The organism is Corallococcus exercitus, assembly GCF_003611585.1.
GTDB classification, from domain to species: domain Bacteria; phylum Myxococcota; class Myxococcia; order Myxococcales; family Myxococcaceae; genus Corallococcus; species Corallococcus exercitus.
On the sequence record NZ_RAVW01000003.1, the window covers coordinates 1 to 55,271 of the forward strand.

A 55,271-nucleotide genomic window follows, 5' to 3' on the forward strand; every position below is an offset into this window, starting at 1 on the left:
GTTCGTGCTGGGCGGGATGACGCTCGCGCTGGTGACGGGGGACATGGTCCGCCGCTCCATGGGGATGTCCGCCGCCGCGCTCGCGGGCGATTCGGAAAGCATCGCCGGCGGCATGGCGCCGGGAGGCCTGCAGCGCAAGACGATGAAGAGCTTCGGTTCCGCGAACTCCTACGACGACGAGGGAGGGTCGAGAGGCGGCGGCCAGGCCGAACCCCCGATGGCCGCCGCGGCGCCCGTGGCCGAAATGGCGGCACCTCCGGAGCCGGAGATGGAGGATGCGCTAGGGGACGCTGTCGCGGACAAGGACGGCGCGGCGGCCGCGCCCACCCGCGCGTGGTTCCCGGAGACGTTCCTCTTCGAGCCCCTGGTGGTGACGGACGCGAACGGCCAGGCGACGGTGCCGGTGCGCGTGCCGGACCGGCTGACGCAGTGGCGGGTGCTGGCGCTGGCGCACTCGCGCTCCGGCGCGCAGGCGGGGGCGGTGACGTCCTTCGCGGGCACGCTGCCTACGTACGTCGACCCCGTGCTGCCGCCCTTCCTTCGCGCGGGCGACACCGTGCGCCTGCCGGTGCAGGTGGTGAACACCACCGACAAGGCCGTGGAAGCGGCGCTGAAGGTGGCCGTGAAGGGCGCGCAGGTGGAGGCCGGCTCGCGCACGGTGCGGGTGCCCGCGCGCGGCAGCGTGGTGGAGATGGTGACGGTGAAGGCCGGAGGCGCGGGGCCGGTGACGGTGCGCGCCTCGCTGGGGGACACGGACGCGGTGGTTCGCGACTTCGACGTGTGGGCCACCGGGCAGCCCGTGGTCCAGACGCGCGGCGGTTCGCTGGCGGCGCCGCGCACGCTGTCCCTGACGGGCCCCGCGGACGCGCAGGCGGGCAGCGAGCGGGTGCGGCTGCAGGTGTACCCGGGCGCGCTGGGCGTCGTGCGCGCGGAGCTGGCGGCGGTGGAGCGCCGGCCGGTGGACGTGGCCGGGGACGCGTACGCGCTGCTGCTCGCGGGCCAGGCGCCGGAGCTGCTGAAGGCGCTGGGCGAGACGGCGGATCCCGCCGCGCTCAAGGCGCTGTCGCTGGTGGCGACGCAGCGGGTGCTGCGCGCGGCGCGGGCGCCGTCGGTGGACGTGGCGACGCGGCTGGCGGAGGGCGCGCTGGCCCACCCGGACAACCCGGTGCTCGCGCGGCTGGGCGAGCGGCTGGTGGCGCAGGTGGCCCAGGCGCAGCGGCCGGACGGCACCTGCCAGGGCGGTGAGGGCTGGACGCTCCAGCGCCTCCTGGTGGCGACGGCGGACTGCGCCCGCACGGTGCGCGCGGCGCAGGGCACCCCCGAGGGCAAGCAGCGCGCGGCGGCCTTCACCGTGCGCGCGTCGGGCGTCGTCGAGCGCTACCTGCCGCAGGTGAAGGACGGCTACACGGCGGCGGTGTTGCTAGCGGAGGGCGCGGCGGAGGGCACCGTGGCGGACACCCTGCGCACCCGCGTGCGCGAGGCGCTGAAGTCCGGCACGGACGGCACCGCGTGGCTGCCGGTGGAGCCGGACACGGTGCGCGCGGACGGGCAGGTGCCCTCGGAGGCGGAGGCCACGGCGATGGCGGTGCTCGCCCTGCAGGGTGATGCGAAGGCGCCGCTTCCGGACCTGGGCGCCTGGCTGCTCGCGCACTACACGCCGGGCCTGGGCTGGGGGGATGGGCAGGCGAACCGCGTGGGCCTGCGCGCGGCGCTGGCCCTCTTCAAGGCCCCGCTGCCCGCCCAGGTGCGCGTGACGGTGGCGCGCGACGGACAGGTCGTCACGGAGGGCACCTACGACACGAAGGCCCTGCGCGAGGTGCTGGCGCTGGAGGCCGCGGCGCCGGGCTCGGCGGGGACGCATGCGTGGACCGTGCGCGCGGAGCCCGCGGTGCCGGGGCTGGGCTTCTCGCTGGCGCTGTCCGCGGCGGTGCCGTGGAAGGGCGAGGCGAAGGGCGGCCTGCAGCTGGCCGTGACGGGGCCGAAGGAGGCGCGCGTGGGACAGCTGGCGAACGTGCGCATCCAGGTGGGCGCGCCGTCCTCGCTGCCGCTGCGCTTCCAGCAGGATCTGCCCGCGGGCGTGCAGGTGGATCCCGCGAGCCTGGACGCGCTGGTGTCCTCCGGACAGGTGACCGGGTGGGACGTGCAGGACGGGGCGCTGAGCTTGAGCCTCGCCCCCCGGGAGCAGGGTGCGCCGGTGCAGGTGGAGTTCCGCGTGCTGCCCACGCTCGCCGGGACGTTGCAGGCGGGCGCGGCGCGGCTGGGCGTGCCCGGCCGGCCGGACATCACCGCGTCGCTGCCGCCCTCCACCTGGGCGGTGCGCTGACGCACTCCGGCGCCGTGGGGTCATTCTCCACTCACGGCGCCGGTGCAGGCCCCTTCCGTCTGGCCGTGGGGGCGGGTGGAATGCGCGCCGGAAGCGCGGCAGGGGCCCGGCCCGCCAGGCGCTCCACGCCCGGTGCAATCGCTGCCCGCATGCGTACACTGCAAGTCACGCAGCGGGTGTGAACATCGCGCGGCCGCGAGAGGAAACGGATGGAGCTTGAAGGCTCCGAACAGGAGGAACTGACCCACGCCCTCCTGGGCGCGTTCACCTCGGTGGAGGAGCTCCACCGGATGGTCGAGGTGAAATGCGGCCGCAGCCTGGTGCCCCCCGTCGAGCGGGAGGGGGCGGCGCGGGCACGGGCGCTCGTGCGCACCGCGGAGGCGGAAGGGTGGACGGACGTGCTGGTGCGCGGCGCGCACGCGGCGGCGCCGGGCCATCCGCGCATCCGCCGCTTCCTCCAGAGCTACCTGTCCTCCGTGCAGCGCAGCGTGTCTGGCAGCGCGCTGGCGCGCATCGTCCAGCAGTCCAGGCTGGCGCTGACGCCGGAGGTCTGGCGCGACCGGCTGACCACGCTGTCGAGGCGCGTGTGCCGCGTGGAGCTGGAAGGGGGCCGCGCGCTGGGCACGGGCTTCCTGGTGGCGCCGGACGTGGTGCTCACGAACTCGCACGTCATCGAGCACCGGCTGCTGGAGGCGCTGCGCGTGCGCTTCGACCTGAAGGTGCTGCCGGACCGCATCGCGGTGCACCCCGGCCGGGTGTACGCGGTGACGGCGTGCCTGGCGCAGAGTCCGCACAGCCCGGCGGACCTGATGCACCCGCGTCCGCGCGAGGCCACGCGCGACGAGCTGGACTACGCCTTCCTGCAGATCCAGGACGCCCCCGGCGAGGACCGGCTGGGGGACCGGCCGCGCGGCTTCATCCCGCTGGCCCCGTCGGCGCCCACGGCGTTCGTGCCCGGCGCGCTGGCGCTCGTGGTGCAGCATCCCAAGGGGCGGCCCATGCAGGTGGCGCTGGACACGTTCCAGGCGGTCAACCGTTCGCACACGCGCGTCACGTACTGCACCAACACGCACCCGGGCTCGTCCGGCTCGCCGTGCTTCACGCCGGACCTGGACCTGGTGGCGCTGCACCACAGCGGAGACCCGCGCCCCGGCCACGAATCCGCCGAGGACGACGAGGGCATCCCCCTGGACACCATCCGCTCCAGCCTGTCCTCCAGCGTGCTGCGCCGCCTGGGCTGGGACTGAGCCGAGGCGAGCCTGCTACACGCCTGTGCACGCGTCTCGGCGCCATGCGTGGACGAACATGCAGGGCTGGGGGAGGGGACTGTTATCGTCCCCGCGCATGAGCCTTCCCGCTCGAAGCTTCATGGCCGCGAAGGTCCTGGCCCCTACTGGCGCGACGCTGGCGGTCACCGTGCTCTGCCTGCTGCCCATGCTCGCGAGTGCGGCGCCGCGCTTCGGCCTCGCGGGCCTGTCCTCGAACAACGAGGTGCGCCTGCGCACGTCCACCGCGCACCTGGAGACGGTGCTGCGCGTGGACCTGCTGCCCTCGTCCACGGAGGCACTTCCGGACGCACCGCGCGACGCGGGCGTGGAGTCCACGCGGGTGACGGTGCTGGTGGATCCGCTGCTCGCGGCGGACGGCACGCAGGTGCCGGTGACGGTGCGCGTGGGGACGACGGAGGGCGCCGCGGAGGTGCCCATCTCCGTGAACCAGCCGGTGACGGTGACGCTGTCCGCGGACCTGCCCGCGCCCGGTGAGTACCAGGGCCGCGTGGTGCTCCTGGGCGATGGCGCGCGCGAAGTCACCCCGCTCGCCGTGCGGCGCGTGGCGTCCGCGCCCACGGTGCAGTTCTATCCGGTGGCGCCGGCGCGCGGTTGGACGCTGGGGCCGTTCTCCGGCAAGGCCACGGTGCGGCTCACCTTCCGGGAGACGGCGGGCGTGGGCGGCGCGGTGGGGCCCGCGGCGGTGGTGCAGTTGGACCGCAAGGCCGGTGGCGCGGGGGATGGCGCCGCGCCCGTGCAGGCGCAGGACGCGAAGTGGTTCTTCCGGGGGCCGGACGGCCAGCCGCAGGGCCCGGGCAAGGAGGGCGTCCTCCAGATGCCCGCCTACGGCACCGGCCTCCTGAGCCTGGACGTGGACGACCTGCCGGAGTCCGGCGAGTACACCGGCACCGTGCGGCTGCTCGTGCCGGAGGGCGCGGCGGTGGAGCAGCCCTTCACCGTCTGGGTGAAGACGCCCGCGATGTTCGGCGCGTTCCTCATCTTCCTGGGCGTGGCGACGTCCGCGGCGGTGCGCTTCTACGTGCAGCGCGTGCGCCCTCGCGTGAACCTGCGCAGCCGCGCGGAGGCCGCGCGCCAGAAGCTCCAATCGCTGGTGCCCGCCCGTCCGCTGGAGCGCGAGGCCGCCGTGGCCGCGTCGCTGCGCCGTCAGGTGGACGCGCTCCTCGCGGACATCCAGCGGCCGCTGAGCGGGCTCGTCGTGCAGGACTCCGTGCTCGCCCTCTTCGAGGCGCGCCTCCAGCTCTTCTCCCTCTGGTCCGTGTTGCTGCGGCAGCTGGAAGGGCTCAAGGGCGTGGCGCTGCTGGACGCGGAGCGCAAGCTCAAGGCGGTGGAGACGCTGCTCCAGAATGATCAAGCCACGGCCGCGGACTTCAGCGAACAGGCGCAGATGATGCGGACGCTCGACCTGGAGGCGGTGGCCCGCGCGGTGCTGGAGTCGCGGCTGACGGAGCTGGAGCAGCAGTCCCAGACGCTGGCCTCCCAGCGCGGGGATGATCCGGTGAGCCGCCGGCTCCAGGGCGAGCTGCCCCTGTACGTGCTGCGGGCGCGCCAGCAGCTGCCCGGCCCCGACCTGGAGACGTCACGCCGGCTGGTGGAGACCGCGCGCGAGGCGTTCCTCGAAATCCTCCTGACGGACCTGGAGGACGCCCTCACCGCGAAGGCGCTGCCCGGCGGCTTCACGCAGGAGGAGTGGGCGGCGCTGCGCCTGCGCGTGGGCGAACAGCTGGCCCGGGCGCGGGCCCGCATGCACGCCAGCGTGGACGAGGCGTTCCTCTACTACCAGTCCGCGCACGCGCTGTACCTGCGCGAGTTGGTGGACAACCTGGAGGAGGCGATGACGCAGCTCCAGGCACAGGCCGGCGGCGACCTGAATGCGCAGGAGGCCTGGCGGACGGAGGTGGATGCACGGCTGGCGGCGGCCCGAGCGCACCTGGACAAGGGCGAGGCGAACCTCGCGGCGCCGGAGTACCGCGCCGCCCGCGACGACTTCGCGCGCCACGTCGTGCCCCTGCCGCCCCCGGTCGCCATGGGCGGCCGGCTGGCCCTGGAGTCCGTCCCCTCCGCCGTGACGCTGGATCCGTTCTCGCAGCCCGCCGCGCCGTCGCCCGCGCCGCAGCCGCTGCCCGGCGGGCCCGCCAGCGGGAACCTCTCCCCCTTGCCGCCGTCATCCACGAAGGCGAGCACCGACGTGCTGGTGAGCCTGGACTGGATCCCCCTGCCTCGCTCGCGCGACCTGTGGAAGGTGGAACTCGCGGTGCTGGGGATGATGTCCATCATCGCGGTGCTGCTGGGGCTCCAGGTGCTGGACGTCTTCGCGCCCACCTGGGGCGGCTCCGGTGCGTGGATGACCGCCTTCCTCTGGGGCTTCGGCCTGCATCAGGTGGGCAACGCCACCTTCGACGGCCTGTGGGGCATGGTGTCGCGGATGGAGAAGTAGCGTCAGGCCTTCTTGCCGAGGATGGCGCGCGCGGCCAGCCGGTCCACCAGCGCCGGCGCCACCAGCTTGAGCACCTGTCCCACGCGGCCGGTGAGCGTCATCACGACCTCCCGCTCGCGGCGCTCCATGGCGCGCAGGATGAGGGCCACGCAGGTGTCCACGTCCATGGTGGGGCCCGCCTCGTCGCGGGGGCTCTGTCCCAGGGGCCGGCCCTCCGGGCCCAGCGCGTGCGCGCGGATGTCCGTGGCCACGAAGCCCGGTGACACCACGAGCACGTCGGTGCCGGTGCCCAACAGTTCGATGCGCAGCGAATCGAAGAAGCCCTGCATGGCGTGCTTGCTGGCGGCGTAGCCGGTGCGTAGGGGCACGCCCGTCTTGCCCGTCAGCGACGACACGGCGACGAGCAGGCCCTTGCGTGCCTTCACGTGCGGCAGCGCGTGGAAGGTGCAGTGCACCGCGCCCAGGTAGTTGATGCGCATGAGGCGCTCGTAGAGGCCCAGGTCCTTCACGTCCTCGAAGCGCGAGTGCATGGTGATGCCCGCGTTGTTGACGAGCACGTCCACGCCGCCGAACGCCTCCACCGTGCGCTCCACCAGCCGGCGGCACGCGTCCGGGTCGCCCACGTCCGTGGGCACCGCCAGCGCCTTTCCGCCCGCGGCCTCGCAGCGCGCCTTCACGCGCTCCAGCGCCTGGGCATCCCGCGCCGCCAGCGCCACGTTCGCACCCCGGCCGGCCAGGGCCACCGCCAGCGCCTCGCCGATGCCCGCGGAGGCACCGGTGACAATCACGGACTTTCCTTGCATGGCCCCATCCTCTCAGGGGCGCGGCCCGTCAGCCATGGCCTCCCGAGAACCGCTCCGCGAAGTGCAGTCCGCCAATGAGCAGCAGCCCACAGAGGAAGCCCACCACGCGCTGGCGCGAGTCCGGGCCCCGGCGCAGCTCCGGCAACAGGTCCACCGCGCCGATGTAGAGGAATGAGCCTCCAGCGATGGCCAGCACGGTGCCCTGGAGCGAGGGCAGGTACTCCGTCCCCAGCAGCACGCCCGCCGCGCCCGCCGCCGCGGTGAGCTGCACCGCGCCCAGCGCGAGCAGCGACCGTGCGCGAGACCAGCCCGCGGCGCGCAGCAGTGCGTAGTCGCCCACCTCCTGCGGCAGCTCGTGGACGATGACGGCGAACGCGGTGGCGAAGCCCGCGTGCGGCGACACGAGGAAGGCCGCCGCGACCGCCGCGCCGTCGCCCACGTTGTGCAGCGCATCCGACGCGAGCAGCGCGCTGGGGAGCGTGGGCGCGCCCGGGTGGGCATGGTGGTGGCCGTGCGCGTGCCCGGCGGCGACCTCCGCGTCGTGGTGGTGATGGCCCAGCGCCCACTCCATGAGCGCCAGCGCGACGAAGCTGGCGAAGGCCCACGCGAAGGCGGCCTGGCCCCGCGCCTCCACCGCCTCCGGGAGAACCTCCAGGAACACGGTGCTCAGGAGCGTGCCGGCGGCGAAGGCCACCAGCGCGGGCAGCCGCCGTTGCAGCCAGGGCTCGGACAGCACGCCGCCCGCGAGCCCGGCCAGGCCGTCCAGCCCCACGGCGATGAAGACGAGCAGGACGGTGTTCGCATCCATCAGGGGGCCATCAGCCACGCGAGCACGGCCTGGGGACCATCCACGTGCACGAAGTGGCCGGCGTCCGGGAGGAGGGCCACGGGGCAGCCACCGGCCTCCAGCCGCCGCGCGCTCTCCTCCGACACGTACCGGCTGCGCCCTCCCCGGATGCAGCGCAGGGGCGGGTGGACGGGGCGCTCCACGGCGGGCCACAGGTCCTCGCCGTTGACGCGCCGGTGGAGGCGGTGGAGGGCGTCGCGGTCGAAGCGCCAGCGCACACCCTCACCGTCGGGCGCCAGGTTCATCAGGAGCCAGTCCGACAGCGCCTCCGACAGGCCGTTGCCGGTGAGGTTCGCGCGCAGGTCCTTGCGGCTGTCGGCGCGCGGCGGGGCCTTCAGCAGGATGTCGAGCACGTAGCCGCTCTCCGACAAATCCAGCGGCACGGGGCCGGGCGCGATGTCGAGCAGCGCCACGCTGCCCACGCGCTCGGAGGACTCCAGGCTCGCGGCGAGTGACACGCGGCCGCCCAGCGAGTGGCCCACCCAGTCCACCGCGCCGGTGAAGCCCCGCGCGTCGAGCGTGTCCACGACGTCACGCGCGAGCGTGGTCAGGTCCGCGTCCGGAGGCAGGGCCGGGGAGGTGCCGTGGCCGGTGAGGTCCGGCAGGAGGATGCGGCGGCGCGGGTCGGCCTGGGTCCACGCGACGGCCAGCGAGCGCAGGTTGCGGCCCGTCCCGAGGAAGCCGTGCAGCATCACCGTGAACACGTCGCCCGTGCCCACCTGGAAACTTTCGAGCACCACGCCACCACCGCCTTGTGTCGCATGCCTTGACCTGGGGGCACGCCTGCCGCTTCATACCGCGAACCCCCTTGGCGTCGAGGTGAACCCGATGGCATCCGTCTCCTGGTTGTTGCTGGCGCTTGGCGCCAACCCTGTCGCGGCACCGGCCCAGGCCCCGGCCGATCCGAAGGTGGCGGTGGCCACGGTGCTGGATGACTGGCACCGCGCGGCGTCCGTCGCGAACGAGCCGCGCTACTTCTCCTTCTTCACGCCGGACGCGGTCTTCATGGGCACGGACGGCCAGGAGCGCTGGACCGTGGATCAGTTCCGCGCGTGGGCGAAGCCCTTCTTCACCAAGGGCAAGGCATGGTCGTTCAAGTCCGTGTCCCGCAACGTGTTCCTGTCCAAGGACGGACAGGTGGCCTGGTTCGACGAGGCGCTGGACACGCCCAACCTGGGCCCCGCGCGCGGCAGCGGCGTGCTGGTGAAGGACGCGGCCGGCTGGAAGATTGCCCAGTACAACCTCTCCGTCCCCATCCCCAATGACCTGATGGGCGAGGTGACGAACCGCATCGCCACGTACTCGAAGGCGAAGCCCGCCACACCGCCCGCCCCAGCGCAGCCGCCCGCGAAGAAGCCCTGAACGCATTGCCTGCCTGCGTCATGACCGGACGTCATGACAGAACCATGACAAACGCATGGCGGAGATAAGGCCCTCCGCCATTTCCTACGCTGTAGGTTGGTGTCCTTCGCCGCTCTGCACCGGAGGCCTCAACCCATGCGTGTCATCACCCCCGACCTTCTCGTCGCGGCCGTGACGGAACTCTCCCGGGGAACGAAGCTGGTCCGACTGAAGGACGTGCTGGCCTGGTGTGAGTGGAACGGGGTGGATGCCCAGGGTGACGGCCTGAAGAACCAGGCGCTCTGGGACGCGGAGCGGGCCGAGGCCCAGACGCACCGCCGGTTGCTGAAGTTCAAGAGCGGCGAGTGCAAGCAGTCCCGGCTGGGCTGGGCGCTCGTCCCCCACGGGGCCAAGGCGCGGGAGCTGGCCACGGAGCTGCGCTGGTGTGAGCAGCTATGGAATGGCGTGGACTGGGTCTGGCTGGGCGGCATCGCCCCCGTCCCCGAGCGCCGCCCCAACCGCGTCCGGGACGTGGAGCAGGCACCCGCCTCCCCGTGAGCCGGGGACGTGCTTAGGTTCGGGCAGGCACCCTCCCGCCGGGAGGGTTTCTCCATGAACAATCCCGAACTCGATCGCCTGATCTCCGAGAACCAGTTCCACCCCAACGTCGAATGGCGCCTCATTCCCGGAAAGGGACGGGGCGTCTTCGCGCGCCGGTTCCTGCCGAAGGGGACGCTCGTGGAGTGGGCGCCCATCAGCCGCTTCCCCGCGAGCGACCTGAAGCCGGTGGATCACCGCGACTGCCAGGCGCACCACCACGTCTTCACCTGGGGCACGGAGCCCGGGCGGGAGAAGGCCTACGCGTGGGGAATGCTGGCGCTCTACAACCACTCGAAGACGCCCAACGTGGAGTTCATCGACGGGCCGGTGCCGGACACGGGCGCCGCCGTGGCGCTGCGTGACATCCAGCCCGGCGAGGAGCTCTGCCTGGACTACGGCATCACGTGGTTCGACGCGCGCTGAGCGCTCACCTTGCGCGTAAGTGCTCCTGGGACGGCCAGTAGGGTCCCTTCGTCCTGGGGCGCCACCTCCCTCGTTGGAGGGATGTTCACCCGGCACCGGTTTGGGCAACATTCCTCCTTCAGCAAGGCGGGGTGCGAAGGTGACAATGGACAGACAGAGCGGATCCAGCGCCTGGCGCTGTCTTCGGCGATGGACGGCCCTCATGGGGGCCTGGGGCTTCTTCATGGGGCCTCTGTCATGGGGAGCCGAGCCTGACCCTTGGACTGCACCTCCTCCCGCGTGCGCCACCGGGAATTGCCGCTGGAAGGCGGCTCGCGACGAACAGGATTCCGCCGAAAAGCAACGCACTCAGGCCCGTCAGGCCTTGATGAATGCGCTGACGCCTCCCATCCGCGCTGGAGAGGCCACCCGGGTCTGGCTGCAACGCGTAGACGAAGTTCTCGCCCATGCCGAGGAGGCTGGAAAGGTTTCGGGAGACCCGGAGCTGACAGCACGGGCAATCGAGGCGGCCACCTGGGCCCGGGGCGAACGCCGGAAGATTCCCTTGGTGGGTGCCGAGCGTGCGGTCGTCCTCGAGTTGCTTCACCTCCAGGCGGATCCATCCGCGCGAATCCTCACCAAGGAGTCGGACACGGTGGTGCTCCACTGCGCGATGGAGGCCGAACGCTGTGTAGGGGTCTATCTGGTGGGCCGCACCCGGGCGGGTCGTGTGCTCAATGCCCCTGCTCAGGCGGAGGAGACAGCGGCGCTGTTGTCCCAGGCCCTGGGGCAGTCCAGCCCGCTTCCTGCTCCGCCCGCCAGGGAAGGGCTGAAGTCGCCCACGACGTTGACTTGGAAGGTGGGTGAGGTGCCCATCGTCGCACGGTGGCGGAACTCGGACCTGATGGAACTGCGCGTGGGGAGCGTGAAGCCATGACCTCGAAACCGCCGGGCCTGCTCTCCGTCAGCTCCGCGCTGCTCGCCTTGATCAGTGGCGCCGCTCCCTCTGGCCTCCTCGCTCCGGGCGCGGAGACTTCCGGTGGCCCGCTCCGGCGGCGAGAGGAAGAGGACTCCCATCACGAGCTCCTGCTGGTGGAGCCATCCGGCGGAGCCCCGGTCCTGCTCGCGGGGCATCGCTCGCACCGCTCCCATTCCTCGCACCGCAGCCACTACTCCGGCAGCGGTGGTGGTTCCCGCAGCAGCTACGTCCCCACCTACGAGCCCCCTGTTCCCTCTCGCGCCACGGCCCCCAGGCCGTCGTCCTCCTCGTCCGAAGCCGAGGCGACGAAGACGGCACCGCCGCCGCCTCGTGCGCCCAGCCCTGCCCGCGTCTCATTCGTGGCGTTCCCGGGAGGCCGGATATTCGTGGACGACAAGGCGGTGGGGCAGGACACGACAGCTCCCATGGAGCTTTCTGCGGGGATACATGCTGTGCGCGTGGAGAACCGCTTCCTCGGTCAGATCACGATTGAAGTCGAACTCCTCGAAGGGCAGACCGGTGAGGTGAAGCTTGAGTGGTAGTGACGCCGCTCCTCCGCTCGAGGAGCGAGCCCTGGTCTTCCAGGGCGGGTGTGTCCGCCTGACGCTCGACCTGCGCGTCTATCGTCTCACCGCCGTGCAGAAGGCCAGCTACCGCTTCGCGGAGCACTTCACGGCCATCCTGGGCGCTCCGGAAGAACACCGCCTCGGGGTCTGCTGCCTCTTCCGGCCGGAGACCCGCGAAGCAGAGGCGCTCGACGCCGTCCGCCGGTACTTCCAGGAGTTGTTGGATCAGGAACTGCGCGAGCAGATTGGTGAGGAGACCCGGGCCGTCCGCGCGTTGATCCTCGCCCAGGCCTTCTCTCGGACCGACCTCATCCAGCGGGACTGAGGGACGCTCCATGTTCCAGGAACGCAAGGCCTTCGAGCCCGACCGGGACTACCGGCTCGCACCCTTCCGGTTCAGCCCGCTGGACGGCAGCCGGTACGTCGTGACCAACGACGTGGGTGAACACGTGGTTCTCTCCCGCGAACACCTGGTCGCCTTCGTCCAGCGCACGCTGCCGCCGGATTCCGCGCCCTACAAGGCGCTCAAGTCCCGGCACTTCATGTTCGACCGCCAGTCGCGCGTGGCATTGGACCTGCTGGCGCTCAAGTACCGGACCAGGGCCGAACAACTCGCGGCCTTCACCGGACTGCACATCTTCGTGGTCACGCTGCGGTGCGACCATTCCTGCCAGTACTGCCAGGTGTCGCGGCAGGCGGAGGACCGCACCCGGTTCGACATGACGCTGGAGCACGCGGACAAGGCCCTGGCGCTGGTGTTCCAGAGTCCTTCTCCCGCGCTCAAGATTGAATTCCAGGGTGGAGAACCGCTGCTCAACTTCGGGCTCATCCGCCATGTCGTCGAGCGCGCCTTGGAGATGAACCGGGCGCGGGGCCGAGACCTTCAGTTCGTCATCGCGACGAACTTGTCTCGATTGTCGGAGGAGATCCTCGCGTTCTGCCGTCAGCACGGCATCTTCCTGTCCACCTCGCTCGACGGCCCCCAGGCCCTGCACAACGCTCAGCGTCCGGTGCGTGGAGGGGACAGCCACCAGCGGACGGTGGACGGCATCCGGCGCGCCCGGGAGGTACTGGGTGCGCAGGCAGTCTCCGCGCTCATGACCACCACCCGCGCCAGCCTGGACCGGGTGGAGGAGGTCATCGACGAGTACGTGCGCCTCGGCTTCCACGGCATCTTCCTGCGCAACTTGAGTCCCTATGGCTTCGCGGTCCGGCGGAAGGAAGGCCAGGACTATGATGTCGACCGGTGGATTGCCTTCTACAAGCGCGGGCTCGCGCACATCCTGAAGCTCAACGCGGAAGGGTATGCGCTGCGAGAGGAGTTCACCGCCATCCTCCTGCAGAAGCTCTTCTCACCTCAGGGCTCGAACTACGTCGACCTCCAGTCGCCCGCGGGCCTGGGCATCGGGGCACTGGTCTATAACTACGACGGCCATGTCTACGCCTCCGACGAGGGACGGATGCTGGCGGAGATGGGCGACTTCTCCTTCCGGCTGGGCCATGTCGCACGTGATGACCACGCCGCCCTTCTGACGTCCGAGCCCTTGCTGTCCCACTTGAGCGACACCATGCCGGAGGGCGCACCCATGTGCAGCGACTGCGCGTTCCTCCCTCTCTGTGGCGCGGATCCCGTCTTCCACCGCGCGACGCAGGGGGATTCCGTGGGCCACAAGGCCTTCAGTGCCTTCTGCAAGAAGCAGATGGCGGTCCTCCGGCACCTCATCACGCTGCTGGAGGATGATCCGTCGGCCCGTGAAACGCTGCTCGGGTGGTTGTGAGCCATGACCCCGACCCTTTCCGCATTGGGGTTGCGGCCCCTGTCTCGCGCCTCCACCCGTTCCTTCCTGGGGCGGATCCGTGAGGGCGCTTCGTCCACGCCAGACGGTGCGGTGCCCGAAATCCTCCTCGTCCGTGCACCCCAGGAGACCCTGCCGCCGGGGTTTCGAGCCTATCTGCTGGAGGCGCCGTCTTCGTGCGTGAACGTCCCGGACGCCTACGTCCTGCCTCCTGGCTTTCTACCTCTCGCGGAAGGCGACGTGGTGCGGGTGGAGCCTTCCAGCGGACGGCTGAGCGCGCTCTACCGGAGGGCCTCCGTGTCCAACAGCCTGTTGGTCACCGAGCGCTGCGACAACTACTGCCTGATGTGCTCGCAGCCCCCGCGCAAACACGATGATTCCTGGCTGCTGGAGGAACTGCTGGCACTCATCCCGCTCATCTCTCCAGAGACGCAGGAACTGGGCATCACTGGGGGCGAGCCCGCGCTGTTGGGGGAGGGACTGTTGCGGCTCGTGGAGCAGCTGAGGACGCACCTGCCGGGAACGGCGGTGCACATGCTCTCCAATGGCCGGCGCTTCTCGGAGGAACGCCTCGCCCAGGGGCTGGGGCAGCTGAAGCATCCGGACCTGATGGTGGGAATCCCGCTGTACTCCGACCTGCCCGAGGAGCATGACCATGTCGTCCAGGCGCGGGGCGCGTACGATGAGACCCTTCGGGGCATCCTGAACCTGAAGCGGGCGGGTGTCCGGGTGGAGCTCCGGGTCGTCATTCACGCCTTCACCCACGAGCGTCTTCCGGAGCTGGCGCGCTTCATCGCCCGGAACCTGCTCTTCGTGGATCACGTGGCGTTGATGGGGCTGGAGCTGATGGGCTTCGCGAAGACGAACCTTCCGACGCTCTGGGTGGATCCGCTCGACTACCAGGAGCCTCTCCGCGCGGCGGTACGGATATTGGACCGCGCGGGCGTTAACACCTCCCTCTACAACCACCCGCACTGCGTGCTCCCCACGGACCTCCATCCCTTCGCGCGCAAGAGCATCTCTGACTGGAAGAACGTCTACTTCCGCGAGTGCGAGGGCTGCGCCCTGAGAGAGGCCTGTGGTGGGTTCTTCGCCTCCTCGGCCTTGAAGCGCAGCCGAGGCATCGCGCCAGTGCGCCCGTGACGCTCCAGCCCGGAGCTACAGGGACTTGGGCTTGGGCGGCGGCGAAGGTTCCGGTGCCGGCTTCGCGTCGTCTCCGACGACCGCCGCCACCGCGAACATCACCAGCCCCACGAACCCCGCGAGCGCGAGCAGTTCCCCCCAACTGGAGGAGGACTTGGGCTGGTCGGTCACCACCGCGGCGGCCCGCTGCGCCCGCTTCATTGCTTCCTGGACCTGGGCGTCCAGCTGCTGGACGTCGAGCCCGAATACCTGGGCAATCAGCCTGAAGTGGTACGCGTCCGGCTGCTTTCCGCCTTCGATTTTCGACAGCATCGACTGGGAGATGCCCAGCCGCTGGGCCAACGCGGCCTGGGTCATGTCCCCGTGCTGCTTCCGGAGCTGGGCAATGACCTGCCCCAGCACCAGGCCATAGGCCTCGCCCTCCTTGGAGTCCGGCCCACCGGGGACATTGTGCGCACGCGTCATGACCCCCTGTTCATAAACCGCTGGCCGGGACGCTTCCAGGTCAAAGGACTGGGTTCGGGAGATTTGGAATAAAATTCCTATGTCAGCTTGCCATCGAATTTTCGTGGGTTAGTTAAAGGAGCGCTCGTATGCCGGTCTGGTGGGTTACTCCGCCAGCAACCCCCGGCATGAGGCGCTTGAGAAAAAACCTATGAAAATTCAGGGACGTATCACGGTGATCCAGGAACTCACGGGCGGTGGCCTGGGGAAGCTCCTGAAGTGCCGGGACGAGGCAGGGCAGATGTTCGTCGTCAAGGCTCCGAAGGATGCCTCGCCGGAGAACCAGCAACTCATCGACGACGAGGTCCGGCGGCTCCAGCGGCATCAGGGGCGCTACGTCGTGCGGTACTTCGAGCCTGTGCTGGTGGATGGACGCCGGGGTTTCGCGATGGAGCTGATGGACGGGGACCTTACACCCCTGGTCCGACAGCGGCTTCCCGTGGAGCGGGTCTTGGGTTACCTGCTCACGGTGGTTCAGGGTCTGGAGGAGGTCCACGCCTCTGGGGTGGGCGCGTTCCACGGCGACCTCAAGACTGGGAACATCCTGCACAAGGACGGGGTGGCGAAGCTCGCGGACTTCGGCCTCGCCCGGGGCGGCCTGGGGCAGACGGTCATGCTCGGCAGGCACACCGGCGGAACCCCGGGTTACATGCCTCCGGAGGGGCTTGCGTCCCCCTTTGGGGACATCTACTCGCTGGGAGCGGTGGCGTTCGCGCTCCTCGTGGGCCGTGAGCCCCAGCCCCAAGAGGTGTTGCGGATCCAGATTCAGGGCGCGCCCGACCTGGAGCAGCTCATCAACCAGATGCTTTCGACCCAGCCGGGCATGCGGCCCAGCATCAGCCAGATCCGGCGGCGGCTCGAAGCGCTGCGGGCTCGGGCGCTGGCTCCGGCTCCCGTGCAGCACTTCCTTCCGAACCGGAACGTGCTCCGGACCCCGCTCGCTTCGCCTCCGTCTCCGCCTTTGGCTCCGGCTCCAGCTTCGTCCTCTTCGGGGGTAGGGGTCGCGGTTGCCCTGGCGGCGGTCGTGGGCCTCGGCTTCCTTCTGGCGGCGAGCAAGGACTGACCATGGCCGAATCGCGCGCGCATCAGATGGCGAAGTTCCGCTCCGCGGGCTTCGGTGGTCAGGTCGAGGTCCGGCTGCCCAGTGGGCGGCGGTTGGACGCACTGTCGCGGAACGGCGTCTGGGGCACGGAAGTGGAGACGTCCCGTTCCTTTTCACGACTTCAACTCGCGGTGGAACGACTCCTGGAGAGCAGGGCCCGTCAGCGGGTGCTCAAGGTTCCCCAGGCGGACATGCGACTGGCGGCTGTCGTGCTCCGGCGCATGGGCGTTACCGCATGGGTGCGGAACATGGACGGGTCAGAGGAGTTCTTCGTCGGTAAATGAGTTGGTGGGGCGGCGCTCCGGGAGCCGTGCTCCTGGGGCGCCGCGCGCTGCACCTGCTTCAGACGGCGTCCTGGATGTTGTTCAGGTACGTGTCGATGCCGTGCTTGCCGTCCAGGGCGAACACCTCGCCGTTCCCGGCGGAGTCGAAGGTGTGGATGGTCGCGCCTTCGGGGTACTGCGTGGACGGGCCGCCGTTGAGGATGCCGATGCCGGGGAAGAGGCCGGACGCGATGCCGCTGACGATGTCCGTCACCGGGTTGAACGCGTGCGTGCCCAGCCACGTCGGCACGGGGTCCTGCTTGTTGACGTAGAAGGTGTACTTCGGCCCGTCCGGGAACGTCTTGCCCGCGCCCGCGAAAGTGGAGACGTTGATGTTGCCGAGCATCGCCTCGCGCTTGTCGCGGTTGCCGTCGCCAAGGACAGGCAGGTTGCCCCAGAAGCCGCCCAGGTCGTCCTTGATGCGGTGGTCCACCTCGCGCAGCGCGCTGGACACGATGGCGCCGCCCTGGCTGTAGCCCGTGACGTTGACCTTCTTGCCCGCCTGGAGGTCCCGGTAGATGGCGTCCGCGAGCGTCTGGGCCGCCTTGTTGTCACCCACGCCCAGCCGGTCCAGGCCCGTCTGCGCCACGTCCGCGGGCAGGCCCTCCGTCGCGTTGTAGATGGGCACGACGTTGGTGCCCGTCTCGTTCGCCAGCTTCTGCGCCTCGCCCGTGGCGTTCCCGTCGCCCTGCGGCTGCGTGAGGATGCCGTTGACGTGGTACGTCGTCGGCGTCGGGGACGCGATGGGCTTCTCCGGCTTGAACGGCGGCACCTCCGACACGGAGAACTTCTCCGGCGGATAGGCGTAGCCATCCGAGCCCAGGTACATGCCGTCGTACGTCTTCGGGTCGGCGCCCGCGTCGAGCTTCAGCGCGCCGCGCGCCACCTTCGTCGCCTCATCCAACTGCACCGTGCCGGCCTGGACCGTGCCCGTGTTGGACTGGATGGGCGGCAGGTTCGCGTTGCCCGCGGAAGGGCTGGGGGCCTGGGCGCGCTTCGCCTCGAAGACGTCCTTCGTCGCCAGCGGACGCGCGAGCGTGTTCTTCGCGACGGGCTCGGACCGGCCCTCCAGCGGCTGCGGAGCCACGGGCCGGACTCCGCCTCTTCCCACTCCGTCGATGGACATGTCCCGGGCCTTCCGTGCTCGTGGTTCGAGAAGGGTTATCGGGAGATGGGAGACGGAGTTGTGCCCGTCAGGGCAGAAGGTTGACGTGGAGACCCGGCGTGCGGCGCTCCGTCGCGCGCTCCACCACGCGCCCCAGGCGCAGCAGCAGGTGCTCCTCGTAGGGCCGCCCCATGAGGTGCACGCCCACGGGCAGGCCCGCGCGGTCGAAGCCCGCGGGGACGGAGAGGGCAGGGCAGCCGGTGAGGTTCGCCAGGCGGATGAAGCGCATCAGCGCGTCCACCACCGGCAGGTTGGACTCGCCCGCCGGGAGCGCCGCTTCGGGAATGACGGGAGCGGTGCTGGCCGTCGTCGGCGTGACGATGACGTCCACGTCCGCCATGAGCGCCAGCAGCTCCCGCGTCAGCCGGTGCCGGTGCCGCAGCGCATGGATGAGGTCCGTGGCGCGGAAGTGCCGCCCCAGCGCCAGGTTGGTGCGCGAGTCGAGCCCGAACACGGAAGCGCGTGCCTTCACCTGCGGCAGCATCGCCTCCGCCATCTCGCTCAGGATGATGCAGCTGTGCGTCCAGAGAATCGTGTTCAGGTCCGGCGCGGGCAGCTCCACCACCGTGGCGCCCGCGTCGGTGAGGGCGCGCACGGCCTCGCGGCAGCGCGCCACCACGTCCGGGTCGGCGTCCTCGAAGTACGGCGTGCAGATGCCCAGGCGGAGGCCCTTGAGGGCCCCGTCCTCATAGCCAGACAGGTGGTGCGGGGGCTGCTGCCGGGAGGCGACGTCGTGTCCGTCCGTCCCCGCGACAATCGCATACACGGCCGCGACGTCATCGACGGTGAGGCCCAGGGGGCCCACGTGCGCCACGTTCCAGCACAGCGGCGGCACGCCCGTCTCCGGGATGCGGCCCCAGGTGGCCTTGAGCCCGACCAGGCCGCACAGCGCGGCGGGAATGCGGATGGAGCCGCCGCCGTCCGCGCCAATGCTCGCCGGACACAGACCCGCCGCCACCACGGCCCCGGAGCCGCTGGAGCTGCCGCCGGTGATGTGGCCCCGGTTCCACGGGTTGCGCGCGGCGCCGTGGTGCGGGTTCAACCCGATGGGGTTGATGCCAATCTCATGCATGTTGGCCTTGCCCAGGATGACGGCGCCCGCGGCCTTCAAGCGCGCGGCGACGGTGGAGTCGGTCCGGGCCGGCTCTTTGCGGAAGGTGGTGCCCAGCGTCGTGGGGAAGCCCGCCAGGTCCAGCTCGTCCTTGATGACGACGGGCACGCCGTCGAGCACGCTCAAGGGAGCGCCCGAGCGCAGCCGCTCCGCGGACGCCTCCGCTGCCCGCAGCACCTCCTCCGGCTTGCGAGCAATGAAGAGGCCCAGGCGGTCCGCGCCGCCGTCCAGCCGTTCAATGGCCTCGTGGGCCTTGCGCGTCACGGCCACCGGATCCGTGCTCCTGTCCCGGTAGGCACGAGCGAACGCCGCGACCGTCTCCCGCTTCGGCTCCACGGGCGACGCGGCGGCTGCGCGCGCGGCCTGCTCCAGGGGTGTCTGTGATTCGGTGGGAGGTGCCCCCGGGGGCAACGGGTACTGGATGGGAGGGGCATCGCCAGCGGACAGCTCGCGCCACTGCTCGATGCCGCTGTCCCGCATCAGCTTCTCCACCAGCGCCGGGCCCACGCCGCCCCGCTCCAGCGTGTTCACCATGGCCTTGAGGGCCATGCCAGAGAGTCGCGGAGCCTTCACCGGAGCGCGTCGGTAGGTCATGACGGACAGCCTATCGCCGCGTCGTGCGGGGACGCAGCCCGCGTCCCACGCGAACGCGCCTCCAGTCCTCCTGTCCGCGCCCCGGGAGTGAGCCACCGCGGAGGCGGTCTGTCCTGAAGGCGGCATATCGCATGCACCCACCGGGGGCATGCACGCACGCCGCACGTGGTCGGTGGATGCAGGTGGCATGGCCCTGACCCACGGGCTCTGGGGAATGGTGTTCTGTCTCTGCCTGCTCCTGTCTCTCCCAGCGGGTGCGGCGGAGGCGCCGCCAGGGACCGGGCCGCGCAAGGTCTACGTGAGCTTCGCCCTGACCGGCTTGAGCAGCGTGGATGACGTCAATGAGACCTTCGACGCGGACTTCTACATGCGGCTGCGCTGGTACGACCCCACGCTCGCCAACGCGCCGCTCGGGAACCTGGACGCGCCTCCCGCGTGGCGCCCGAACCTGGAGATCATCAACGCCAAGAGCGTGTCCAAGCAGCTGGAGGAGGACACCTATCAACTGGTGGCGCCAGGCATCGTGCAGACGGTGAACCGCTACCGGGTCACGCTCGCCAGCAAGCTGGACCTGCGCCGGTTCCCCTTCGACGAACAGGACCTGCCCATCCTCGTCGAGGACTTCCAGCACTCCACGGAGGAGCTGGTCCTGGTCCATGAGCGCGTAGGGGCGCGGCTCCAGGGGGCGGAAGCGCTGGCGGAGTGCAGCGCCCCGCTTCATGGCGACGACGTCCTGGAGCTCGCCTCCAGTGGCCCGTCGGAGTGGGAACTCCACGGCGTCCACGTCGGGACCGGGATGCATCGCTACACCTTCTTCGACGACATCGGCTACTCGCGCTTCAACATCACCCTCCACGTCGAGCGGCGTCCCCAGTACTACGTCTTCAAGCTCATCCTGGTCCTGCTGCTGCTCGTGCTGGCCCCCTGCGTCGTGTTCTTCCTGGACCCGGAGAGCCTGGGGGAGCGCAGCGGCATCTGCATCACCGCGCTGCTGGCGGTCATCGCCCACAACTACATCGCCTGCACCGTGCTGCCGCGCATCGCCTACCTGTGCGTGATGGACTACTTCATGTTCGGGGGCCAGGCGGTGCTGTTCCTCATCGTGGTGGAGAGCCTCTGCGTGCACCAGGTGGTGAAGCGCACCCAGGGCACGGAGTACGAGTCCCGCGGCCTGCGGTTCACCCGGGCCCTGGACCGCGTCTGTCTTTATTCCATTCCTCCCGCGCTGCTCCTGGCGGGGGCGTCGGTCTACGCGCTGTATGCCTGAAGGAGAGCCCATGCACCCCCATGACAAGCCCTTGCAGCCCGTCGTCCAGGAGTTGAAGCAGCTCATCGCCCGGAACGGTTGGGAGGGCCGTTTCACCCAGGCCGTCCAGGACGCCCGGCGCTACGACATCCCCGCCATCCGCCACATCGAGAACCTGGACGACTACCTCCGGTGGATGAGCGGCCTGCTGGAGTGGGTGCCCTCCGAAACGCCCAACGGCCGGCACATCTACAACCACATCTGCGAATTCTACTTCTTCCTGGACCAGAAGCCGGTGCGCGAGCTCCAGAACCACATCGTCCCGAGCCAGCAGGCTCCGGAGCTGACGGAGCTCTCCCGGTGGATGGTGGCGTACGCCGACGCGTGGGGGCGCTTCCTCGACACGCCCGAGTCGCTCACGCCGGAGTCGCTGCGCACGTTCTACGACGCGCCGGCCTACAACATGTCCGAGTACATGCAGGCCCCCAGTGGCTGGAAGACCTTCAACCAGTTCTTCGCCCGCAACTACAAGCCGGGCATGCGGCCCATCGCGTCCATCGGGGATGACCGGGTGATTGTCTCTCCGGCGGACTCCACCTTCGTGGGCTGGTGGCAGATCAACGAGAAGTCCACCATCACGGTGAAGAACCTCACCTGGTCCGTCATGGAGCTGCTGGAGGGCAGTCCCTACCGCGAGCGGTTCCGGGGCGGCGTCTTCATGCACAGCTTCCTCAACACGACGGACTACCACCGCCTGCACGTGCCGCTGCCCGGCCGGGTGCTGGAGTCGCGCGTGATTCACGGCCAGGTGTACCTGGACGTCGTGGCGGCGCCGGAAGCGGATGGGACGCACCGGCTCCGTGCGGTGCGCCAGATGGATGCCGAGGACGGCACGGGCTACCAGTTCGCGCAGGCGCGCGGCCTGCTGGTGCTGGACACGCCCGCGGGCCTGGTGGCGGTGCTGCCCATCGGTATGGCGCAGGTGTCCTCCGTCGTGATGACCGCGGAGGTCGGCAAGAAGCTGCACAAGGGCGAGGAGTTCGCCTACTTCCAGTTCGGTGGCTCGGACATCGTCGTGCTGTTCGAGGCCGCGAGCAGCGTCGGGCTGATGGCCCAGCCCAACGTGCACTACAACCAGGGCAGCTGGATTGGCCAGGCCTTCCCCTGAGCCCCGGCCCGGAAGCAGCTCTAGCGGCGTGATACATTGCGCTGTGTCATGAGCCCGCGCCGCCGAATCGTCTCCCTCGTCCTGTGTCTGCTGGCGGCCTCCACCGGCTGCAAGAAGGAGGCGCCCGCCGCGCCTTCCAAGCCCACCATCGGCCTGGTGCTGGGATTGGGAGGCCGGGGCGACCAGGCCTTCAACGACTCCGCCCTGCGCGGGCTGGAGCTGTGGTCCGCAGGGGTGAAGTACGAGAAGGCCGGCTACCAGGAGGCCACCGCGTCCGAGCGGCAGGCCTCGCTGGCGCCCGACCTGGCCTCACGCGCGCAGGAGCTGACCCCGCTGGGCATCACGCCGGTGGTCCTCCAGAGCCGCGTGGCGGAGGACTACGAGCCCAACCTCCAATTGCTCGCGGACCAGCACGTGTCCATGGCGATGGGCGTGGGCTTCATGCTGGAGAACGCCGTGGAGGCGGTGGCCCGGCGCAATCCGTCGCTGCCCTTCCTGCTGGTGGACAGCCCGCTGCTGGACGCGCAGGGCCGCGTCATCACCCTGCCCAACGTGCGCACGGTGGTGTTCCGCGAGGAGGAGGGCTGCTTCCTCGCGGGCGCCCTGGCGGGACTGGCCACCCGGACGGGCCGGGTGGGCATGGTGGGCGGGATGAAGATTCCGCTGGTGCAGCGCTACGAGGCGGGCTTCCGGGCCGGCGTGGCCGCGACGAACCCGAACGCCACGGTGCTGGTCAACTACACCGGCAGCTTCACGGACTTCGCCCTGGGCAAGCAGGTGGGGCAGGACCTGCTGCTCAAGAACACGGACGTCGTCTTCGCGGCGGCCGGCGTGGACGGCCTGGGCGCCATCCAGGCGGTGAAGGAGGCGAGCGACGCGGGCAAGGCCGTGTATGTGATTGGCGTGGACTCCGACCCGTCCCACCTGGCGCCACAGGCGGTGCTGTCCGCCGTCGTGAAGCACGTGGACCTGGTCGTGTACGAGGCCATCCGCGAGCAGCGCCAGGGGCGCCTCCAGGGCGGGAACGTTTCGCTCGGCTTGAAGGAGGGAGGCGTGGGGCTGGCGCCCGTGCGGCTGGACTTTCCTGGCAAGGCGGAGGCGCTGCGCACGGTGGATGCGCTCCGGGCCCGCATCATCTCCGGAGAGCTGAAGGTGCCCACGCAGCCCGCTCCCGCGGGGACGGCTGGCGCCAGCCCTTGAACACCGTCCTGCGTTCGCAGGGCTGACGGCAGGGAGGGCGGTCCGGCTTCATGGTACTGACCCACGGTGGCGCCACGTCCACCGTAGCTCCAGGAGGAATTCCATGGCCGTTCCCCAGAAGATCGTCACCTGCCTGTGGTGCAACTTCAACGCGGAGGAGGCCGTTGCCCTCTACACGTCTGTCTTCAAGGACTCGAAGGTCCTGAACGTCACCCGCTACACGGACGTGGGCCCCGCGCCCAAGGGCACGGTGCTGACCATCGAATTCCAGCTCGCGGGGCAGCGCTTCATCGCGCTCAACGGTGGCCCCGGCGTTCCCTTCACGGATGCCGTGTCGCTGAGCGTGGACTGCGAGACGCAGGAGGAGCTGGATGAGCTGTGGGACAAGCTCATCGCGGGCGGAGGGAGGCCGGTGCAGTGTGGCTGGCTCAAGGACCGCTTCGGGCTGTCCTGGCAGATCGTCCCCACCTACATGCAGCAGGTGCTGACGGGCCCGGACGAGGCGAAGCGGGACCGCGTCATGCGGGCGATGATGAAGATGGTGAAGCTGGACATCGTCGAGCTGAAGCGAGCGGCGGAGGGGCGGTAGCCGCCGCTTCCAGCTAGAAGAGCGGGCCGCGCGTCTCCACCTTCAGCTGGCCCTCGTTGATGGCCACGCTGAGCCGGCGCAGGAGGTCCACCTGCTGCTGGGGCGTGAGCGAGGGCACGGACGCCGCCAGCTCACGCGCCTGGGCATCCCCCCACCTGCGGGCGGAGAGGGCCCGGTCCACCATCTCGTTGCCGCGGGCCCAGGCCGCGGCGTTCCGCGCGTCGGGGACGGCCGGCTCCCGCGCATCCGTGGCGTCCTCCCGGGGAACAGGGGTGGAGGCCTGGGCCTGTATTACGCGGGTGACGGCCTGCTCGATGCGCGCGTCCAGGTCCAGGGGCAGCGCGGGCACAGGGGCGGGCGCGCCGGACAGTGCCACGGCAGGACCCTGGCGCTGCGCGAGCAGCTGGTTGAGGCGCCCCTCCATCCGCTCCAGTCGGACCTCCAGGTCCTGTGCGCTGGCGGAGGCGCGCTGACCCTGCACGAAGAGGGCAAGCCCCGCGCCGAAGAACATCAGGTTGAGCACGACGAGCGTGCGACTGAATGAAGTCATGGCGCGGGTTGCCTTCAACGCAGGAGGTTCAGGGCTGCTTGGGCTCGTGGTTGGAGCCGGTGCCCACCAGGATGCTCGTGCAGTTTCCCGTGCTGTCGTAGGTGACTTGCACGTACGAATCCGAGTTCACCGAACGGATCACCGCGAGCAGGTTGGCATTGGTGGTGAGGCAGCTTACGGACACGCCGGATGCGTTCGTCGCAATGCAAGACCCATAACCCGCCGAGCTGGAAGAGCAGTACAGGCTCTGCGTGGTATCCGAGCTGTTGCGGACCGACCCCATGCTCCCGCTGAAGGCTCGGTTCACGTTATCCACATAGATGGGCTGGCTGCTCTTGGCCCCGGCGAAGCTGGCGGTGGAAAGACCCATCGCGACACACAGACCCCACATCGTTCCCGTCTTTTTCATGCGGATTCCTACTGAGGGTGAATGGCTGTCCCTGGGCGCTCCGGCATGTCCAGGTGTCTGCAATGCTATGTCACGATTTCCAGTTGATCCAGTTTTGCTTTACTTGCTTGTTTTGGGGTTGGAATATTCCGGAAGCGCGAAACCGGTGGCCGCGTGGGTGACAAGCTTCTCGAACACGCGCTCCAGCGGCTTCGTGGTGAGCAGTCCATAGATGTGATTGCGCAGGAACAGGCCGGCCCGCGTGCGGGGCGCGAAGAATCCGCCCACGTGGCTCGCGCCGCCCTGGCACTTCAGCGCATACGGCCGCAGCCGGGCCTCGAAGCGCGCGAAGGCCTGGGCGTGCGCGTCCGGGCTGGCGAGCAACTCCCCCGCGAGCACGTACGCGCCCACCATCGCCATGGGCGTGCCCTGTCCTCCGAGCGTGCCGCCCCATGCCGCGTCTCCCAGCAGGACCACGCGGCCGTGTGAGTATCGAGGGAGCCGCACGGAGCTGATGGCGTCGAAGTAGAGGTCCTCCGCCCCGTGCAGCGCCTCCACCAGCTGCGCCGTCCTCCAGCCCGCGCCCGCGAAGGCGGCCGACACCGCTTCGCGCGCCAGGTCCTGGGAGCGCTCCTGGGGCCCGAGGGGCGCGCCGGTGAACACGAACATCGCGCGGGTTTCGTCCTCGGCGCGGGCGCTGGTGACGCACACCCCACGGCCGGGCTCGCTGTAGATGACGCCTCGCTGCCGCAGGCCGAGCACATTGGGCAGCGTGCAGCCCACGACGCGAAAGCCGTGGTGCTTCAGGTGGCCGTCATCCCGACCAAAGACGCGCGAGCGCACGTTCGAGCGCAGGCCATCCGCGCCCACCACCAGGTCGAACCGCTGGGGGGCGTGTTGCTCGAACGCGACCTCCACACCCTCGGGCGTTTCGTGAAGCGCGGTGGGGCTGTCCCCGAAGCGGTACTCCACCTGGTCGCGGGTGCGCTCGAAAAGCAATTGGCAGAGGTCGCCGCGCTGGAGTTCCACGTCCCCGCTCATCATCAGCGCGGGCAGCTCGGTCACCGTCCGGCCCGTGGCGTCGATGAGGGCCTGCGCCCCCAGCCGGGTGCGCCGTTCGTGGATGGCCTCCCAGAGGCCCATGCGCTCCAGCACGGTGCGGTGCACGGGCCCCCGGAAGTCGACGGCCTGCCCGCCGGTGCGCAGCGCGCGGGCGCGTTCGACGACGGTGACGCGCCAGCCCCTCCGGGAGAGCCACCATGCGAGTGACGGGCCTGCGATTCCTGCTCCAGCGATGAGGACATGTGGTCGGGTCATGATGCGTACGCTGTACGCAGGCGCCGTCCTCCACAACGGGACCGCCGAGGAGGCCTCCGGGTGTGCTAGCTCAGGCGGAACGACCGGGGCAATGGCTGCGCCCAGGCGCAAGCTGTACTAGTACAAGGCCCCATGGCCATCGCTCCGTACCAGCGCATCGTCGACGACGTGAAGCGGCAGCTGCGCACCGGGGCGTTGCGGCCGGGAGACAGGCTGCCCTCCACGCGGGAGCTGGCCCGGCAGTGGAAGGTCGCGCTCGCGACGGCGGCGCATGCCCTGCGGACCCTGGCGCAGGAGGGCGTGGTGAAGGCCGTGCCGCGCGTCGGGACGGTCGTCGCGGGGGGCCCGTCCCGGTCCGGCGCCACGCGGGGCTCGGCGGACCTGACGCGCGAGCGCATCGTGCGCGCGGCCATCGCCGTGGCGGATGATGAGGGATTGCCCGCGCTGTCCATTCGCGGGGTCGCGGCGAAGCTCGGCCTGCCGGTGATGTCGCTCTACCGCCACGTGGCCAGCAAGGACGTACTGCTCTTCATGATGGCGGAGATCGCCTTCGCGGAGGAGCCGTTGCCGGCGAAGCCTCCGGCCGGGTGGCGCGCGCAGCTGGAGCTGGCCGCGAGGCTGGAGTGGCGCGTCTTCAAACGCCATCCCTGGCTCGCGCGCGTGGTGAACATCACGCGGCCCCAACCGCAGGAGAACGCGCTCGCGTTCGCGAACTGGGTCCTGCGGGCGCTGGAGGAGACGCGGCTCCCGGCGCAGGAGGCGATGCGCGTCCACGTGCTGCTCCACACGTTCGTGCAGGGCGTCGCGGTCAACCTCGAGTCCGAGGCCGACGCCGTCGCGCAGACCGGCATGAACGACGAGGAGTTCATGCAGCGCAACCTGGACACCTTCCTGAGGGTCGCGACGTCGGGGCGCTTTCCGCACATGGAGAGGGTACTGGCCGGCCTGCGTCCGGGGTTCGACCTCGACTTCGATGAGCTGTTCGAGATGGGCCTGCGCGTGTGGCTCGACGGACTGGAGGCGCGGCTCGTGAGGCGGCCCGGTCCGTCGAAGCCGCGCTGAGCCAGCGGCTCACGGCTCCTGGCGCTGCCTTTGCGCGAACCACTCGGAGAGCGGACGCGTGGGGCCGCTCAGCCGCGCCAGCGCATCCTCCAGGGCGTCCTGGTTGGCCCAGACGATGTCCGCGTCACCGTGCTTTCCCACCAGGTCCAGGATGAAGTGGCAGAAGAGGCCGCCGTCGCGCGCGGCGGCGAAGCCATACGAGCGGCACGCCAGCGGCCGGTGCGCATAGACGCGGCACGCGCCCGTCTCCTGGTCCAGCAGCGGGCAGGTGTACGGGCGGGTCTCCTGCCGGGCCAGCGCGTCGACGCGGGCGTGGAGCTCCTCCTGGGCCTCGGCGGAGAGCTGCTGGAGTCCTTCCTCCAGGTAGCGCCACTCCAGCTCCGTGAGCGGAAGCGGCGCGGCCAGGTGGCGGCAGCAGTGGTCGCACCCTCGGCGGCAGGGCCACCAATCATGGGTGCCGGAGATATCTGCCGCGCGTGCCTCCACGCGCTGGTACACGGCCTCCAGCGCGCGACGCGCTTCCTCTGGCGTGCTCATCGAAGGCCTTGTCTTACCGCGCTCCGGGCACTGGCGCATCGCCCGGGTCGCGCGCGTTTCCACGGAGGAGCGTGCGCGCCGCGGCGCTCAGTGGATGCGCTTGGAGGCGGCGCGTCCGGTGGTCGTCCGGGCCTTCCCGGCGGGCTTGCCCTTGGCGAGGGTGCCCGTCGCGCCCTTCTTCGGCGCGGCGGCCTTCCGGGCCTGCCGTGCCGGCGAGGCCGACGTCTTCGCGCTCTTCGTGGTGGCCTTTGCCTTCTTCTGCTGCGCGACCTTCTGGGTGTCCTCGTCGTTGCCGAGGCGCGGTCCCGACCCCTGCACGCCCAGCATCGGTTGCTGTTGATGGAACGGATGTTCGCTGTAGCTGCGGCCCATGTCTGGTCTCCCGAGAAGCTCTCTGGCCAACATGAAGGCGCCCCTCGTCCCTGTGGAGTAGGACGTTCGTCCAGGTCGGACGCCCGCCCACTCCGCATCCGGAGGTGCTTGCGACGCGGGAGGGCCCAGGCCCCGGCGGTCCAACCCCCGTCGATGTCGATGACCTGCCCGGTGGCGTGCGCGCACGTCGCGAGGAAATACGCCGCGTCCGCCATGTCGCGCACGGTGCCCGGCTTCTTGAGCGGGACCTTGCTCACGAGCGCGTCCAGCAACGCGCCCACCTGCTCCGGAGGGACGCCCCAGTCGATGGCCGTGTCGCGCGTCAGGCCCGGGGACAGCACGTAGACGCGGATGCCCCGGGGCGCGAACTCCACGGACAGCGAGCGGCCCATGGCGTTGACCGCGCCGCACAGGCCCGCGCCGCCCGAGTAGTTCACCAGGGCGGTGTGGCCCGCGATGCCGGAGCACAGGAGGATGGCGCTGCCCGGGGCCATCTTCGGCACCGCGTGGTGGCAGGCGGAGAGCTGGCCGAAGAAGCGGTCGTTGAAGAGGGACCGCCATGACTGCGAGGGCACGCTCTCCACCGCGCCGAACACGGCCCCGCCCGCGCACGTCACCAGCAGGTCCACGCGAGGCACGGAGTCGATGAGCCGCTTCACCTGCGCGTCGTCGCCCACGTCCGTGACGACGCCCGGGCGCCCCGGCCAATCCTCGCCGCCGCGTCCTCCAGGCGCTGCTGGCGGCGCCCGGCGATGGCCACCTCCGCGCCCTCGCTGGCGAAGCGTTCCGCGATGGCGAAGCCAATGCCCGTCCCACCACCCGTCACGATCGCGATCACTTGCCCTTCATTCCACGCCAACGCTTGGTGCCAGGCACAGTCCGACCGAGATGACCTGGTGGGGAGCACTCGGCATCCCGGAGCATCCACGGGTACTTCGACGCAGTGCGGACCGCCCGGAGGCGCTGAAGCAGGGGCGCGCGAGCAAGGTCTCCTTGTTCGCAAATGCTCTGGAAGCGTGTGAGGTGTCCAACCGTTGGAGGTCTTCTACCTGACTATGGGCTCTTTCAGGATTGGACTCGTGCTATGCTTTCCCAAGGTCTTGATGTGGAGGTTCCATGGCTTCCATTGGGAACACGCCGCGCCTTGCTTCTCAGCCGCCAGCGGTGACGCAGGGAGGGCGCAGCTCCCAAGCGCAGGCCAATGGAGCGAAGCAGGAGAACGCCTTTCTTGGCTCCATCCAGAAGATGCTTTCAAAAGCAGCCTCGCTGGACCCCCGGACTCGGGTGCCCAACTCTCCTGAGTTGATCCGGTCCGAAGTGGGCAAGGCCAGGCTCGATGGAAAGGTCACCGTTCAAGAGGCCAAGCAACTTCAAGGCGTGGTCGCCAAGAACAGCACGACGCCAACTGAACGCAAGGTGCTGAAGGAGCAACTTGATCGCTACTCCTCAAGCTTTGAGCCGGCGGCCAAGAAGAATCTTGAGCGCTTCTTGCGTGACACGGAGCCGGCTGATCGCTCGGGTGTTTCCTATTCGGGGGGCGTCAGGATCAGCGCTCGAGGAGTCCGTCAGAGCGCGATTGATGAGGCGAATCGATTGACACGGGAGATGACCAAGGCCCGCCCTGATATCGCGCAGCGGCTGAAGGCGTCAGGGCACGTTCTGGTCATTGTTCCCGAAAAATTGAAGTTGACTGATATGCCAGGGTTTCAGTCGCTTCGCGGTCAGACTTCAATTGATGGCAGACCCTATGATGGCATGCGCGGTGTTTCGACCATGTCCCACACTGCTGTTGCCGAAGAGAATTTGTCCGAGCTGAGTACGGATAAATATGGCGGCGATTTCAGTACGGGCGTCCACGAGTTCGCGCACGCGATTCATCATTGCGGTGTTGGTGCGCAGGAGCGTCAAGCCATTCAAAAGGCGTATGAGGCGCAGAAGGCACGAGGCGGCCTGTTCACCGACGCGCATGCCCGAAAGAACGTGGACGAGTATTTCGGGCAGCTCACCAATGCCTATTTCGGCCGCAACCAGCCGCAGAGCCAGAGTGGTGCCCAATGGGTCCAGAAGAATGACCCCCAGGCATATGCGCTGCTTCGGCAAATCTACGGTCCGCCCCGGCAGCTCTAGCTCCGCTTCACTGTAGGACTGGGATGCACCGGTGTCCTGGACCGGGGTAGACACAGGGCATGTCCGCCCTGCTCGACAGCGGCGTGCGCCAGGGCGCAGAAGTGCGCTGCCCCGGATGCATCCGCTTCATCCCTCCCGACACCGCGTGCCCGCACTGCCTCTGTGGTGCCATCCCTCCGGAGCGCTATGGCTCCGCGCGGGCCCTGCTGAAGTCCGGGGTGGATCGCTTCGCCCTGGCGGCCCGCACCGCCGCGCTGGAGCCCGGGCAGGTGGCGGTGCTGGAGGCGCGCTACGCACGGCAGTGGGGCGCGGTGCTGCGCCTCGCCGAGGACGCGCGGCGCATCGAGTCCCACCTCGTGCAGCGCGGCTTCACGCGGGAGCTGGAGGACGCGTGGGCGCTGATATTGCCCATCGAGGAGTCGGCCCTGGAGGAGATGCTTGCGCCCTTCAGCCCCATGCCGGACTCGCTGGAGTGGCTGGCGGACAAGTCCCCGGATCCGACCCTGCGCCTCCTGGCCGCGTTCGCATGCGTGCACCAGGGCAACGGGTCACGGGAGGCCCGCTTCGCCGTGAGCAACCAACTGCTGCACGGAGAGGGACGCGTGGCGGTGGAGGCCATGCTCGCGATGACGCGCTGGCGCAACGGCCTCCCCCCGCGCCTGAGCCCCGAGGAGCGCGAGCGGATCCGCAACCTCGCCCTGGGCGTGCTCGACGTGCCGGAGCTGTCCTCGCGCGCCGCCGTCGCCTGGTCGCGGGTGTCGCGGGAGGTGACGCCAGAGCGCGTCACCGCCGCGCTGCACCGGGGCCTGTATGGCGAGGACGCCGACGTCCGCTTCGAGTGCGCCCTGTGCCTTCACGACGAGATGGAGGTCGCCCAGGCGCTGGACTCCGCTGATGCGGAGGTCGCTCGCTTCGCGCGGCGCATCCTGAGCCAGTGGGGCTCGCGCCGGCTGCTCGCGCGGCTGCGGCAGGACGGCGACGCCGCCTTCGCCAGGGAGGTCCTGCGCGAGCTCCCCTCGCCTCCGCCAGAGGGCGCGCTGGACGCGCTGCTCACCGTGTCCCTGCGGACGGTAGGGTCGCTGGCGGCGGAGCTGTTGTCCTTCGCGAAGCAGCGCCCCTTCCGCGCCTGGGGCGTGGAGGGCCAGCAGCAGTGGGCCCGCTGGGCGCGCTCGGTGTTGCGCGACCTGCCCGCGGAGACCGCGCTCGACTTCTTCGAGTGGGCCGCCACGCCTCCGAGGGACGACCCCGAGGCCCCGGAAGAGGAGGAGGCCGAGGCGATGTGGGCCTTCCTGGAGGAGACGGTTCACGCCATCGACCGGGGGACGACGAAGGACCGCATCGCGTGCTTCGGTGACTCCGCGTTCGCGCGACTCCTCCTCCAATCCGGGGTGGACGAACAGCGGCGGCTGAACGACTGGGCCCGCGACACGTCCAGCGGCGAGGCCCTGCTGGAGGCGTTGATCCAGTTCCCCTCGCGGGCCCGGAGCATGGGCCTGGTCCCAGACCTCCACATCGAGGAGAAGCACCCCGACCCGGGTCACCCCGGCCGGCTGTTGATGGCCGTCTGGGAGGGACCGGGCCAGCACCTCCTGGTGACGCCGCTGTCGCGCGTGGTTCGCTCGTGGAGCGCCCTCTCCGGCCGGGAGGTGCTCGTCGAAGCCGTCTGGCGGCGCTTCCAGTCCCACCCCGCGGAGCGCGGCGCCCTGCTCACCGCCTTCGCCGGCTGGCGCGACCGCCTCTGGGAGCACCAGTGCGAGGTGGAGCCGGATGCCCTCGTGCGCTTCCAGTCCTGGTGGCGCGTGGACCCCGAGGGGCTCTTCCAGCAGACGTCACGGCTGCTGGACGACGTGCCGGTGGACGTGCTGCCACGCAGGCTGCGTGCCCTCTGGGACGCGGCGGAGGAGCGGGTGGGCACGCGCCCGCGCACCGCGTCCCTCTCCGTGTCGAAGGGCGCCATGGCGCTGCGCAACGGGCTGGAGTCCCGCGACGCGGCCGTCCTCCCGGCGCTGGACGCGGAGCTGGACCACTTTGAAGCGTGGCTGCCTGCGTTCGAGCAGCGCGTGCGCTCCACGCCGTCGCCGCCGGAGGAGTCGAACATCCACCGCGACTTCCTGGACGACACGCACACCGCGCTGCGGATGATGCGGGAGCGCCGCGAGCGCAGGCGTGAGAGCGAGGAGCGCGAGCGCCAGCGTGAAATCGACCGCCAGGTGGCCGAGTCCCGCCGCCGCGACCAGGAGCGCCGCGCCGAGGTTGCCCGCCGCGAGGCTGAAGCGCGCGAGGCCGCGCAGGCCGTGGAGCGCGAGCAGCAGGAGCTGAGCGCCCGCGTGCAAGCCCAGTTGATGCTGTCCACGCTCCAGCCTCGCGTTCCGCCCAAGCCCGTGGACCGCGAGGTGCTCTTCCCTGAGACGGCCTTCCCCACGCTGGTGGACTACGCGCGGATGATCAAGGCGATGCAGCGGGGCGGGGACGTGATGAAGCTCTTCGAAACGCTGGGGCTCACGCCCGCCACCTGGGCCGCGCAGGCGACCGCCTGGGGACAGGCGATGGTGGGCCGCATGGAGCTGGGGATGCGCTTCGGGGAGCTGCTCGGGGCGCCCTGGGAATGACGTCCCCGGGCGCCGCCGTGTGGGCCTGACGCGCTACTGCGCGGTGGCGCCGCCGTCGAGGACCATCTCCGCGCCGGTCATCAGCTTGGACTCGTCCGACGCCAGGTACACCACGGCGTTGGCCACGTCGTCCGGCTCACCGAAGCGGCCCGCGGGGATGCCCTTGAGCATGCGCGCGCGCGTCTTGTCCGCCTGACCGCCGGCCTGGGCCAGCGCCTCCACCATGGCCGTCTCCACATAGCCGGGGTGGATGGAGTTGCAGCGGATGCCGTAGCCCTTGTACGCGCAGTGCAGCGCCACGGACTTGGACAGCATGCGCACGCCGGCCTTGCTGGAGCAGTACGCGGGGAACTGCGGCACGCCCACGAGCCCCGCGATGGAGGAGATGTTGATGATGGATCCCTGGGACTTGGACTCCCGCATCACGCGGATGCCGTGCTTGCAGCCCAGGAAGACGCCGTCCAGGTTGACCGAGTGCACGAGCTTCCACTCATCCAGGGTCATCTCCTCGATGTCCTTCACGATGCCCATGCCCGCGTTGTTCACGAGCACGTCCAGCCGCCCGAACTTCTCCACCGTGCGCGCCAGCGCGCTCACCCACTGGTCCTCGCGGGTGACGTCCAGCGGGACGAACAGCCCGGACTCGCCCAGCTCCTCCGCCACCGCGCGGGCTTCGGCCTCGCGCCGGTCGGTGACCACCACCTTCGCGCCCTCGCGCGCGAGCATCCTCGCGGACGCGGCGCCCAGGCCTCCCGCGCCGCCGGTCACCAGGGCCACCTTGCCTTCGACTCGCTTCATGGTCGTCGTTCCTTCACGTGAGCGGCGGGTGCTTCACGCCGCGGGGTTGGGGGTGAGCAGGATCTTCCCGTTGCGGCCCGGCTCCAGCGCGCGCTTCACCGCGTCCTGGATGCGCTCCAGCGGATAGGTGCCGTCCACGGGCGCCTGCAGCGTGCCCACCGCCATCAGCTCCGCCAGCCGCGCGAGCGTGGCGTTCTGCTCCTCGCGCGGGGCATCGCGCAGCCAGCGCGTCAGCCAGAAGCCGCGCAGGGTGACGTCCTTGAAGATGGAGGCCGCCGCGGACAGCTGGGGCCCCTTGCCGCTCATGGCGCCGTAGTTCACCAGCACGCTGCCCGTCGTCAGACAGTCGCCCACCCTGCGGGAGGAGTCGCCGCCTACCGCGTCGATGCCCAGCCGCACCTTCGCGCCGCCCGTGGCCGCGCGCACCTGCTTGGGCAGCTCGTCCGTGTCCAGCAGCACCACGTCCGCGCCCTGGGCCTTGAGCTGGTCGGCCAGCTCCTGGCGGCGCACGACGTTGATGGTCTTCAGGCCCATCACCTGCGCCAGCGTGATGAGGTAGCGGCCCACCGCGGAGTTGGCGGCGTTCTGCACCACCCACTCGCCGGGCTGGAGCGTCACGAACTGGCGCAGCATCAGGTAGGCGGTGGGCGGGTTGATGAGCAGCATGCTCGCCTGGAGCAGGTCCAGGCCCGGCGGCACGGGCAACAGCTGCGCGGCGGGCGCGGTGAGGTGCGTGCGCCAGGTGCCCGCGCCCAGCGGCAGGAACACGAGGTCGCCCACGGCTACCGCGTCGGAGCCGGCCACCTCCACCACGCGGCCCACGCCCTCGTTGCCGGGCGTGGCGGGCAGCTTGGGCAGCACGCCGTACTCGCCGGAGAGGGTGAGCAGGTCCGAGGGGTTGATGGGCGTGGCGAGCACGGCCAGCCGCGCCTCGCCGGGCTTCAGCGGCACAGGCGGCTCCTCCACCACCTGGACGACGTCGGAGGGCGGCCCGAAGGCCGAGAAGCGCACTGCTTTCATGGCATTGCTCCCGCGCTGTGAAGGCGGCGCCACCCTAACCGCCTTCGGCGCTGCTGCCGAGCGTGCGCTGTCGCTGCACGCACGGTGTGCATCCGCGAGTGGATGGATCCACCCGGCCTGCCTTCCCACCCCGAGAGCGCGGCGCTCTGTCCACCTGCTGACGCGAGAGGAAGGAGGCTAACGACCGTCGACGATCGGGCCTCGCCATGAAGATGGGGGCTGCACAGGTTCTGAAATGGGCCCCTCGGTGGGGTGGGTGGGGACGGGCGAGGAGGGCGAGTGTGAGCAACGTGCACCGCGAAGTGGCCCTGGCCGGGCCGGGGGCCGTCGTCGGGGAGGGGCGTTCCGCCGCACCGTGCGTCTGGAGACGCCGGCTGCTGACGGTGCTCAAACCCGTGTTCGCGATGGGGGGCCTGGGCATGCTGGCCACCCTGGTGCACAAGGCCGGCGCCGGTGAGCTGAAGACCACGCTCGTGGACGCGCTGCCGCTGCTCCCCTGGGTGGTGTTCCTCGAAATGGGACGGCAGGCCTGCGACGCCACGGCGACGCGCCTGTCCTATGGCGCCCGCTCGGGGCAGGTGCCCCTGTCGGTGTTGGTGCGAGCGCAGCTGATTGGCACCGCGGTGTCGAGCATGGCGCCCGCGGGCCGGACGGCGGCTGAGGCGACGAAGGCGACGATGCTGACGCCCTACACCGGAGGCGCGGCGGCTGCTGCTGCGGCGGCCACGTCGCAGTCGGCGTCGCTGGGGGCTGGAGGGCTCATCTCCTTCCCGTGCGCGCTGGCGGCCTACGCGATGACGGGCTGGAGCGCGTTCACGGTGGCGATGCTGGTGCACGGCTTCGTGTTGCTGCTCGCGTCGTTGGGCGTGCGCGCGGCGCTCCGGGCGAAGCGGCTGGGCGCGTGGATGCGCGGGCGGTGCGGGAAGTGGGGCACGCACGCGGAGGCGTTCCAGGCGTCGGTATGCGCCGGAGGACTGTGTCCGTGGCGGCCGATGCTGGCGTTCCTGGGCAGCCGTGTGTTGCAGGTGATGCAGTACGCGGTGCTGGCGCACGCGGTGGGCATCGACGCGACGGTGGTGCAGGCGCTGTTCACGCAGGGGCTCTACCTGGTGGCGCTGGCGATGGGCTCGCTGGTGCCCGGCCAGGTGGGCGTGACGGACGGGATGTTCTCGCTGGCGGCGGGAGTGATGGGGACCACGGCCGCGAAGGCCATGTCCATCGCGCTGCTCGCGCACACGGTGCAGGCGGTGTTCGTGCTGGTGGGAGCCCTCACGCCGCTGGTGTGGCGTGCCAAGGCGAAGGTGACGGCCGCCGCCCCGGTGGTGCCGCCCGTGCTGCCCGCGCCGGTGTACCGCTGAAGGAAGCTCAGGCCGGGCGCACCTGGACCGGCGTTCCGCTGAACGCCGCGTTGCCGCTGACGACGTCCAGCGCCTGATCATCCGTGAGGTCGTTGATGCTGGCGCCCGCGTGCGCGCTGGCGACCTGCTGGCGGATGCCCGGACGCTGGTGGCCGTAGCCATGCGGCAGGCTGACGACGCCGGGCATCACGTCGGCGGTGACGGCGACGGGCACGGTGACCTCGCCCACGCGCGAGCGGATGGTGGCATTGGCGCCCTCGGCGAGGCCCAGGCGGGAGGCGTCGTCAGGGTGGATCATCAGCGTGCAGCGCGGGCGGCCCTTCACCAGCCCCGGCACGTTGTGCATCCAGGAGTTGTTGTCGCGCAGGTGCCGCCGGCCGATGAGCAGCAGCTCACCCTCGCGGGGCGCCGCGTCGTCCGGGAACGCGGCGCGCAGCCGGGCCACGTCCGCGACGAGCAGCTCCGGCGCCAGCTGGATGCGCTTGGAGCGGTTGCGCAGCCGGCCGGGCAGGCTGGGCTTCAACGGCCCCAGGTCAATGCCATGCGGCGCGGCGCGAAGCTTCGCGAGCGACAGGCCGTGCTTCTTGAGCGGATGGAAGCGCGAGCCATAGGGCCCCATGCGAAGGCCCAGGTCGAGGATGCGCTCGGGCCCCATGCGCTTGAGGGCCTGATGCTGGAGCATCGCGCGGACGCTCCGCCCCTTGCGCAGGGTCTCCAGCCGGTGCTGGAGCTCCAGGAGGATCTCCCAGTCCTGACGCGAGTCCGGTCCCGCGGGGAACACCGGCGGCGAATACTTCGCCGTATTGCGCACGGCGAGCACGTGGAAGACGAGGTCATAGTGCCCGCGCTCCAGCAGCGACGCGGGCGGCAGGATGTAGTGCGCGTGCCGGGTGGTCTCGTTGACGTACGGATCCACGCTCACCATGAAGTCGAGCTGGCCCAGCGCGGTGTCCAGCTGTGTGCCATTGGGCGTGGACAGCACGGGGTTGCCGGCCAGGGTGATGAGCGCGCGGATGCGGCCCTCGCCCGGCGTGAGGATCTCCTCCGCGAGCGCCGCGACAGGCAGCTCCCCGGAGGACTCCGGCAGACCGCGGACCCGGCTCTTCCAGCGGCCATGGCTGCCAGGGCCGACGCCGAACGCGCGGGGCCCGCCAATGAGGTCGAAGGCGGGCAGGGTGAAGAGGGCGCCGCCCTCCCGGTCCAGGTTGCCGGTGACGATGTTGAGGACGTTGATGAGCCATTGGCACAGCGAGCCGAACGGCTGCGTGGACACCCCGACGCGCCCGTAGCAGACGGCCCCGTCCGCGGCGAGGAAGTCCCGTGCAATCCCACGAAGCACGCCCGGCGCGATGCCCGTGTGCGGGGCCGTGCGCTCCGGAGGGAAGTCGCGGACGAGCGGCACCACGGTGTCCAACCCGTCCACGAACGCCGCGAGCCGTCCCATGCGGTGCGCGTCTCCCTCCAGGACGACGTGCAGCAGGGAGAACAGCGCGAGCGCGTCGGTGCCGGGCCGGATGAAGACGTGCTGGTCCGCGATGCCCGCCGTCTCCGTGCGGCGCGGGTCGATGACGACGACCTTGCCACCGCGCTCCTGGATGGCGCGCAGCCGGGCCCGCACGTCCGGTGTCGTCATCAGGCTGCCATTGGACGCGAGCGGGTTCGCGCCCAGGACGAGCATGTACCGCGTGCGGTCGATGTCCGGGATGGGCACCAGCAACTGGTGGCCGAACATGAGGTGGGCCGCGAGCTGGTGGGGGAGCTGGTCGACGGAGGTGGCGGAGAAGCGGTTGCGCGAGCGCAGCGCGCGAAGCAGCCCGGGCCCGAACATCATCGCGCCCAGGTTGTGGACGTTGGGGTTGCCCAGGTACGCGCCCACGCTGTTCGGCCCGTGCTCCTTCTGGAGGTCATGGAGCCGCTGGCTGATGTCGCGGAACGCGTCCTCCCAGGACACGCGCTCCCAGCCGGAAGCGGTGCGCTTCAGGGGATGGCGCAGCCGGTCCGGGTCCTCGTGCAGGTCACGCAGCGCCACGGCCTTGGGACAGATGTGGCCCCGGCTGAAGGGGTCCTCCGCGTCCCCCTTGATGGACGTGATGTGCCCGTCCGCCACTTCAATGCGCACGCCGCACATGGCCTCACAGAGATTGCAGGTGCGGAAGTGGACCTGGGGCGGGGCGGACGTGCTCATGGAGGAAGCCTACGCTGGCGCCTCGCGGTATGTGGGACCGTCAGGTGACAGACGGTCCAAATGCCCGTGAATCGGTCGTTCGCCTTGATGGCTCGTACCGGGGTACTTATCTCCTCACGATGGCGTCGCCCCCCGGAAGGCTCGAATGGTTGGCTGGCGGGGGCGAGATGGCGGCCCTCATTGCGTCGCTTGACTGGTCGCGCTCCCCCCTGGGCCCTATCGAGTCGTGGCCCCAGAGCCTGCGCACGACGGTGAGCCTCTGCCTCGCGTCGAACTTCCCCATCAACATCATCTGGGGCGAGGGCCATAACCAGATCTACAACGCGGGCTACCGCGTGGTGTGCGGCGCGGTGCACCCGCGCGCGATGGGGGAGAGCTACCGGGTCACCTGGGCCTCCGCCTGGCCGGCCATCGGCGAGCCGTTCGAGCGCGCGCTCGCCGGAGAGACCTCCTACCTCGAGAACCAGCGGATGTTCCTCGAGCGCAACGGCTACCCGGAGGAGACGTTCTTCACCTTCTCGCTGAGCCCCATCCGCGACGAGTCCGGCAAGGTGGTGGGCCTCTTCCACCCGGTGACGGAGACGACGGCCACGATGCTCGCCGAGCGGCGGACGCGGGCCCTGCGGGACATCGCTGACAGCGCGGGGCAGGCGCTGGTGTTCGACGAAGCGTGTGGGCTGCTCCTCGCGACGCTGGGCGAGTACGCCTTCGACCTGCCCTTCGCGCTGCTCTACGTGACCTCTCCCGACGGCACCGAGGCCCGGCTCCAGGGCCAATGCGGGGTGCCCACGGGTGCGCCGTTCACGCCGGACGTCATCCCCCTCAAGGACACCGGGGCGGATGGGACGTGGCCGCTGGCGCGCGCGGCGAAGAGCGGGCGGGTGGAGCAGGTCACGGACCTGGAGGCCCGGTTCGGACCGGTCGTCGCGGGGCCGTACCCGGAGCCCCTGAAGTCGTCGTTCGTGCTGCCGGTGCGCGTGGCGGGCGTGGACGCGCCGCTCGGGTACCTGGTCATCGGGGTGAGCCAGCGGCTTCCGCTCGAAGGCCCCTACCGCGCCTTCGTGGAGATGCTGAGCGGCGCGGTGAGCGCGGCGCTCGGGAACGCGCGGGCCTACGAAGCGGAGCGGCGCAGGGCGGAGGCGCTCGCGGAGATTGATCAGGCGAAGACGGCCTTCTTCAGCAACGTGAGCCACGAGTTCCGCACCCCGCTGACGCTGATGCTCGGGCCCGTGGAGGACCTGCTGGCGGGGCTGCGGGGGGCGTTGCCGGAGGCGGCGCACGGAGAGCTGCGGGTCGTGCACCGCAACGCCTTGCGGCTGCTCAAGCTGGTGAACGCGCTGCTCGACTTCTCCCGCATCGAGGCAGGGCGCGCCCAGGCCCACGTCGAGCCCACCGACCTGTCCGCCCTCACCCGCGACGTGGCGAGCGCGTTCCGCTCCGCCATCGAGCGCGCGGGCATGCGGCTGGTGGTGGACGCGGTGCCGCTGGAGGAGCCGGTCTTCGTGGACCGGGAGATGTGGGAGAAGATCGTCCTCAACCTCGTGTCGAACGCGTTCAAGTTCACGCACGCCGGGGAGATCCGCGTCGAACTGAAGCGGGAGGAACGCTTCGCGCGGCTGTCGGTGCGGGACACGGGCATCGGCATTCCGGAGCCGGAGCTGGGCAAGGTGTTCCAGCGCTTCCACCGGGTGACGGAGGCCCGGGGGCGCACGCACGAGGGCAGTGGCATCGGGCTCGCGCTCGTGCACGACCTGGCGAAGCTCCACGGCGGCTCGGTGGAGGTGGAGAGCGTGGAGGGGCAGGGGGCCACGTTCACCGTCCGCGTGCCGTTCGGGCGCGCCTTCTCCATGGGGTTGCCGGCGCCGGAGGCAGAGCGGCCTCCCGCCAATCCCATCCGGGTCGAGGCGTTCGTGGAGGAGGCGCTGCGCTGGTCGGTGGAGCCCTCGGAGGAGGCGCTGCCCGTGCCGGCCGCGCCGCCGGATACCGCGGCACCGGTGCTGGAGACCGGACCGCGGCCGCGCATCCTGCTCGCGGACGACAACGCGGACATGCGCGACTACGTGCGCCGCCTCCTGTCGCAACGCTACGACGTGACGGCGGTGGCGAACGGAGCGGAGGCGCTCCGCTCGGCGCGGGAGTCGCGGCCGGACCTGGTGCTGTCGGACGTGATGATGCCGGTGATGGACGGCATCCAATTGGTGAAGCAGCTGCGCGCGGACGAAGCGCTGCGCACGCTGCCGGTCATCCTGCTGTCCGCGCGCGCGGGTGAAGAGGCCACGTCGAGCGGGCTGGAGCTGGGCGCGGACGACTACCTGACGAAGCCGTTCGGGGCGAAGGAACTGCTGGCCCGCGTACGGACGCAGCTCACCATGGCGGCCATGCGGCTGCGGTCGGCGGAACAGGACGCGCACGCGGAGCAGCTGAAGCAGCACCAACGGGGGTTGGAGGCGCTGCTCGGCGCGCGCGACGAATTCCTCTCCATCGCCTCGCATGAATTGAAGACACCCATCACGTCCCTGCTGCTGCAATTGCAGATGGCGGAGCGGAACGTGAAGCCCGTGGAGGGACGGACGCCCAACCCGGAGCGGATGGCGCGGGCGCTGAAGGTGTCCCTGGTCCAGGTGGACCGGCTGACGCGTCTGGTGGAGGACCTGCTGGACGTGGCCCGCATCCGGACGGGCTCGTTCGAGCTCGCCGTGCAGGAGGTGGACCTGACGCAGCTCGCGTCGGACGTGTTGGAGCGGCTGTCCGGGCAGCTTGCACAGACGGGGTGTCCGGCGACGCTGGAGGCTCCGCCGAAGCTGGTGTGGGCCGCGGACCTGCGCCGGCTGGAGCAGGTGTTGACGAACCTCATCACCAACGCCATGCGGTACGCGCCGGGAGGGCCGCTGGCGGTGCGGTTGGAGTCGCGGGGTGACCTGGTGCGCCTGGAGGTGCGCGACCACGGCCCCGGGGTTCCGGAGTCACAGCGGGACAGCATCTTCGACCGGTTCGAACGGGGCATCGCTTCGCGCCACGCGGGGGGGCTGGGATTGGGCCTCTTCATCTCCAAGCAGATCATCGCGGCGCATGGTGGCAGGATTTCCGTGGAGGGGCCGCCAGACGGAGGCGCGTGCTTCGTGGTGTTGCTGCCCCGGAGCGCCGCGCACGCGCAGGCTCCCGGCGTCCTGACGTTCTCGGGAGTGCTGTGATGGCCCGGAGCATCCTGGTGGTGGAGGACGACTTCTACATCCGCGAGGCCGTCCGCGAACTGCTGGAGGACGAAGGCCACACGGTGCACTGCGCGGAGAACGGCGCCCAGGGCCTGGCGATGCTGGAAGGCCTGCGGCCGCTCCCGGACGTCATCCTGCTGGACCTGATGATGCCGGTGAAGGACGGCTTCCAGTTCCGCGCGGAGCAGCGGGCCGACCCGCGCTTCCAGCACATCCCGGTGGTGGTGATGAGCGCGGATCCGCAGCTCGACACCCGCAAGGACCTCCTCGCGGCGCGGGCCTACCTGCGCAAGCCCGTGGACATGGGGCAGCTGCTCAGCGCCGCGGCGGTGTAGCAGGATGCAGCCATGTCATTCTTGAACGTACCGCTCCACGACGCCGAGGTCATGGGCGTGCGGATGGACCTGGAGAAGCAGCTCCTGCAGCTGGACCTGGTCCTGCACACGGGCGAGGCCGTCCGGTTGGACTTCCAAGGCGCGGAGGAGTGGTCCCTTTCAGGGCTCGGAACGCAGAACGTGCTGTTCGCCCTCCGGGAATGGCGGGCCGGGACGGACGGAGTCGCCGACTGCTGCGAAGAATGGAAGCTGGATGCCTTCTGGACGCAGAAGATCCTGGCGGGTGAGTTGGTGCTGTATGAGTGTGAGCCGTCCGTGGGGATGAGCGGCTACATCGTGGCCCGCACCGTGACGGTGGCTCGCACCTCATCCATGAAGACGACCGTCTAAACCTCCTCGGGATGTCCCCTAAACACCAGCGCAGTTGAATGGGTGGAGAGGGGGAGACGATGGGGGCTCAGCATCCGTTCAGGCTGACGCCCGGGCAACTGGAAGCGCGGCGGCTCTTGGCCGCCTCGCTTCTGGAGTCGGGCTGGTGTCCAGTGGATGTCGCCGACGAGTTGGGGGTGACGCGTGGGGCCGTTTCCCAGTGGAGCAAGAGGCTGCGCGAAGAGGGCCTGCAGGCCCTCTGGCGCAAGCCCCACAAAGGGCGGCCCTCGTACCTGAAGCCGGCGCAATGGAGGCAGTTGGCGCGAGCGTTGGAAGCCGGTGCACTCAAGGCCGGTTTTCCCACCGAGCGCTGGACTCTTCCAAGGGTCGCCCAATTCATCCAGCGCCGATGGGGCATCGGGTACCACCCAGCGTCCCTCAGCGAGCCCCTGCACCGCCTGGGCTTTTCGGCCCATCGGCCTCGCGCCCAAGCCCGAGAGCGAGATGAGGCCCTCATCGAAGCCTGGCTGAAGCGGGATTGGCCACGCATCAAAAAGGGGCTCGAAGAAGCGGCAGGACGATTGCCTTCCTGGACGAGACGGGCAGCACGTTTCGAGCCCGCCTCGGCACCACATGGGCGCCCATCGGCACTGCGCCCACGCTCCACCGCCTGAGTAGACGACGTGAGGTGTCGAGTATCGTCTTGCTGGTGGCGCCGACACAGTGGCGACAGCCCCAAGTCCTGGCGCGCCATTTCGAGGGGGCCATTCATGCTCAGCAGGTCCTCTTCGCGCTGCGCTACTTCCGCAAGCGTGTAGGGCACCCGCTGCTCATCATCTGGGACCACCTGGCGGCACACCGAGCAAGGCAGGTGAAGGACTGGCTCTCACTCCATCCCGACGACTTCCAGGTGGAGTGGCTACCCTCCTATGCGCCGGAATTGAATCCCGAAGAGGGCTGCAACAGCTGGGTGAAGGGAAGGCTCCTAAACGCCCTCCCTCGCGATGTCGCCGAGCTTCGTCACCTGACAAGGAGCGAGTTCCGCAAGCTGCAAAGCCGTCCGCAGGTTCTTCGCTCCTTGTTCAGGCACGCTCGCCTCAGTGTTTAGCGGACTACCCGAGGCGGTTTAGAATGCGAGTTCCATCCAAGGCGTCTCCGTCGAACTCGACCACATCCTCCAGCGAGGCACGTCTGCCGGCTGATGTCGCGAGCGCGTGAAGACGTGGCATTCCAGGTGCTGTTCCGGGCGATGGACGGAACTCGGTGAGCTGGATGGGCGTGGAACGATCCAGCGGCGGTGACGGCTACTTCCAATCCTTCAGCCAGTAATGCACGGGGGCGCCGCCATACGTCCCCTGTTCTTCCAAGGGCCGATGCCGGATCCAGATGGGAGCATCCTCCAGTTGCCAGGGGTCCTCCGCGTAGGTGCTGGTGAGCTCGAAAGACGTATCTCCACCATCCTGGCCGTGAAGGCTGCGTTGAAAGACCCGGACAAGGGTGTTGCCGGCCTGGAGGTCCTCGCGCGCGTCGGAATCAGGCTGGGGGGAATAAGGGCTCTCACTCTCTTCCGCCAGCGCGATCATGACTTCCAGCAGGGTCCCCTCCCATTCGTAATAGCGAGACAAAGGGGGCGCGAGATGTGACTCGACTTGATGGACATGGCGCACGCGCGAATCGCCTGTCGTCCATCGATGGGTGACGCGCGCCCCGTCTGCCTGCTCGTAAACCGCGGATTGGGTGGACCGGAGTGCGATGATTCCATTCGCGGGTTGAACGGGCCGCTGGCCCATGTTCAGGAGCTTGATCCGCAAGGAAGGCTCCTCCTTGGCCATGAAGTGCTCTTCCAGGAAGAACGCTCCACCCGCGAACAGGATGCGGGGATCCTTTGCCTGGACACATCCCCGCGCTTCATCGCCGGGCCGGATGTAATAGGCATACTCCTGGCATTCGAAGGTCTTGCCGTTGACCTCCAGTTTCATGGGCGATGATGTCCGCGCGCGGTAGTTCCATCCGGCATCCCGGGGACGAGGTTCGTCGGTGGAAACGCGAGTGTCGATGGGATGGTTCTGCATTTCACCGCTCAGGGGCTGCCGCTTCATGACGAAGACCAGCGGTCGCTCGTAGAGTGCTTTCCACCGCTTCTCGAGCCGGGCTCTGCGCCGCATCCGCGCCTCGACCCAGCGCTCGGACGTCGTTTCCCGGAGGACCGTGAACGTCACACGAAGATTCTTCAGGAGTAATGTGTCAACGCGGTACTCGACGAAGGTCCCCGGAGGCAGGGACGCGGGCATGGGCTCCACGGTGCATGACGGACAGCGCCGGCCCACTCCCTCGTAGTTCGCCGCCGCGCAGCCCGTCAGCATCACCAGGCCCCACGCCAGAAGCCCCCGAAACCCACGTGTCAGGTCCATCCGTCCATTCTGCCCTGGCCGGGAGCGCGCTTCCGGACTAAGCCCATCTCCCGGCTTTCCTGACGCCGCGCGGCGTCCGTCCCGGATGCTGGCCAACCGGGGAGTCACTTGAACCCCCAACAGCCTTGCCTTGGGCCTCCGGTTGCCGTCCAATGGTGCACAAACCAATGATCGTGGCCGGTGGCGGTTTTCAAGAGCATGCGCACCGTTGCGATCACCGACTCAGGGGTGAAGGGGAAGGCGATGATGGGGACGGCGTGGAAGAAGGGGGCGCGAGGGTTCGCGCTGGGGATGCTCCTGCTCGTGGGCGCTGCCGCCCATGCGGGACAGGCGGGCGGGGTCAACATGCCGGATTCCCTCCAGGTGGAGGGGCGCACACTCGCGCTCACCCACATGGAGCTGAAGAAGAAGCTCTTCTTCAACATCTACGTCTGGAGCCTCTACATGGAGGAGGAGCCCTCCTGCTTCAAGGAGGCCGTGGCGTCCAACAGCCTGAAACGCCTGCACTTCCGCTTCCTGCGCACCATCACCAAGGACCAGCTCGTGGGCAGCTTCCGCGAAGGCCTGCGCCAGAACCCGGCCATGCGCGAGGACGCCCTCAGCCAGTCCCTGGAGAAGCTCCTGTCGTCCCTCCATGACGTACGCAAGGGCGACGACCTGGTCCTCACCTACCTGCCCGGCTCCGGCCTCCACGTCTCCGGCGGCGCGTCCGGCGGCGTCCACATCCCGGGCAAGCCCTTCGCGGACGCCCTCTTCAGCTCCTGGCTGGACACCCACCCCATCTTCCCCAAGTAGGCCGCTCGTCCAGCGGGGAAGTTTGGCCTCAAATTAGGTGCGCGTTTCTCCTAGGCGGCGGGCCTGAGAGCGGTAGTCTCAGACCCACCAACATCCTTGTCAGGAGGAATCGCACCTATGCGGACACGTCTGGTTCTGGCTGCCCTCGTCGCCCTCTCCACGGGCTGCGTCTCGCAGGGGAAGTTCAACGAGAAGGCCCTGGAGGCCGAGGGGCTGACGAAGAACCTCACGGATGAGAAGGCGGCCCGCACGGCGGCCGAGGCGAAGATCAAGGAACTGGAGGAGAAGCAGGCCGCGCTGGAGCAGGAGAAGACCGCGCTGCAGACGCGCCTGGACGCCTCCGAGAACCGCCTCACCAGCGCCGCGGCCGAGCGCCGCGCCCTGGAGGAGAAGAACGCGCAGCTGGCCGCGCTCAACGACGAGCTGGGGCGCAACGCCAAGAAGCTCGCGCAGGCGAAGGAGGAGCTGGAGAAGAAGAGCTCCGAGTACGAGAACCTGGCCCAGTCCCTCAAGCAGGAGATCTCCGACGGCAAGATCGAGCTGTCGGAGATGAAGGGCCGGATGACGGTGCAGCTCAAGGACAAGATCCTCTTCGCGTCCGGCTCCGCGCGTGTGGGCAAGGAAGGTCAGGAGGCGCTCGTGAAGATCGCCGACGCGCTCAAGACGGTGCAGGGCCGCATCGTGCGCGTGGAGGGCCACACGGACGACGTGCCCACCGGCGGCGGACAGTTCCCCACCAACTGGGAGCTGAGCCTGGCGCGCGCGATGGCGGTGGTGCGGTCGCTCCAGGACTCGGGCGTGGACCCGACGATGCTGTCCGCGGCGGGCTACGGGCAGTACCAGCCGCTCGTGCCCAACGACTCGCCGGAGCACAAGAGCCAGAACCGGCGCATTGAAATCGTGCTCGCCCCGAGCCTCGGGGGGCGTTAGGAGGGGGCGCGGGAGACCCGCGCACCCTTCATGAGAACGCTCTTCTGCGTCATCTGTGTATTGCTTGCGACCGGGGCCGTGGCACAGGCTCCGGACGCAGGAACCCTCGCTGGTGATGCCGGCGCTCCCACGGGCGTGCTGACGAAGCCGCCCGCCCTCCTGCGCCAGGTCGAAGCCGCCTACCCGCCGGACGCCGCCGCCCAGCAGCTCGAGGGCACGGTGGTGATGTTCATCGACATCTCGGAGACGGGCGCCGTCACGAATGTCGAAATCACCCAACCCGCGGGCCACGGCTTCGACGAGGCCGCGGTGGAGGCGGTGAAGCAGTTCCAGTTCGAGCCCGCGGAGGTGGACAACGTCCCCGCGCCGGTGCGCATCCAGTACGCCTACCAGTTCGTCTTCCGCGCGCCGGAAGCGCCGCCAGAGGCCCCGTCCGCGGACGGCGGTGTGCAGGAGCCGCAGGGCCCGGTGAACTTCAGCGGCCAGGCGCTGGAGCGCGGCACGCGCAAGCCGCTGGTGGGCGCGGAGGTGGTGCTCAGGGAGCTGGACCGCTCCGCCGTCACGGACAACGAGGGACGCTTCTCCTTCCGGGGCGTCCCCGTGGGCACGCACCCGGTGGTCGTCGTGCTGGGCAACTACGACCGCTTCAAGACGCAGGAGACCATCGAAGAGGGCAAGCTCACGCAGGCCACGTACTACGTGCAGAAGCGCATCTTCAGCCAGTACGAGACGGTGGTGCGCAGCGACCGCGAGCGCAAGGAGGTGACGCGCACCACCATCACGGTGGCGGAGGTGCAGCGCATCCCGGGCACGCAGGGTGACACGCTCAAGGTGGTGCAGAACCTGCCGGGCGTGGCGCGGCCCGCGTTCAACGGCGGCGCGCTGGTCATCCGTGGCACCAGTCCCCAGGAGTCCGGCGTCTTCCTGGACGGCCTGCGCATCCCCATCCTGTACCACTTCGGTGGCCTCACCTCCGTGTACAACTCGGACCTGCTGGAGGCGGTGGACTACCTGCCCGGCAACTTCTCCGCGTACTACGGCGACATCACCGGCGGCGTCATCAACGTGCGCAGCCGCGAGCCCCGGACGGACCGCTACCACGCCACGGTGGGCATCAGCCTCATTGAGTCCAACGCGGTGATCGAGGGCCCCATCACGGACACGCTGAGCTTCGCGATTGGCGGCCGGCGTTCGTACATCGACCTGGTGCTCAAGGCGGTGCCGTTCGACGACGACAGCCTCCAGGTGGCGCCGCGCTACTACGACGCGCAGGCGAAGCTGGTGTGGAAGCCGAACAGCCGCAACACCTTCACGCTTCAGGGCCTGACGTCGCGCGACCGGCTGGCGCTGCTGTTGGACCAGCCGGCGGACGGCGACCCGTCCGTCAACGGCAGCCTGGACGTGACGACGGGCTTCAACCAGCTGCGCCTGCGGCACCAGTTCCGCGAGGGCAAGCTGACGCTCGACACGCACGGGCTCATCGGCAACACCATCCTGGACTTCCAGATTGGCGAGCGCGGGCTGCGCATCGCGTCCACGGACCTGTTCCTGCGGCCCACGGTGGAGTACGCCTTCAACGACAGCGTGACGGTGGCGGGCGGTCTGGACGTGGTGACGAACCTGGCGAAGGTGACGGCCAGCATCCAGCAGCCGCCGCGCGAGGGCGAGCCGCCGTCGCCGCTGGTGACGGAGGACCTCATCAACATCGACGGGAAGTTCACCCAGTACTACCCGTCCGCCTGGGCGGAGGTGCGGTGGCGGCCCATCAAGGACCTGCTGGTGGTGCCGGGCGTGCGCACGGAGAGCTACGTCTTCACGGACCAGCAGGAGGTGAAGCGCTCGGTGAACCCGCGGCTCGCGGTGCGCTACGCGCTCACGGAGACGCTGACCTTGAAGGGCGGCGCGGGCGTCTATCACAGCCCGCCGGTGCAGGATGAGCCGTCGCCGGGGTTCGGCAACCCGGACCTGGGGGCGAAGCGGTCGCTCCAGTACAGCGTGGGCGCGGAGTGGCAGGCGCGGCCGGAGTGGTTCGTGGGGACGGAGGTCTTCTACAACGACCTGGACGACCTCATCGTGCGCTCGGACGCGCGCGTCGAGCGCAACGGCGAGTCGGTGCCGGAGAACCTGAAGAACGGCGGCGTGGGGCGCATCTACGGCTTCGAGCTGCTGGTGCGCCGCGCGCTGACGGACCGGCTGTTCGGCTGGATTTCGTACACGCTCAGCCGCAGCGAGCGCCGGGACGCGCCGGGGGCGCGCTGGCGCCTGTTCGACAACGACCAGACGCACGTGCTGACGGCCATCGCCAGCTACAAGCTGCCGAAGGGCTGGGAGGTGGGCGCGCGGTTCCGCTTCGCGTCCGGCAACCCGACGACGCCGGTGCAGGGCGCGAAGCGCGACGACACGACGGATGTGTTCATCCCGTACTACGGGCTGGTCAATTCGCAGCGGTTGCCGTCGTTCAACCAGCTGGACATCCGCGTGGACAAGAACATCGTCTTCGACACGTGGAACCTGGACGTCTACCTGGACCTGACGAACGCCTACAACAACCAGTCGGTTGAGGGCGTGGCCTACAACTACAACTATTCAGAGCGCGAGTTCTTCAAGGGCCTGCCCATCCTGCCCGTGCTCGGTCTGAAGGGAGCCTTCTGACGCCATGCGCACGCCCGTCCTCTTGTGTGCCATTGCCTTGCTGGGGTTGAGCGCGTGCGGTGGCGCCGACTTCGATGCGCAGAGTGAGATTCGCAGCGTGCGGGTGCTGGCCATCAAGGCGGAGCCGCCGGAGCTGGCGTTGGACCCCAACGCCTCCACGCTGCCGCCGCCGGTGACGTTCACCGCGCTGGCGGTGACGCCGGACGCGCGGCCGGTGACGGTGACGTACGCGCTGTGCCGGGCGGACGTGAACCCCTACGGGGACACGGCGTGTCCGGGGGACAGCGGGGTGGCGCTGCCAAACGGAGTGCTGTCGCTGAGCGACCCGGCGGTGCAGGCGCTGCTCATCGAGTCGTTCCAGAAGGCCACGGGCAACACGGGGGGCGGGGACGGCGGCACGTTCGACTTCAACGACCCGGCGGTGCAGGAGGCGCTGCGGGTGGGGCTGCCGCTGTTCGTGGGCTACGAGGCGACGGATGGCAGCGGGACGCCGGAGGGGGTGGAGCGGGGCGTGCGGCGCATCACGCTGCGTTCGACGGACGCGCCCAACCAGAACCCGGTGATGCAGGACGTGCTGTGGAACGACGCGCCGCTGGTGGGGCCGCTGCCGCTGGACACGGAGGTGACGTTCACGCCGGTGCTGGGCGAAGGCAGCGAGGAGGCCTACGCCACGGAGGACGGGACGAAGACGGAGCAGGTCTTCTACAGCTGGTTCGCGACAGGCGAGGGCGAGGTGGGCGCGTTCCGTTCGCTGGAGCCGGTGGACGGCAAGCCCGGCGACCCGACGACGACGTACACGACGGCCGCGACCCCCGAGCGCATCACCGTCTGGGTGGTGGCCCGCGACGGCCGCGGCGGCACGGACTGGACGACGCGCACGGTGGACGTGGGGCTCTGAGGGCGCTCACGGAATGTTCGTCGGGTCGCTGTCGAAGAGCGCGTCGAACAGGGTGGTCTGGGGTGGACGCGTCCACTCCACGGCGACGGGGACGGGAAGGGCCGCGACTTCGGGCGGGAGCGCCGTGACGTGGAAATGGGCCTCGAGTTCCCGGGCGATGATGCGCGCGGTGTCGCTCATGGCCACGGGCAGGGGCGGCAGGTGCAGGTGGGCCTTGCCGCGCTTGCGTCCCTCATAGTCGAACGTAATTCCATACACCGTGTAGACCGGCGCCAGGATGCTCAGGCAGCCCACGAGTACCCAGGGCACGGGCTGCATGGGGATTCCCTTCGCGGGATAAACCGCGCAGCGCAAGGAGGCCTGGGAGGTCGTGCTGGCTTCCGCCAGGGTGAAGTCTGGAAGACGCATGCCCAGCTGCCTCCGGAAGTCATCCCAGCGCTCGTTCTCCTGTAGCACCTGCGCCCAACGCTCTCGGCGACGCTTGAGCTCAGGATGGGCGTCGTCCAGGGACTCCTCGTACGAAGCAGGCCAGTAGTGGCGAACGAGGGTCAGCAGTTCATTCGTGCTGGGTGGCATGGCGCGAGGGCTCCAGCGTCAGAGGTTCACGTTCCCGAACAGCACCGGAGGCGCCCGCTCATCGCATTGCGCCCTGAATCGGGCTCCGGCAAGGGACGCCTCGAAGGTCCTTCGCAGCTGCGCCTTCATCAACTCACAAAGCACTCCGAGCGGCGAGTCGGGGGTGGCGGAGCTGAAGACCGCCTGGGAGGCCTCGTTGATACGGTCCGCCGCGATGCGCTGAGCCAGCGGTAGGGTGATGACGCCTTCATGGGTTCGCAGGGGCGTTTCAACGCCGAACCTGCACAGCACGGACTCGCTTGTGTTGGCGCGGGTAATCCGGATGTGGATGCAGGCGGAGCGCTGACCGCCTTCTTCCCCTGGAGTTGCTTCCCGGAGCGTCACGAAGCGGATCTGCCTCGGAAGGATCCGCCCCGTGACGACCGTCCGGTCCGTGGGCCCGACACATGCCGTGGACAGGGACAGCACGACCGCGGCCTGAAGCCACCGTCGCCGTACCGCCTGTCCCGCCATGGTTCACCCCGTCAGCCACGCGGACGCGCGGTCCAGGCTCTCCGCCACGGAGGTGAAGGCGTCCGCCGTGCGCACGCGCTCCTCTCCGAAGCGCTTCACGTACAGCTCCCGCACCGCCGGAATCTGCGACGAACCTCCCGTCAGGAAGACCGCGTCAATGTCCCTGGCCTCCGGGTGCTTCGCCAACAGCCCTTCCGTGCACTGCGACAGTTCATCCAGCAACGTGCGGCTCGCCGTCTCGAACTCCCCGGACGCCTGTGGAGACACCTTCATTGGCGTGGACACCGGCGCGTGCTACGCGGTCAGCCTGGACGGCCGGATCCTGCGGCGCAGTGTGGGAACGGAGCCGAATGCCCTCCCGATGCCTTCAGAAGTTGATGCAGGACTTCTGGAAGGGCTCCCGGCGGTGCCGGGGCCCTGTAGTCGGCTTCACTCGTCCTCACGCATCACGGAATGTTCGTCGGGTCGCTGTCGAAGAGCGCGTCGAACAGGGTGGTCCTGGGCGGCTGGGTCCAGTCGACGATGACCGGAACAGGGGTCGCGGCCACCTCTCGGGGCAGCTCGGTGACGTGGAAGCGGGCCTCCAGCTCCCGGGCGACGACGCGTGCCGTTTCCTGCATGGCTCCGGGCAGCGGCGTCAGGTGAAGCCGGGCCGCACGGCGCTTGCGCCCCTCGTATTCGAACGTGATGCCGTACACGGTGAAGACCGGGGCCAGGACGCTCATGCAGCCCACGACCGCCCAGGGGATGGGCGGCATGGGAACGCCCTTCGCGGGATAGACGATGCAGCGGAAGCTGCACCGCGTGGGGCCCGTGCCGTCTCCTACCGACCCTTCTGGAAACAGCGTCCGCAGCTGGCCGAGAAACCCACGCCATGGGCCCAGGTCTTGAAGCGCCTCGTCGAAGCGTTTGAAGAGTCGGGTCAGTTCGGGACCGGGCTCATCCGCGTCGGAGACCGACGCAGGCCAATAGTGCCTGGCGATGGCCAACAGTTGCTCCGTGCTGGGAGGCATGGCGCTCAGGCTCCGGCATCAAAGGTTGAAATCACCGAACTGCACGGGGAGGGCCCGCTTGTGACACTCGGACGGGACCTTCGAGCCTGAGATGGACGCAGGGACAGTCGTTCGCAACGTGGCCTTCAACGACTCGCAGAGCATTCCCAGGGGGGACTCCAACGTGGCGGCGCTGAAGATGGCTTGCGTGGCCTCGTTGATTCGGTCCGCCGTGATTCGCTGGGCCAGTGGCGTGGAAACGGGGCCCTCGAAGCTGTGAAAGGGCGTTTCAATTCCGAACCTGCACAGGATGGATTCACCGGTGTTGTCCCGGGAGATCCGGATGTGGATGCAGGCTGCCCGCCAGCCACCGGCCTCGCCTGGCTCCGGTTCGACGATGGTCACGAAGCGGATCTGTCTCGGAAGGATCCGCCCCGTGACCACGGTCCGGTCCGTGGGCCCGACACATGCCGTGGACAGTGACAGCACGACCGCGGCCTGAAGCCACCGTCGCCGTGCCGCCTGTCCCGCCATGGTTCACCCCGTCAGCCACGCGGACGCGCGGCCCAGGCCCTCCGCCACGGAGGTGAAGGCGTCCGCCGTACGCACGCGCTCCTCTCCGAAGCGCTTCACGTACAGCTCCCGCACCGCCGGAATCTGCGACGAACCTCCCGTCAGGAAGACCGCGTCAATGTCCCTGGCCTCCGGGTGCTTCGCCAACAGCCCTTCCGTGCACTGCGACAGTTCATCCAGCAACGTGCGGCTCGCCGTCTCGAACTCCCCGCGCGTCATCGGCTCGTGCAGGTGGATGCGCGCCTCGTCGAAGTCGATGGTCGCCTGCTCCTCGCTGGACAGCTTCACCTTCGCCGCTTCAATCGACCGGAACAGCCGGTAGCCCAGGTTGTCCATCACCAGGTCGTAGAGCGCCTGGATCTCCGCCGGGTGGTCGCTCGTGTCGAGCATCACCTCCAGCAGCTCCTGCGTGGACTTCTCCCGGATGAAGGACATCTCGTGCCAGTTGAGCAGCTTCGCCAGCACGTGCTGCGGAATGGGCAGCCGCTTGTGGCTGAAGCCCTTCACCTTGTACGTGGACCCCGCCCCGAAGCGCGGCAACAGCTTGTGCCGCATGATCTCCGCGTCGAAGCGGTCACCACCGATGCGCACACCCGTGGAGCCCACCACGTCCGGCCGCCGGTCCAGGTTCCCCCTGCGCGACGGGCCCAGCCGCATCAGCGTCAGGTCCGTCGTGCCGGCGCCGAAGTCCGCCACCAGCACCAGTTCGTCCTTCTCAAGCCGCGCCTCGTACGCGAGCGCCGCCGCGATGGGCTCAATCAGGAACTGCACGTGCGTGAAGCCCGCCAGCTCCGCCGCCTTGCGAAGACGCTTCTCCGCCAGCGCGTCCGCCTCCGCATCCGGAGTGAAGACCGCGGGCCGGCCCAGCACCACCGCGTCCGGCGCCTCGCCCAGGTGGGCTCCCGCCGCCTCGCGCACGCGGCGCAGGAGGATGGCCACCAGGTCCTCGATGGTGAACGTGCGGCCCTTCACCTGCGTCGCCCGGAAGGACGAGCTGTGCAGGAAGGACTTCACGGACTGGATGAACCGGCCGTTGTTGTCCTCCAGGTAGCGCTGGATGGCGTCCGCGCCCGTGAAGACCTCCCGCTCGTCCTCCGCGAAGAAGAGCACGGAGCGGAACAGCCGGGGCTCCGGGGTGTGAGGCTGCAGCGGCAGCACGGTGCCGTCCGGCAGGGCCAGGGCGGTATTGCTGGTTCCGAAGTCGAGTCCGCAGGCGCGCATGGGGGGGCGCCCCTTATCGCCATTCTTCCGGACGCGGTAGCCCCAAAGTGAGCGCCTGCCGCAGGGCGGGCGGACGGGCGGGCGCTCGCGGTGCCATGGCTTGGCGCCTCGCGAGCCCTCGCCATCTTTGCCCTGTCATCCCTTTGACAGGAGAACCCCATGAAATCGCGCGCAGCATGGCTGGGTGCCGGAGTCGCCGCACTGCTGGTGGGCACCACCGCCTGCCAGGACCAGGACCGCTCTCGCCAGGACAAGGCGGAGAACACCCCCGAACATCAGGTAGAGCAGGCCCAGGCCCAGTCGGAGAAGGCCTTCGACGACGCGCGCGACGCGCAGAAGCAGGCCTCCAGCGAGCAGCGCGAGGCCGCCCGCGCCCAGGAGGACGTGCAGCGCAAGCAGCAGGAGCTCCAGGAGGCCCAGGCCAAGGCCCAGAAGGAGGCCCAGGAGGCCCAGTCCACCCAGCAGCAGGCCCAGGCGCGCACCCAGCAGGCCCAGTCCGTGGCCCAGCAGGCCCAGGCCAGCGCGCTGGAGGCCCAGCGCCGGGCGCAGCAGAACTTCGCCACCCAGCAGCAGCAGGCCTCCAACGAGAGCGCTTCCGCGAACCAGCAGCTCGCCCAGCAGAGCGCCCAGCAGCAGCAGGCCGCGAACCAGAACGCCGCCACGCAGCAGGCCGCCATCGCCCGGAACTCGCAGGCCGCCCCCGCCCAGAACACCCAGGCCGTGCAGCAGGAGCAGCAGATCTCCGGTGACGTGCTGAGCGCCAGCGCCCAGGAGGTGCTGGTGAGCCAGGCCGGCGAGCCGCAGCTGCGCCTGAAGGTGGGCCCCAGCACGCAGGTGCAGGTGGACGGCCGGGCCGCGAGCGCGGCGGACATCCAGGAGGGCGCGCAGGTCCGGGCCTCCTACCGCACGGACGCGAGCAGCGGCGAGCCGCAGGCCCTGCGCATCGACGCCACGTCCCGCGCGCAGCCGGCCACGCCCGCAGCGCCGGAGAGCGGCGAGTCCTCGCCCGGCGTGCCCCGCTAGCCCCTGACGCCGGACATGCCACGGCCCCGTGCCTTCGCGCTTCCCAACGCGAGGGTCCGGGGCCGTGAACTGTCGCAGCCTTGAAGGCGTTGCCTCTTACCGCGTTACGCGGCCAGCTCGGCCTGGTCCAGGCCGGCCTCGGCCATCAGGTTCGCCAGCTCCGCCTTCAGCTTGTCCTTGGCGCGGATCTCCAGCTGGCGGGCGCGCTCGCGGGAGAAGCCGAAGTGCTCGCCCAGCTCGCTCAGGGTCATCTCGGAGTCGCTCATCACGCGCTGCTCGATGATGAAGCGCTCGCGCGGATCCAGGCGCATCAGCGCGCGCTGCACCAGCGTGCGGGTGAGGCCCGCCTGCTGCCGGTCGGCGACCTCGTCCGCGTGGGAGGCGGCCTCCGACTCCACGAAGTCCAGGTGCGTGGCGTCGCCGTCCTCGCCCACCGGCGCGTCCAGGGACAGGTCCCGGCCGCCCATGCGCTGCTCCATCTCACGCACTTCCGCGGGCTTCACGTTCAGCTTCTTGGCGATCTCATCCGCGTTGACGATGTGGCCACCCTCGCCAGCGCCCAGCTTCTCCAGCTCGCGGCGCGTGCGGGCCAGGCTGAAGAACAGCCGGCGCTGCGCCTGCGTGGTGCCCAGCTTCACCAGGCTCCAGTTGCGGAGCACGTAGTTCTGGATGTACGCGCGGATCCACCACACCGCGTAGGAGATGAGGCGGATGCCCTTCTCCGGGTCGAACTTCTGCACCGCCTTCATCAGGCCGATGTTCGCCTCCTGGATGAGGTCGGACATCTTCAGGCCGTAGGAGCGGTACTCGTAGGCGACCTTCACCACGAAGCGCAGGTTGCTCGTCACCAGCCGGTGGCCCGCCGACAGGTCGCCCGCGCGGAAGGCGCGCGACAGCGACTGCTCGTCCTGCGGGTTGAGCAG

General features: G+C 69.7%; 51 protein-coding genes and 3 pseudogenes (1 of these 54 running past the window's edge). 31 read left to right on the forward strand and 23 right to left on the reverse strand.

Annotated features, from left to right (window positions below; all coding sequences use genetic code 11):
* From D7W79_RS00545 to D7W79_RS00555, 3 genes are all read left to right on the forward strand, one after another.
* On the forward strand, nt 1-2,323 hold a 2,323-nt coding region (locus D7W79_RS00545; RefSeq protein ID WP_120523352.1), incomplete at its 5' end, for an alpha-2-macroglobulin family protein.
* Between the two features lie 209 nt (nt 2,324-2,532).
* Nucleotides 2,533-3,570, forward strand: coding sequence for a trypsin-like peptidase domain-containing protein (locus D7W79_RS00550; RefSeq protein ID WP_120523353.1), 1,038 nt, complete (start codon nt 2,533-2,535; stop codon nt 3,568-3,570).
* Between the two features lie 97 nt (nt 3,571-3,667).
* Complete coding sequence (locus D7W79_RS00555; protein ID WP_208729601.1) at nt 3,668-6,046, forward strand: hypothetical protein; 2,379 nt, start codon at nt 3,668-3,670, stop codon at nt 6,044-6,046.
* Nucleotides 6,047-6,048: 2 nt separating this feature from the next.
* Here the strand turns inward: D7W79_RS00555 and D7W79_RS00560 are convergent, their stop codons facing one another.
* The 3 genes from D7W79_RS00560 to D7W79_RS00570 are packed head-to-tail and all read right to left on the reverse strand — an operon-like array spanning nt 6,049 to nt 8,436.
* A complete protein-coding gene (locus D7W79_RS00560; RefSeq protein WP_120523355.1) occupies nt 6,049-6,849 on the reverse strand; it encodes an SDR family oxidoreductase in 801 nt (266 codons plus the stop codon).
* Between the two features lie 28 nt (nt 6,850-6,877).
* Complete coding sequence (locus D7W79_RS00565; protein ID WP_120523356.1) at nt 6,878-7,657, reverse strand: ZIP family metal transporter; 780 nt, start codon at nt 7,655-7,657, stop codon at nt 6,878-6,880.
* Nucleotides 7,657-8,436 carry an alpha/beta fold hydrolase gene (locus D7W79_RS00570; RefSeq protein WP_120523357.1) on the reverse strand — a complete coding sequence of 260 codons (780 nt, stop codon included), beginning with the start codon at nt 8,434-8,436 and terminating at the stop codon, nt 7,657-7,659. Before D7W79_RS00570 ends, D7W79_RS00565 begins: the two co-directional genes overlap by 1 nt.
* An 88-nt stretch (nt 8,437-8,524) precedes the next feature.
* Here D7W79_RS00570 and D7W79_RS00575 point away from each other — a divergent pair, with 88 nt between their 5' ends.
* From D7W79_RS00575 to hxsC, 8 genes are all read left to right on the forward strand, one after another.
* A complete protein-coding gene (locus tag D7W79_RS00575) occupies nt 8,525-9,058 on the forward strand; it encodes a nuclear transport factor 2 family protein (RefSeq protein ID WP_120523358.1) in 534 nt (177 codons plus the stop codon).
* A 135-nt stretch (nt 9,059-9,193) separates the two neighbouring features.
* Nucleotides 9,194-9,595: a hypothetical protein gene (locus D7W79_RS00580; RefSeq protein ID WP_120523359.1), complete on the forward strand. Its 402-nt coding sequence runs from the start codon at nt 9,194-9,196 to the stop codon at nt 9,593-9,595.
* A 54-nt stretch (nt 9,596-9,649) separates the two neighbouring features.
* Nucleotides 9,650-10,060 (forward strand): SET domain-containing protein, encoded by a 411-nt coding sequence (locus D7W79_RS00585; RefSeq protein ID WP_120523360.1) that lies wholly within the window; start codon nt 9,650-9,652, stop codon nt 10,058-10,060.
* 547 nt (nt 10,061-10,607) lie between these two features.
* A complete protein-coding gene (locus D7W79_RS44695) occupies nt 10,608-10,976 on the forward strand; it encodes a hypothetical protein (RefSeq protein WP_244221531.1) in 369 nt (122 codons plus the stop codon).
* Entirely contained in the window at nt 10,973-11,560 is a 588-nt protein-coding gene (locus D7W79_RS44430) for a hypothetical protein (protein ID WP_208729602.1), read from the forward strand. The genes D7W79_RS44695 and D7W79_RS44430 overlap by 4 nt, the downstream gene beginning before the upstream one ends.
* Nucleotides 11,550-11,909: a His-Xaa-Ser system protein HxsD gene (gene hxsD, locus D7W79_RS00600; RefSeq protein ID WP_120523362.1), complete on the forward strand. Its 360-nt coding sequence runs from the start codon at nt 11,550-11,552 to the stop codon at nt 11,907-11,909. The genes D7W79_RS44430 and hxsD overlap by 11 nt, the downstream gene beginning before the upstream one ends.
* 10 nt (nt 11,910-11,919) lie before the next feature.
* On the forward strand, nt 11,920-13,362 hold the full coding sequence (gene hxsB, locus D7W79_RS00605) for a His-Xaa-Ser system radical SAM maturase HxsB (protein WP_120523363.1): 1,443 nt from the start codon (nt 11,920-11,922) through the stop codon (nt 13,360-13,362).
* A gap of 3 nt (nt 13,363-13,365) precedes the next feature.
* Nucleotides 13,366-14,523, forward strand: a complete 1,158-nt coding sequence (gene hxsC, locus D7W79_RS00610) for a His-Xaa-Ser system radical SAM maturase HxsC (RefSeq protein WP_120523364.1) — start codon at nt 13,366-13,368, stop codon at nt 14,521-14,523.
* Between the two features lie 15 nt (nt 14,524-14,538).
* Here hxsC and D7W79_RS00615 read toward each other — a convergent pair whose 3' ends face one another.
* Nucleotides 14,539-14,988, reverse strand: coding sequence for a helix-turn-helix domain-containing protein (locus D7W79_RS00615; protein WP_120523365.1), 450 nt, complete (start codon nt 14,986-14,988; stop codon nt 14,539-14,541).
* Between the two features lie 214 nt (nt 14,989-15,202).
* Between D7W79_RS00615 and D7W79_RS00620 the strand changes: the two genes are divergently transcribed.
* Both D7W79_RS00620 and D7W79_RS00625 read left to right on the forward strand, forming a co-directional pair.
* The gene (locus D7W79_RS00620; RefSeq protein WP_158616847.1) at nt 15,203-16,090 is read left to right on the forward strand and encodes a protein kinase domain-containing protein; all 888 of its coding nucleotides are present in this window, start codon (nt 15,203-15,205) and stop codon (nt 16,088-16,090) included.
* A gap of 2 nt (nt 16,091-16,092) precedes the next feature.
* The gene (locus tag D7W79_RS00625; protein WP_120523367.1) at nt 16,093-16,413 is read left to right on the forward strand and encodes a hypothetical protein; all 321 of its coding nucleotides are present in this window, start codon (nt 16,093-16,095) and stop codon (nt 16,411-16,413) included.
* A gap of 58 nt (nt 16,414-16,471) precedes the next feature.
* On the opposite strand, the gene D7W79_RS00630 is transcribed toward D7W79_RS00625, so the two are convergent.
* Together D7W79_RS00630 and D7W79_RS00635 are read right to left on the reverse strand one after the other, a co-directional pair.
* Nucleotides 16,472-17,539 (reverse strand): PE-PPE domain-containing protein, encoded by a 1,068-nt coding sequence (locus D7W79_RS00630; protein WP_244221532.1) that lies wholly within the window; start codon nt 17,537-17,539, stop codon nt 16,472-16,474.
* A 106-nt stretch (nt 17,540-17,645) separates the two neighbouring features.
* Nucleotides 17,646-19,322: an amidase gene (locus tag D7W79_RS00635; RefSeq protein WP_120523369.1), complete on the reverse strand. Its 1,677-nt coding sequence runs from the start codon at nt 19,320-19,322 to the stop codon at nt 17,646-17,648.
* 187 nt (nt 19,323-19,509) lie between these two features.
* Here D7W79_RS00635 and D7W79_RS00640 point away from each other — a divergent pair, with 187 nt between their 5' ends.
* From D7W79_RS00640 to D7W79_RS00655, 4 genes are all read left to right on the forward strand, one after another.
* Entirely contained in the window at nt 19,510-20,589 is a 1,080-nt protein-coding gene (locus tag D7W79_RS00640; protein ID WP_158616848.1) for a ligand-gated ion channel, read from the forward strand.
* Nucleotides 20,590-20,599: 10 nt separating this feature from the next.
* Nucleotides 20,600-21,736, forward strand: a complete 1,137-nt coding sequence (locus D7W79_RS00645) for a phosphatidylserine decarboxylase (protein ID WP_208729603.1) — start codon at nt 20,600-20,602, stop codon at nt 21,734-21,736.
* A gap of 48 nt (nt 21,737-21,784) precedes the next feature.
* Nucleotides 21,785-22,936, forward strand: a complete 1,152-nt coding sequence (locus D7W79_RS00650) for a BMP family lipoprotein (RefSeq protein WP_120523371.1) — start codon at nt 21,785-21,787, stop codon at nt 22,934-22,936.
* Nucleotides 22,937-23,039: 103 nt separating this feature from the next.
* Nucleotides 23,040-23,525, forward strand: a complete 486-nt coding sequence (locus tag D7W79_RS00655) for a VOC family protein (RefSeq protein ID WP_120523372.1) — start codon at nt 23,040-23,042, stop codon at nt 23,523-23,525.
* A gap of 13 nt (nt 23,526-23,538) precedes the next feature.
* Here D7W79_RS00655 and D7W79_RS00660 read toward each other — a convergent pair whose 3' ends face one another.
* The 3 genes from D7W79_RS00660 to D7W79_RS00670 all read right to left on the reverse strand — a co-directional run bounded on the left by D7W79_RS00660 (nt 23,539) and on the right by D7W79_RS00670 (nt 25,780).
* Complete coding sequence (locus D7W79_RS00660; RefSeq protein ID WP_120523373.1) at nt 23,539-24,075, reverse strand: hypothetical protein; 537 nt, start codon at nt 24,073-24,075, stop codon at nt 23,539-23,541.
* Nucleotides 24,076-24,103: 28 nt separating this feature from the next.
* On the reverse strand, nt 24,104-24,484 hold the full coding sequence (locus D7W79_RS00665; protein WP_147441746.1) for a hypothetical protein: 381 nt from the start codon (nt 24,482-24,484) through the stop codon (nt 24,104-24,106).
* A 99-nt stretch (nt 24,485-24,583) separates the two neighbouring features.
* Nucleotides 24,584-25,780 carry an FAD-dependent oxidoreductase gene (locus D7W79_RS00670; protein WP_120523375.1) on the reverse strand — a complete coding sequence of 399 codons (1,197 nt, stop codon included), beginning with the start codon at nt 25,778-25,780 and terminating at the stop codon, nt 24,584-24,586.
* A gap of 132 nt (nt 25,781-25,912) precedes the next feature.
* Between D7W79_RS00670 and D7W79_RS00675 the strand changes: the two genes are divergently transcribed.
* Nucleotides 25,913-26,842, forward strand: coding sequence for a TetR/AcrR family transcriptional regulator C-terminal domain-containing protein (locus tag D7W79_RS00675; RefSeq protein WP_120523376.1), 930 nt, complete (start codon nt 25,913-25,915; stop codon nt 26,840-26,842).
* A 9-nt stretch (nt 26,843-26,851) separates the two neighbouring features.
* Here D7W79_RS00675 and D7W79_RS00680 read toward each other — a convergent pair whose 3' ends face one another.
* From D7W79_RS00680 to D7W79_RS45605, 4 genes and pseudogenes are all read right to left on the reverse strand, one after another.
* Entirely contained in the window at nt 26,852-27,379 is a 528-nt protein-coding gene (locus D7W79_RS00680) for a YkgJ family cysteine cluster protein (protein ID WP_120523377.1), read from the reverse strand.
* Nucleotides 27,380-27,466: 87 nt separating this feature from the next.
* Nucleotides 27,467-27,751 carry a hypothetical protein gene (locus tag D7W79_RS44230; RefSeq protein ID WP_167497654.1) on the reverse strand — a complete coding sequence of 95 codons (285 nt, stop codon included), beginning with the start codon at nt 27,749-27,751 and terminating at the stop codon, nt 27,467-27,469.
* Nucleotides 27,752-27,948: 197 nt separating this feature from the next.
* A pseudogene (locus tag D7W79_RS00685) lies at nt 27,949-28,428 on the reverse strand (SDR family NAD(P)-dependent oxidoreductase); the annotation flags it as partial.
* The gene (locus D7W79_RS45605) at nt 28,407-28,589 is read right to left on the reverse strand and encodes an SDR family NAD(P)-dependent oxidoreductase (protein ID WP_276375027.1); all 183 of its coding nucleotides are present in this window, start codon (nt 28,587-28,589) and stop codon (nt 28,407-28,409) included. The pseudogene D7W79_RS00685 and the gene D7W79_RS45605, both read right to left, overlap by 22 nt.
* A 278-nt stretch (nt 28,590-28,867) precedes the next feature.
* Between D7W79_RS45605 and D7W79_RS43095 the strand changes: the two genes are divergently transcribed.
* A complete protein-coding gene (locus tag D7W79_RS43095; protein WP_147441747.1) occupies nt 28,868-29,878 on the forward strand; it encodes a hypothetical protein in 1,011 nt (336 codons plus the stop codon).
* Nucleotides 29,879-29,937: 59 nt separating this feature from the next.
* Nucleotides 29,938-32,487, forward strand: a complete 2,550-nt coding sequence (locus D7W79_RS00695) for a hypothetical protein (RefSeq protein WP_120523379.1) — start codon at nt 29,938-29,940, stop codon at nt 32,485-32,487.
* A 33-nt stretch (nt 32,488-32,520) separates the two neighbouring features.
* Here the strand turns inward: D7W79_RS00695 and D7W79_RS00700 are convergent, their stop codons facing one another.
* Both D7W79_RS00700 and D7W79_RS00705 read right to left on the reverse strand, forming a co-directional pair.
* Nucleotides 32,521-33,285: a glucose 1-dehydrogenase gene (locus D7W79_RS00700; protein WP_120523380.1), complete on the reverse strand. Its 765-nt coding sequence runs from the start codon at nt 33,283-33,285 to the stop codon at nt 32,521-32,523.
* Between the two features lie 33 nt (nt 33,286-33,318).
* The gene (locus tag D7W79_RS00705) at nt 33,319-34,305 is read right to left on the reverse strand and encodes a zinc-dependent alcohol dehydrogenase family protein (protein ID WP_120523381.1); all 987 of its coding nucleotides are present in this window, start codon (nt 34,303-34,305) and stop codon (nt 33,319-33,321) included.
* Between the two features lie 281 nt (nt 34,306-34,586).
* On the opposite strand from D7W79_RS00705, the gene D7W79_RS00710 reads away from it, so the two are divergent.
* The gene (locus D7W79_RS00710) at nt 34,587-35,663 is read left to right on the forward strand and encodes a lysylphosphatidylglycerol synthase domain-containing protein (protein WP_208729604.1); all 1,077 of its coding nucleotides are present in this window, start codon (nt 34,587-34,589) and stop codon (nt 35,661-35,663) included.
* Nucleotides 35,664-35,670: 7 nt separating this feature from the next.
* On the opposite strand, the gene D7W79_RS00715 is transcribed toward D7W79_RS00710, so the two are convergent.
* Nucleotides 35,671-37,848 (reverse strand): molybdopterin oxidoreductase family protein, encoded by a 2,178-nt coding sequence (locus D7W79_RS00715; RefSeq protein WP_120523382.1) that lies wholly within the window; start codon nt 37,846-37,848, stop codon nt 35,671-35,673.
* Nucleotides 37,849-38,015: 167 nt separating this feature from the next.
* Between D7W79_RS00715 and D7W79_RS00720 the strand changes: the two genes are divergently transcribed.
* The 5 genes and pseudogenes from D7W79_RS00720 (at nt 38,016) to D7W79_RS44705 (ending at nt 42,872) form a co-directional block, all read left to right on the forward strand.
* Nucleotides 38,016-41,039 carry an ATP-binding response regulator gene (locus tag D7W79_RS00720; protein ID WP_158616849.1) on the forward strand — a complete coding sequence of 1,008 codons (3,024 nt, stop codon included), beginning with the start codon at nt 38,016-38,018 and terminating at the stop codon, nt 41,037-41,039.
* The gene (locus D7W79_RS00725; RefSeq protein ID WP_120523384.1) at nt 41,039-41,395 is read left to right on the forward strand and encodes a response regulator; all 357 of its coding nucleotides are present in this window, start codon (nt 41,039-41,041) and stop codon (nt 41,393-41,395) included. The genes D7W79_RS00720 and D7W79_RS00725 overlap by 1 nt, the downstream gene beginning before the upstream one ends.
* Nucleotides 41,396-41,407: 12 nt before the next feature.
* Nucleotides 41,408-41,785, forward strand: coding sequence for a hypothetical protein (locus tag D7W79_RS00730; protein WP_120523385.1), 378 nt, complete (start codon nt 41,408-41,410; stop codon nt 41,783-41,785).
* Between the two features lie 59 nt (nt 41,786-41,844).
* Nucleotides 41,845-42,288, forward strand: a pseudogene (locus D7W79_RS44700) (winged helix-turn-helix domain-containing protein); the annotation flags it as partial.
* Between the two features lie 14 nt (nt 42,289-42,302).
* On the forward strand, nt 42,303-42,872 hold the full coding sequence (locus tag D7W79_RS44705) for a transposase (RefSeq protein ID WP_120523387.1): 570 nt from the start codon (nt 42,303-42,305) through the stop codon (nt 42,870-42,872).
* Nucleotides 42,873-43,068: 196 nt separating this feature from the next.
* Here the strand turns inward: D7W79_RS44705 and D7W79_RS00745 are convergent, their stop codons facing one another.
* Entirely contained in the window at nt 43,069-44,055 is a 987-nt protein-coding gene (locus D7W79_RS00745; RefSeq protein WP_147441748.1) for a hypothetical protein, read from the reverse strand.
* 318 nt (nt 44,056-44,373) lie between these two features.
* Here D7W79_RS00745 and D7W79_RS00750 point away from each other — a divergent pair, with 318 nt between their 5' ends.
* The 4 genes from D7W79_RS00750 (at nt 44,374) to D7W79_RS00765 (ending at nt 49,450) form a co-directional block, all read left to right on the forward strand.
* Nucleotides 44,374-44,970 (forward strand): chalcone isomerase family protein, encoded by a 597-nt coding sequence (locus tag D7W79_RS00750; RefSeq protein ID WP_244221533.1) that lies wholly within the window; start codon nt 44,374-44,376, stop codon nt 44,968-44,970.
* Between the two features lie 117 nt (nt 44,971-45,087).
* Complete coding sequence (locus D7W79_RS00755; RefSeq protein WP_120523390.1) at nt 45,088-45,900, forward strand: OmpA/MotB family protein; 813 nt, start codon at nt 45,088-45,090, stop codon at nt 45,898-45,900.
* Nucleotides 45,901-45,930: 30 nt separating this feature from the next.
* Nucleotides 45,931-48,552, forward strand: a complete 2,622-nt coding sequence (locus D7W79_RS00760) for a TonB-dependent receptor domain-containing protein (protein ID WP_120523391.1) — start codon at nt 45,931-45,933, stop codon at nt 48,550-48,552.
* 4 nt (nt 48,553-48,556) lie between these two features.
* The gene (locus D7W79_RS00765) at nt 48,557-49,450 is read left to right on the forward strand and encodes a hypothetical protein (RefSeq protein ID WP_120523392.1); all 894 of its coding nucleotides are present in this window, start codon (nt 48,557-48,559) and stop codon (nt 49,448-49,450) included.
* Nucleotides 49,451-49,456: 6 nt separating this feature from the next.
* Here the strand turns inward: D7W79_RS00765 and D7W79_RS00770 are convergent, their stop codons facing one another.
* From D7W79_RS00770 to D7W79_RS00795, 5 genes and pseudogenes are all read right to left on the reverse strand, one after another.
* Nucleotides 49,457-50,026 carry a hypothetical protein gene (locus D7W79_RS00770; protein WP_120523393.1) on the reverse strand — a complete coding sequence of 190 codons (570 nt, stop codon included), beginning with the start codon at nt 50,024-50,026 and terminating at the stop codon, nt 49,457-49,459.
* Between the two features lie 18 nt (nt 50,027-50,044).
* A complete protein-coding gene (locus D7W79_RS00775) occupies nt 50,045-50,410 on the reverse strand; it encodes a hypothetical protein (protein WP_244221534.1) in 366 nt (121 codons plus the stop codon).
* Nucleotides 50,411-50,542: 132 nt separating this feature from the next.
* Nucleotides 50,543-50,785, reverse strand: a pseudogene (locus D7W79_RS00780) (Hsp70 family protein); the annotation flags it as partial.
* 200 nt (nt 50,786-50,985) lie between these two features.
* Entirely contained in the window at nt 50,986-51,552 is a 567-nt protein-coding gene (locus tag D7W79_RS00785; RefSeq protein ID WP_120523394.1) for a hypothetical protein, read from the reverse strand.
* Between the two features lie 516 nt (nt 51,553-52,068).
* Entirely contained in the window at nt 52,069-53,325 is a 1,257-nt protein-coding gene (locus tag D7W79_RS00795) for an Hsp70 family protein (protein WP_120523395.1), read from the reverse strand.
* A gap of 159 nt (nt 53,326-53,484) precedes the next feature.
* Here D7W79_RS00795 and D7W79_RS00800 point away from each other — a divergent pair, with 159 nt between their 5' ends.
* Nucleotides 53,485-54,348 (forward strand): hypothetical protein, encoded by an 864-nt coding sequence (locus D7W79_RS00800; RefSeq protein WP_120523396.1) that lies wholly within the window; start codon nt 53,485-53,487, stop codon nt 54,346-54,348.
* Nucleotides 54,349-54,452: 104 nt separating this feature from the next.
* On the opposite strand, the gene D7W79_RS00805 is transcribed toward D7W79_RS00800, so the two are convergent.
* A protein-coding gene (locus D7W79_RS00805) for an RNA polymerase factor sigma-32 (protein ID WP_120523397.1) crosses the window boundary here: on the reverse strand, nt 54,453-55,271 show its 3' portion. Its footprint extends 72 nt past the window's final position; only the last 819 of its 891 coding nucleotides appear in the window; its start codon lies off the right edge, out of view; its stop codon occupies nt 54,453-54,455.

Bases quoted from the DNA above. Each gene is read 5' to 3' on its own strand.
- D7W79_RS00565 (WP_120523356.1), bottom strand. From the start codon at position 7,657: ATGGATGCGAACACCGTCCTGCTCGTCTTCATCGCCGTGGGGCTGGAC.
- D7W79_RS00660 (WP_120523373.1), bottom strand. From the start codon at position 24,075: ATGACTTCATTCAGTCGCACGCTCGTCGTGCTCAACCTGATGTTCTTC.
- D7W79_RS00760 (WP_120523391.1), top strand. From the start codon at position 45,931: ATGAGAACGCTCTTCTGCGTCATCTGTGTATTGCTTGCGACCGGGGCC.
- D7W79_RS00680 (WP_120523377.1), bottom strand. From the start codon at position 27,379: ATGAGCACGCCAGAGGAAGCGCGTCGCGCGCTGGAGGCCGTGTACCAG.
- D7W79_RS00785 (WP_120523394.1), bottom strand. From the start codon at position 51,552: ATGCCTCCCAGCACGGAGCAACTGTTGGCCATCGCCAGGCACTATTGG.
- D7W79_RS00730 (WP_120523385.1), top strand. From the start codon at position 41,408: ATGTCATTCTTGAACGTACCGCTCCACGACGCCGAGGTCATGGGCGTG.
- D7W79_RS00705 (WP_120523381.1), bottom strand. From the start codon at position 34,305: ATGAAAGCAGTGCGCTTCTCGGCCTTCGGGCCGCCCTCCGACGTCGTC.
- D7W79_RS00555 (WP_208729601.1), top strand. From the start codon at position 3,668: ATGAGCCTTCCCGCTCGAAGCTTCATGGCCGCGAAGGTCCTGGCCCCT.
- D7W79_RS00695 (WP_120523379.1), top strand. From the start codon at position 29,938: ATGTCCGCCCTGCTCGACAGCGGCGTGCGCCAGGGCGCAGAAGTGCGC.
- D7W79_RS00655 (WP_120523372.1), top strand. From the start codon at position 23,040: ATGGCCGTTCCCCAGAAGATCGTCACCTGCCTGTGGTGCAACTTCAAC.
- D7W79_RS00560 (WP_120523355.1), bottom strand. From the start codon at position 6,849: ATGCAAGGAAAGTCCGTGATTGTCACCGGTGCCTCCGCGGGCATCGGC.
- D7W79_RS00650 (WP_120523371.1), top strand. From the start codon at position 21,785: ATGAGCCCGCGCCGCCGAATCGTCTCCCTCGTCCTGTGTCTGCTGGCG.
- D7W79_RS00745 (WP_147441748.1), bottom strand. From the start codon at position 44,055: ATGCCCGCGTCCCTGCCTCCGGGGACCTTCGTCGAGTACCGCGTTGAC.
- D7W79_RS00795 (WP_120523395.1), bottom strand. From the start codon at position 53,325: ATGCGCGCCTGCGGACTCGACTTCGGAACCAGCAATACCGCCCTGGCC.
- D7W79_RS00575 (WP_120523358.1), top strand. From the start codon at position 8,525: ATGGCATCCGTCTCCTGGTTGTTGCTGGCGCTTGGCGCCAACCCTGTC.
- D7W79_RS00765 (WP_120523392.1), top strand. From the start codon at position 48,557: ATGCGCACGCCCGTCCTCTTGTGTGCCATTGCCTTGCTGGGGTTGAGC.
- hxsC (WP_120523364.1), top strand. From the start codon at position 13,366: ATGACCCCGACCCTTTCCGCATTGGGGTTGCGGCCCCTGTCTCGCGCC.
- D7W79_RS00645 (WP_208729603.1), top strand. From the start codon at position 20,600: ATGCACCCCCATGACAAGCCCTTGCAGCCCGTCGTCCAGGAGTTGAAG.
- D7W79_RS00755 (WP_120523390.1), top strand. From the start codon at position 45,088: ATGCGGACACGTCTGGTTCTGGCTGCCCTCGTCGCCCTCTCCACGGGC.
- D7W79_RS43095 (WP_147441747.1), top strand. From the start codon at position 28,868: ATGGCTTCCATTGGGAACACGCCGCGCCTTGCTTCTCAGCCGCCAGCG.
- D7W79_RS00665 (WP_147441746.1), bottom strand. From the start codon at position 24,484: ATGAAAAAGACGGGAACGATGTGGGGTCTGTGTGTCGCGATGGGTCTT.
- D7W79_RS00750 (WP_244221533.1), top strand. From the start codon at position 44,374: ATGCGCACCGTTGCGATCACCGACTCAGGGGTGAAGGGGAAGGCGATG.
- D7W79_RS44430 (WP_208729602.1), top strand. From the start codon at position 10,973: ATGACCTCGAAACCGCCGGGCCTGCTCTCCGTCAGCTCCGCGCTGCTC.
- D7W79_RS00715 (WP_120523382.1), bottom strand. From the start codon at position 37,848: ATGAGCACGTCCGCCCCGCCCCAGGTCCACTTCCGCACCTGCAATCTC.
- D7W79_RS00725 (WP_120523384.1), top strand. From the start codon at position 41,039: ATGGCCCGGAGCATCCTGGTGGTGGAGGACGACTTCTACATCCGCGAG.
- D7W79_RS00670 (WP_120523375.1), bottom strand. From the start codon at position 25,780: ATGACCCGACCACATGTCCTCATCGCTGGAGCAGGAATCGCAGGCCCG.
- D7W79_RS44230 (WP_167497654.1), bottom strand. From the start codon at position 27,751: ATGGGCCGCAGCTACAGCGAACATCCGTTCCATCAACAGCAACCGATG.
- D7W79_RS00700 (WP_120523380.1), bottom strand. From the start codon at position 33,285: ATGAAGCGAGTCGAAGGCAAGGTGGCCCTGGTGACCGGCGGCGCGGGA.
- D7W79_RS00550 (WP_120523353.1), top strand. From the start codon at position 2,533: ATGGAGCTTGAAGGCTCCGAACAGGAGGAACTGACCCACGCCCTCCTG.
- D7W79_RS00580 (WP_120523359.1), top strand. From the start codon at position 9,194: ATGCGTGTCATCACCCCCGACCTTCTCGTCGCGGCCGTGACGGAACTC.
- hxsB (WP_120523363.1), top strand. From the start codon at position 11,920: ATGTTCCAGGAACGCAAGGCCTTCGAGCCCGACCGGGACTACCGGCTC.
- D7W79_RS00640 (WP_158616848.1), top strand. From the start codon at position 19,510: ATGGCCCTGACCCACGGGCTCTGGGGAATGGTGTTCTGTCTCTGCCTG.
- D7W79_RS00675 (WP_120523376.1), top strand. From the start codon at position 25,913: ATGGCCATCGCTCCGTACCAGCGCATCGTCGACGACGTGAAGCGGCAG.
- D7W79_RS00800 (WP_120523396.1), top strand. From the start codon at position 53,485: ATGAAATCGCGCGCAGCATGGCTGGGTGCCGGAGTCGCCGCACTGCTG.
- D7W79_RS00625 (WP_120523367.1), top strand. From the start codon at position 16,093: ATGGCCGAATCGCGCGCGCATCAGATGGCGAAGTTCCGCTCCGCGGGC.
- D7W79_RS00585 (WP_120523360.1), top strand. From the start codon at position 9,650: ATGAACAATCCCGAACTCGATCGCCTGATCTCCGAGAACCAGTTCCAC.
- D7W79_RS00770 (WP_120523393.1), bottom strand. From the start codon at position 50,026: ATGCCACCCAGCACGAATGAACTGCTGACCCTCGTTCGCCACTACTGG.
- D7W79_RS00615 (WP_120523365.1), bottom strand. From the start codon at position 14,988: ATGACGCGTGCGCACAATGTCCCCGGTGGGCCGGACTCCAAGGAGGGC.
- D7W79_RS00635 (WP_120523369.1), bottom strand. From the start codon at position 19,322: ATGACCTACCGACGCGCTCCGGTGAAGGCTCCGCGACTCTCTGGCATG.
- D7W79_RS00720 (WP_158616849.1), top strand. From the start codon at position 38,016: ATGGCGGCCCTCATTGCGTCGCTTGACTGGTCGCGCTCCCCCCTGGGC.